Annotated in this window: 62 protein-coding genes (2 of these 62 cut by a window edge); all 62 read left to right on the top strand. The window is 47.8% G+C overall.

What is annotated here, in order from left to right; all coding sequences use genetic code 11:
• Window positions 1-77, top strand: partial view of an Asp23/Gls24 family envelope stress response protein gene (locus tag IEX81_RS02810; RefSeq protein WP_188801548.1) — the end only. 322 nt of this gene lie to the left of the window's left edge; only the last 77 of its 399 coding nucleotides appear in the window; the start codon falls outside the window, past its left edge; it ends in the stop codon at window positions 75-77.
• 15 nt (window positions 78-92) lie between these two features.
• A complete protein-coding gene (gene sdaAB / locus IEX81_RS02805) occupies window positions 93-755 on the top strand; it encodes an L-serine ammonia-lyase, iron-sulfur-dependent subunit beta (RefSeq protein WP_188801547.1) in 663 nt (220 codons plus the stop codon).
• Window positions 756-794: 39 nt separating this feature from the next.
• On the top strand, window positions 795-1,697 hold the full coding sequence (sdaAA, locus tag IEX81_RS02800; protein ID WP_188801546.1) for an L-serine ammonia-lyase, iron-sulfur-dependent, subunit alpha: 903 nt from the start codon (window positions 795-797) through the stop codon (window positions 1,695-1,697).
• Window positions 1,694-3,742 carry an ATP-dependent DNA helicase RecG gene (recG, locus tag IEX81_RS02795; protein ID WP_188801545.1) on the top strand — a complete coding sequence of 683 codons (2,049 nt, stop codon included), beginning with the start codon at window positions 1,694-1,696 and terminating at the stop codon, window positions 3,740-3,742. The genes sdaAA and recG overlap by 4 nt, the downstream gene beginning before the upstream one ends.
• A 209-nt stretch (window positions 3,743-3,951) precedes the next feature.
• Complete coding sequence (gene fapR / locus IEX81_RS02790) at window positions 3,952-4,527, top strand: transcription factor FapR (protein ID WP_188801544.1); 576 nt, start codon at window positions 3,952-3,954, stop codon at window positions 4,525-4,527.
• Window positions 4,528-4,662: 135 nt separating this feature from the next.
• On the top strand, window positions 4,663-5,607 hold the full coding sequence (gene fabD, locus IEX81_RS02785) for an ACP S-malonyltransferase (protein WP_188801543.1): 945 nt from the start codon (window positions 4,663-4,665) through the stop codon (window positions 5,605-5,607).
• A 3-nt stretch (window positions 5,608-5,610) separates the two neighbouring features.
• Window positions 5,611-6,357, top strand: a complete 747-nt coding sequence (gene fabG / locus IEX81_RS02780) for a 3-oxoacyl-[acyl-carrier-protein] reductase (RefSeq protein WP_188801542.1) — start codon at window positions 5,611-5,613, stop codon at window positions 6,355-6,357.
• 121 nt (window positions 6,358-6,478) lie between these two features.
• Window positions 6,479-6,721, top strand: a complete 243-nt coding sequence (gene acpP, locus IEX81_RS02775; protein WP_188801541.1) for an acyl carrier protein — start codon at window positions 6,479-6,481, stop codon at window positions 6,719-6,721.
• Between the two features lie 121 nt (window positions 6,722-6,842).
• A complete protein-coding gene (gene rnc, locus IEX81_RS02770) occupies window positions 6,843-7,571 on the top strand; it encodes a ribonuclease III (RefSeq protein ID WP_188801540.1) in 729 nt (242 codons plus the stop codon).
• 99 nt (window positions 7,572-7,670) lie between these two features.
• Window positions 7,671-11,240, top strand: coding sequence for a chromosome segregation protein SMC (smc, locus tag IEX81_RS02765; RefSeq protein WP_188801539.1), 3,570 nt, complete (start codon window positions 7,671-7,673; stop codon window positions 11,238-11,240).
• A gap of 51 nt (window positions 11,241-11,291) precedes the next feature.
• On the top strand, window positions 11,292-12,311 hold the full coding sequence (gene ftsY, locus IEX81_RS02760) for a signal recognition particle-docking protein FtsY (protein ID WP_188801538.1): 1,020 nt from the start codon (window positions 11,292-11,294) through the stop codon (window positions 12,309-12,311).
• Window positions 12,312-12,401: 90 nt separating this feature from the next.
• Complete coding sequence (locus IEX81_RS02755; RefSeq protein ID WP_188801537.1) at window positions 12,402-12,737, top strand: putative DNA-binding protein; 336 nt, start codon at window positions 12,402-12,404, stop codon at window positions 12,735-12,737.
• Window positions 12,738-12,749: 12 nt separating this feature from the next.
• The gene (ffh, locus tag IEX81_RS02750) at window positions 12,750-14,096 is read left to right on the top strand and encodes a signal recognition particle protein (protein WP_188801536.1); all 1,347 of its coding nucleotides are present in this window, start codon (window positions 12,750-12,752) and stop codon (window positions 14,094-14,096) included.
• Between the two features lie 62 nt (window positions 14,097-14,158).
• A complete protein-coding gene (gene rpsP, locus IEX81_RS02745) occupies window positions 14,159-14,431 on the top strand; it encodes a 30S ribosomal protein S16 (RefSeq protein ID WP_188801535.1) in 273 nt (90 codons plus the stop codon).
• A 112-nt stretch (window positions 14,432-14,543) separates the two neighbouring features.
• Window positions 14,544-14,774, top strand: coding sequence for a KH domain-containing protein (locus IEX81_RS02740; RefSeq protein WP_188801534.1), 231 nt, complete (start codon window positions 14,544-14,546; stop codon window positions 14,772-14,774).
• Window positions 14,775-14,869: 95 nt separating this feature from the next.
• The gene (gene rimM, locus IEX81_RS02735) at window positions 14,870-15,394 is read left to right on the top strand and encodes a ribosome maturation factor RimM (RefSeq protein WP_188801533.1); all 525 of its coding nucleotides are present in this window, start codon (window positions 14,870-14,872) and stop codon (window positions 15,392-15,394) included.
• Window positions 15,384-16,124 carry a tRNA (guanosine(37)-N1)-methyltransferase TrmD gene (gene trmD / locus IEX81_RS02730; protein ID WP_188801532.1) on the top strand — a complete coding sequence of 247 codons (741 nt, stop codon included), beginning with the start codon at window positions 15,384-15,386 and terminating at the stop codon, window positions 16,122-16,124. Before rimM ends, trmD begins: the two co-directional genes overlap by 11 nt.
• Window positions 16,125-16,288: 164 nt before the next feature.
• Window positions 16,289-16,630: a 50S ribosomal protein L19 gene (gene rplS / locus IEX81_RS02725; protein ID WP_188801531.1), complete on the top strand. Its 342-nt coding sequence runs from the start codon at window positions 16,289-16,291 to the stop codon at window positions 16,628-16,630.
• 244 nt (window positions 16,631-16,874) lie between these two features.
• Entirely contained in the window at window positions 16,875-17,744 is an 870-nt protein-coding gene (gene ylqF, locus IEX81_RS02720; protein ID WP_188801530.1) for a ribosome biogenesis GTPase YlqF, read from the top strand.
• A 103-nt stretch (window positions 17,745-17,847) separates the two neighbouring features.
• On the top strand, window positions 17,848-18,609 hold the full coding sequence (gene rnhB, locus IEX81_RS02715) for a ribonuclease HII (RefSeq protein ID WP_188801529.1): 762 nt from the start codon (window positions 17,848-17,850) through the stop codon (window positions 18,607-18,609).
• A gap of 115 nt (window positions 18,610-18,724) precedes the next feature.
• The gene (locus tag IEX81_RS02710; protein WP_188801528.1) at window positions 18,725-20,254 is read left to right on the top strand and encodes a hypothetical protein; all 1,530 of its coding nucleotides are present in this window, start codon (window positions 18,725-18,727) and stop codon (window positions 20,252-20,254) included.
• On the top strand, window positions 20,251-20,541 hold the full coding sequence (locus IEX81_RS02705; RefSeq protein ID WP_188801527.1) for an EscU/YscU/HrcU family type III secretion system export apparatus switch protein: 291 nt from the start codon (window positions 20,251-20,253) through the stop codon (window positions 20,539-20,541). The genes IEX81_RS02710 and IEX81_RS02705 overlap by 4 nt, the downstream gene beginning before the upstream one ends.
• 301 nt (window positions 20,542-20,842) lie before the next feature.
• A complete protein-coding gene (gene sucC / locus IEX81_RS02700) occupies window positions 20,843-22,027 on the top strand; it encodes an ADP-forming succinate--CoA ligase subunit beta (RefSeq protein WP_188801526.1) in 1,185 nt (394 codons plus the stop codon).
• Entirely contained in the window at window positions 22,024-22,932 is a 909-nt protein-coding gene (sucD, locus tag IEX81_RS02695) for a succinate--CoA ligase subunit alpha (protein ID WP_188801525.1), read from the top strand. The genes sucC and sucD overlap by 4 nt, the downstream gene beginning before the upstream one ends.
• Before the next feature lie 174 nt (window positions 22,933-23,106).
• On the top strand, window positions 23,107-23,976 hold the full coding sequence (gene dprA, locus IEX81_RS02690; RefSeq protein ID WP_188801524.1) for a DNA-processing protein DprA: 870 nt from the start codon (window positions 23,107-23,109) through the stop codon (window positions 23,974-23,976).
• 160 nt (window positions 23,977-24,136) lie between these two features.
• Complete coding sequence (gene topA, locus IEX81_RS02685) at window positions 24,137-26,224, top strand: type I DNA topoisomerase (RefSeq protein ID WP_188801523.1); 2,088 nt, start codon at window positions 24,137-24,139, stop codon at window positions 26,222-26,224.
• A 157-nt stretch (window positions 26,225-26,381) separates the two neighbouring features.
• Window positions 26,382-27,689: an FADH(2)-oxidizing methylenetetrahydrofolate--tRNA-(uracil(54)-C(5))-methyltransferase TrmFO gene (trmFO, locus tag IEX81_RS02680; protein WP_188801522.1), complete on the top strand. Its 1,308-nt coding sequence runs from the start codon at window positions 26,382-26,384 to the stop codon at window positions 27,687-27,689.
• Window positions 27,690-27,927: 238 nt separating this feature from the next.
• Entirely contained in the window at window positions 27,928-28,470 is a 543-nt protein-coding gene (hslV, locus tag IEX81_RS02675) for an ATP-dependent protease subunit HslV (protein WP_188801521.1), read from the top strand.
• Window positions 28,471-28,498: 28 nt separating this feature from the next.
• Complete coding sequence (hslU, locus tag IEX81_RS02670; RefSeq protein WP_188801520.1) at window positions 28,499-29,908, top strand: ATP-dependent protease ATPase subunit HslU; 1,410 nt, start codon at window positions 28,499-28,501, stop codon at window positions 29,906-29,908.
• Between the two features lie 132 nt (window positions 29,909-30,040).
• Entirely contained in the window at window positions 30,041-30,817 is a 777-nt protein-coding gene (gene codY, locus IEX81_RS02665) for a GTP-sensing pleiotropic transcriptional regulator CodY (RefSeq protein WP_188801519.1), read from the top strand.
• Between the two features lie 404 nt (window positions 30,818-31,221).
• Entirely contained in the window at window positions 31,222-31,596 is a 375-nt protein-coding gene (gene flgB, locus IEX81_RS02660; RefSeq protein ID WP_188801518.1) for a flagellar basal body rod protein FlgB, read from the top strand.
• Window positions 31,597-31,602: 6 nt separating this feature from the next.
• Window positions 31,603-32,046 carry a flagellar basal body rod protein FlgC gene (gene flgC, locus IEX81_RS02655; RefSeq protein WP_188801517.1) on the top strand — a complete coding sequence of 148 codons (444 nt, stop codon included), beginning with the start codon at window positions 31,603-31,605 and terminating at the stop codon, window positions 32,044-32,046.
• A 10-nt stretch (window positions 32,047-32,056) separates the two neighbouring features.
• A complete protein-coding gene (gene fliE / locus IEX81_RS02650) occupies window positions 32,057-32,356 on the top strand; it encodes a flagellar hook-basal body complex protein FliE (RefSeq protein WP_188801516.1) in 300 nt (99 codons plus the stop codon).
• A 24-nt stretch (window positions 32,357-32,380) separates the two neighbouring features.
• Window positions 32,381-33,967 (top strand): flagellar basal-body MS-ring/collar protein FliF, encoded by a 1,587-nt coding sequence (fliF, locus tag IEX81_RS02645; RefSeq protein ID WP_188801515.1) that lies wholly within the window; start codon window positions 32,381-32,383, stop codon window positions 33,965-33,967.
• Window positions 33,968-33,982: 15 nt separating this feature from the next.
• The gene (fliG, locus tag IEX81_RS02640; RefSeq protein WP_188801514.1) at window positions 33,983-34,999 is read left to right on the top strand and encodes a flagellar motor switch protein FliG; all 1,017 of its coding nucleotides are present in this window, start codon (window positions 33,983-33,985) and stop codon (window positions 34,997-34,999) included.
• On the top strand, window positions 34,992-35,753 hold the full coding sequence (fliH, locus tag IEX81_RS02635) for a flagellar assembly protein FliH (protein ID WP_188801513.1): 762 nt from the start codon (window positions 34,992-34,994) through the stop codon (window positions 35,751-35,753). The genes fliG and fliH overlap by 8 nt, the downstream gene beginning before the upstream one ends.
• Window positions 35,750-37,075 carry a flagellar protein export ATPase FliI gene (fliI, locus tag IEX81_RS02630; protein WP_188801512.1) on the top strand — a complete coding sequence of 442 codons (1,326 nt, stop codon included), beginning with the start codon at window positions 35,750-35,752 and terminating at the stop codon, window positions 37,073-37,075. The genes fliH and fliI overlap by 4 nt, the downstream gene beginning before the upstream one ends.
• Complete coding sequence (gene fliJ / locus IEX81_RS02625) at window positions 37,068-37,505, top strand: flagellar export protein FliJ (protein WP_188801511.1); 438 nt, start codon at window positions 37,068-37,070, stop codon at window positions 37,503-37,505. The genes fliI and fliJ overlap by 8 nt, the downstream gene beginning before the upstream one ends.
• 13 nt (window positions 37,506-37,518) lie before the next feature.
• On the top strand, window positions 37,519-38,160 hold the full coding sequence (locus tag IEX81_RS02620; protein ID WP_188801510.1) for a MotE family protein: 642 nt from the start codon (window positions 37,519-37,521) through the stop codon (window positions 38,158-38,160).
• A 70-nt stretch (window positions 38,161-38,230) separates the two neighbouring features.
• Window positions 38,231-39,802 (top strand): flagellar hook-length control protein FliK, encoded by a 1,572-nt coding sequence (locus IEX81_RS02615; protein WP_229727458.1) that lies wholly within the window; start codon window positions 38,231-38,233, stop codon window positions 39,800-39,802.
• 4 nt (window positions 39,803-39,806) lie between these two features.
• Window positions 39,807-40,271, top strand: coding sequence for a flagellar hook capping FlgD N-terminal domain-containing protein (locus IEX81_RS02610; protein ID WP_188801508.1), 465 nt, complete (start codon window positions 39,807-39,809; stop codon window positions 40,269-40,271).
• Window positions 40,268-40,663 (top strand): TIGR02530 family flagellar biosynthesis protein, encoded by a 396-nt coding sequence (locus IEX81_RS02605; protein ID WP_188801507.1) that lies wholly within the window; start codon window positions 40,268-40,270, stop codon window positions 40,661-40,663. Before IEX81_RS02610 ends, IEX81_RS02605 begins: the two co-directional genes overlap by 4 nt.
• Before the next feature lie 73 nt (window positions 40,664-40,736).
• Window positions 40,737-41,519 (top strand): flagellar hook-basal body complex protein, encoded by a 783-nt coding sequence (locus IEX81_RS02600; protein WP_188801506.1) that lies wholly within the window; start codon window positions 40,737-40,739, stop codon window positions 41,517-41,519.
• A 57-nt stretch (window positions 41,520-41,576) separates the two neighbouring features.
• Window positions 41,577-41,810, top strand: coding sequence for a flagellar FlbD family protein (locus tag IEX81_RS02595; protein ID WP_188801505.1), 234 nt, complete (start codon window positions 41,577-41,579; stop codon window positions 41,808-41,810).
• Complete coding sequence (locus IEX81_RS02590) at window positions 41,792-42,226, top strand: flagellar basal body-associated FliL family protein (protein ID WP_188801504.1); 435 nt, start codon at window positions 41,792-41,794, stop codon at window positions 42,224-42,226. The genes IEX81_RS02595 and IEX81_RS02590 overlap by 19 nt, the downstream gene beginning before the upstream one ends.
• Window positions 42,227-42,260: 34 nt before the next feature.
• Window positions 42,261-43,259, top strand: a complete 999-nt coding sequence (fliM, locus tag IEX81_RS02585; RefSeq protein WP_188801503.1) for a flagellar motor switch protein FliM — start codon at window positions 42,261-42,263, stop codon at window positions 43,257-43,259.
• Window positions 43,252-44,463: a flagellar motor switch phosphatase FliY gene (gene fliY / locus IEX81_RS02580; protein ID WP_188801502.1), complete on the top strand. Its 1,212-nt coding sequence runs from the start codon at window positions 43,252-43,254 to the stop codon at window positions 44,461-44,463. The genes fliM and fliY overlap by 8 nt, the downstream gene beginning before the upstream one ends.
• 62 nt (window positions 44,464-44,525) lie before the next feature.
• The gene (locus IEX81_RS02575; protein ID WP_188801501.1) at window positions 44,526-44,888 is read left to right on the top strand and encodes a response regulator; all 363 of its coding nucleotides are present in this window, start codon (window positions 44,526-44,528) and stop codon (window positions 44,886-44,888) included.
• Between the two features lie 23 nt (window positions 44,889-44,911).
• Window positions 44,912-45,601, top strand: coding sequence for a flagellar biosynthetic protein FliO (locus IEX81_RS02570; protein ID WP_188801500.1), 690 nt, complete (start codon window positions 44,912-44,914; stop codon window positions 45,599-45,601).
• Window positions 45,594-46,268: a flagellar type III secretion system pore protein FliP gene (gene fliP / locus IEX81_RS02565; protein ID WP_188801499.1), complete on the top strand. Its 675-nt coding sequence runs from the start codon at window positions 45,594-45,596 to the stop codon at window positions 46,266-46,268. Before IEX81_RS02570 ends, fliP begins: the two co-directional genes overlap by 8 nt.
• Window positions 46,269-46,284: 16 nt before the next feature.
• Entirely contained in the window at window positions 46,285-46,554 is a 270-nt protein-coding gene (gene fliQ / locus IEX81_RS02560) for a flagellar biosynthesis protein FliQ (protein WP_188801498.1), read from the top strand.
• 17 nt (window positions 46,555-46,571) lie between these two features.
• Window positions 46,572-47,345 (top strand): flagellar biosynthetic protein FliR, encoded by a 774-nt coding sequence (gene fliR / locus IEX81_RS02555; protein ID WP_188801497.1) that lies wholly within the window; start codon window positions 46,572-46,574, stop codon window positions 47,343-47,345.
• Between the two features lie 5 nt (window positions 47,346-47,350).
• Window positions 47,351-48,463: a flagellar biosynthesis protein FlhB gene (gene flhB, locus IEX81_RS02550; RefSeq protein ID WP_188801496.1), complete on the top strand. Its 1,113-nt coding sequence runs from the start codon at window positions 47,351-47,353 to the stop codon at window positions 48,461-48,463.
• Window positions 48,460-50,493, top strand: coding sequence for a flagellar biosynthesis protein FlhA (gene flhA / locus IEX81_RS02545; protein WP_188801495.1), 2,034 nt, complete (start codon window positions 48,460-48,462; stop codon window positions 50,491-50,493). The genes flhB and flhA overlap by 4 nt, the downstream gene beginning before the upstream one ends.
• On the top strand, window positions 50,490-51,590 hold the full coding sequence (locus IEX81_RS02540) for a flagellar biosynthesis protein FlhF (RefSeq protein WP_188801494.1): 1,101 nt from the start codon (window positions 50,490-50,492) through the stop codon (window positions 51,588-51,590). Before flhA ends, IEX81_RS02540 begins: the two co-directional genes overlap by 4 nt.
• Window positions 51,580-52,452, top strand: a complete 873-nt coding sequence (locus tag IEX81_RS02535; protein WP_188801493.1) for a P-loop NTPase — start codon at window positions 51,580-51,582, stop codon at window positions 52,450-52,452. Before IEX81_RS02540 ends, IEX81_RS02535 begins: the two co-directional genes overlap by 11 nt.
• A gap of 2 nt (window positions 52,453-52,454) precedes the next feature.
• Complete coding sequence (locus IEX81_RS02530; RefSeq protein WP_188801492.1) at window positions 52,455-53,543, top strand: protein-glutamate methylesterase/protein-glutamine glutaminase; 1,089 nt, start codon at window positions 52,455-52,457, stop codon at window positions 53,541-53,543.
• Window positions 53,544-53,546: 3 nt separating this feature from the next.
• Window positions 53,547-55,649: a chemotaxis protein CheA gene (locus IEX81_RS02525; RefSeq protein ID WP_188801491.1), complete on the top strand. Its 2,103-nt coding sequence runs from the start codon at window positions 53,547-53,549 to the stop codon at window positions 55,647-55,649.
• A gap of 13 nt (window positions 55,650-55,662) precedes the next feature.
• A complete protein-coding gene (locus tag IEX81_RS02520; RefSeq protein WP_188801490.1) occupies window positions 55,663-56,136 on the top strand; it encodes a chemotaxis protein CheW in 474 nt (157 codons plus the stop codon).
• Between the two features lie 5 nt (window positions 56,137-56,141).
• Window positions 56,142-56,756 carry a chemotaxis protein CheC gene (locus IEX81_RS02515; RefSeq protein WP_188801489.1) on the top strand — a complete coding sequence of 205 codons (615 nt, stop codon included), beginning with the start codon at window positions 56,142-56,144 and terminating at the stop codon, window positions 56,754-56,756.
• Window positions 56,753-57,235: a chemotaxis protein CheD gene (locus IEX81_RS02510; protein WP_188801488.1), complete on the top strand. Its 483-nt coding sequence runs from the start codon at window positions 56,753-56,755 to the stop codon at window positions 57,233-57,235. The genes IEX81_RS02515 and IEX81_RS02510 overlap by 4 nt, the downstream gene beginning before the upstream one ends.
• Window positions 57,236-57,265: 30 nt before the next feature.
• Window positions 57,266-57,671 carry the 5' portion of a FliA/WhiG family RNA polymerase sigma factor gene (locus IEX81_RS02505; RefSeq protein WP_188801487.1) on the top strand. It continues 359 nt past the right edge of the window, so the window shows 406 of its 765 coding nt (coding positions 1-406); it begins with the start codon at window positions 57,266-57,268; its stop codon lies beyond the right edge, outside the window.

Genomic DNA, 57,671 nt, shown 5'->3' with positions numbered 1-57,671 from the left:
CAATTAACATATTTGTCCAGGGTGTCAGACTGACGAGTAATGAATTGCCAGCTGAAGACGGAACGTTAGAAGCTTAAGGAGGGAGTTCGGTCGTGAAATATCGCAGCGTTTTTGACATCATCGGTCCTGTCATGATCGGGCCTTCCAGTTCCCACACGGCTGGTGCGGCGCGAATCGGACGCATTGCGAGAAAACTGTTCAACGACTGTCCGGATCGGGTTGAAGTAACCCTTTACGGTTCGTTCGCCCAAACCTACAGGGGACACGGCACCGATGTGGCACTCGCCGCCGGTTTGCTTGGCTTTGATGCAAGTGATCCCAGACTGCCCGATGCGCTGACCATTGCCGCAGGACAGAGGATGGCCGTTTCATTCAATGCGGACACAGAGACGCAGGTCGAACACCCGAATATGGCGCGGCTTCATCTGACAAAGGGAGATAATGTGCTTGATCTTGTCGGCGCGTCGATCGGCGGCGGGAAAATCGAAATCACGGAAGTGGACGGGTTCTCCATTTCTTTGTCGGGAAGCAACCCCGCACTGCTTGTTCTGCACCGAGACAAATATGGCGCGGTGGCAGAAGTGGCCGGACTGATCGCGAAATATGAAATGAACATCTCATACATGGAAGTCGCACGGCACGAAAAAGGCCATGTTGCCATGATGGTCATTCAGACCGATGAAGAGATCGGCGAGGGGCTGGCTACAGAGATTTCAGCGCTCCCCAACATGCTGAATGTTGCCGTTTTATCTTGAGCATGGAGAGATTGAGAAAGGCAGGAGGAAATGTTCTTTATGTTCAGAACTGTAGAAGAACTGGTGGGACTTGCACAAGATCGGAATCTGCCTGTCTCCGAAGTGATGATTCAGACTGAAATAGAAACCACCGGGAAAAGCTATGCAGATATCTTTTCCAGAATGGCGGATAATCTTGATGTTATGGAAAAAGCAGTGCAGAGAGGCATTCATGAAGAGATCCGCTCTCATTCAGGACTGACCGGCGGCGATGCCCGACTCCTTCAGAAGTATTTGTCGTCCGGCCGGTCTCTTTCCGGAGATGTCCTGCTCGATGCCGTAAGCAAAGCCATGGCGACTAATGAAGTCAATGCGGCGATGGGAACAATCTGCGCCACACCAACCGCGGGGTCGGCAGGTGTCGTGCCAGGCACCCTGTTCGGGCTGGTCCGTAAGCTGCAGCCTTCACAGGAACAGATGGTGCGCTACCTTTTCACCGCCGGCGCGTTCGGCTTCGTCATCGCCAACAACGCATCCATATCCGGAGCGGCCGGCGGCTGTCAGGCGGAAGTCGGGTCGGCGACAGGGATGGCAGCGGCGGCAGCGGTGGAGCTGGCCGGGGGAACGCCCTCTCAGTCCGCTCACGCCATGGCGATTGCACTTGGAAATATGCTCGGGCTGATCTGTGATCCTGTGGCGGGGCTGGTCGAAGTCCCGTGTGTGAAGCGCAATGCGATCGGCGCATCCACCGCTATTGTCGCCGCCGATATGGCGCTGGCCGGAATCCAAAGCAAGATTCCGTGCGACGAAGTCATCGACGCCATGCATCAGGTGGGCAGGATGATGCCGGCAGCGTTCAGGGAGACCGCTCAGGGCGGGCTGGCGAATACACCGACGGGGAAAAAGTTGAAGGATAAGATATTTGGCCAGGCAGCACGTTCGTCGGTGCTGGATAACCGATGACGGTTTCAAGTAACCGGCAGCTTGTCTGCGATCTGCAGGGCGTCGGCAAGACATCGGCGGAAGAACTGAGACAGCTTGGTATTGAGACTTTGGAAGATTTATTCAGCTACTATCCTTATCGCTATGATAATTATGAGATCAGGGATCTGGCGGACGTCCGCACCGATGAGCATGCAACGATTGTCGGCAAGGTGCACAGTGAACCTGTTCTTACTTATTATGCGAAAAAAAGATCGAGACTTGCCATCCGTGTTCTTTCCGGCCGTTATTTAATTACGGTTATTGCCTTTAACAGGCCATACTTAAAAAAGAAGCTTAAGCTTGGAGACAAGGTTACGGTCACGGGAAAATGGGAGAGAAACCGTGCCGTTTTAACCGCTTCGGAATTTCATGTCGGCCTGCCGGAACGCGAAGAGCGTATCGCTCCGGTTTACCCGGTTAAAGGCGGCCTGACAGTCAAGCGCCTGAGAGCGATTGTCAGACAGGCTTTCCGGCAATTTCCGGATTGCCTTTCTGAAAATCTTCCTTCAAAAATAATAAATGACTACAAATTGATGGGACGCAAAGAAGCCGTTTACGAAATCCATTTTCCTTCGGAGCGGAGCAGGCTGAAACAGGCCAGACGCCGCCTCGTGTATGAAGAATTTTTAACTTACGAACTTAAAATGCAGGCATACAAGCTGAAAAAACGTCAGTCTTCATACGGAATACCAATGAATATCCAAAGGGATCGTCTCCGGAGTTTTCTCGGCGGCCTTCCCTTTTCTTTGACCCGAGCGCAAAAACGGGTGGTTGATGAAATTCTGGACGATATGGCATCGGATGCTGCGATGAATCGGCTTCTTCAGGGAGACGTCGGTTCGGGGAAAACCATTGTTGCGGCGATCGCCCTTTATGCGGCTTGGACTGCGGGCTACCAGAGCGCACTGATGGCCCCGACGGAAATTCTTGCCGAACAGCACGCGGACAGTCTGCAAAAACTGCTTGGCCCCTTTTCTGTTAACGTAGCGCTTCTGACCGGAAGCATCCGGGGGAAACGCAGGAAACTGCTCCTTGATCAACTTAAGGAAGGTACGATTCATGTACTTATAGGAACGCATGCTCTGATTCAGGACGAAGTCGTTTTCAACCGGCTCGGTCTTGTGGTTACTGATGAACAGCACAGGTTCGGTGTCGGGCAGCGCAGGGAACTGCGTGTCAAAGGAACAGATCCGGATGTTCTTTACATGACGGCAACGCCGATACCGCGCACGCTGGCGATTTCCGTGTTCGGCGATATGGATGTTTCGACAATCGACGAGATGCCTGGCGGCCGAAAAGCGATAAAAACTTACTGGGTTCGCCACGAGATGATGGAACGGGTGATTCGGTTCATGAGGAGCGAACTGACTAAGGGCAGACAAGCCTATGTTATTTGTCCGCTGATCGAGGAATCAGAGCAGCTTGATGTGCAAAACGCAATGGATGTTCATGCTCAGCTGACTCAGGCACTCCCGGGTTTCCGCGTTGGGCTGATGCACGGCAGAATGGTCTCGGAAGAAAAAGAGGCCATGATGGCAAGTTTTAAAAATAACAGGACTCATGTACTCGTATCGACAACGGTCGTGGAGGTGGGGGTGAATGTGCCTAACGCGACACTGATGGTGATTTATGATGCCGACCGGTTCGGTCTATCCCAGCTTCACCAGCTGCGCGGCCGCGTCGGCCGGGGAAACAGCCAGTCTTATTGCGTACTCGTTGCCAATGCACGCTCAGAAACCAGTATGGAAAAAATGAGAATGATGACGGAGACCTCAGATGGATTCCGACTCTCGGCATTCGACCTGAAACTGCGCGGACCCGGTGACTTTTTTGGCAAAAAGCAAAGCGGGCTGCCGGCGTTCAGACTTGCCGATATGGTTCATGATTATCGGACGCTTGCAGCGGCGAGGGATGATGCGGCCAGGTTTGTCAAAGATCCGCTTTTCTGGGAGAGTGAAGCGTTCCTTCCGCTTCGAAGGCCGCTGATTGAAGCGGGCATTCTTAATAACGACCGGCTGGATTAAGCTGAAAATGTGCTCTTTTTTCAACCGGTAATCATGATTGGAAGGTGCGGCCAGCGTATTAGTCTTTTCCGACGAGGACCTTTTTTTCTCAGATCGAAAACGGGGCCGGAAATGCAGTTCATGAGCTACACGGAAAGCGGCTTATATGATATACTTACTATTATTACCTAGTCTTAAAAAGGATGTTCAAAAGCGGCGGTGTCAGAGCAATGAGAAAAAGTAAAATGGACCGGCAAATGTTGTTGAAACAGACCATTGCTGAAAATCCGTTTGTCACCGATGATGAGCTCGCGCACAGGTTCTCGGTAAGCGTTCAGACCATCAGGCTGGATCGGCTGGAACTTTCGATACCGGAATTGAGAGAACGGATAAAACATGTGGCCAAGCGGCAGTTCGATGATGTCAAGGCTCTTCATGAGGATGAAGTTATCGGAGAAATTCTGGATCTGCAGCTTGACACCAGTGCTATTTCCCTTCTTGAAATTAATCGGGATCTAGTTTTTTCACGCACAGGGATTGCCAGAGGTCATCATCTGTTCGCTCAGGCCAACTCACTTGCCGTTGCCGTGATTGATGATGATCTGGCGCTCACTTCCAAAGCATCGATTCATTTTATCCGGCCGGTCAGGGCGGGTGAACGTGTCGTTGCCAAGGCCAAAGTAACGCGGGTGGAAAGGGTGCGCACGATCGTAGAAGTAAACAGTTATGCAGGACAGGATCACGTCTTTAAAGGCATTTTTACAATGTACCGCTCTCATGGCGGAAGGGAGAAGACTCAGCAGTAAAGCCGTCCCCTTTCAGCGGCCGGCGGAAATCGGTGATCCTGCTTTTTTGCGCGCCGTCCTTATACCTCTTCGGCATGACTGAAATAACGATTTGATAAACAACGTGTGAGGTAGGACTCAGGAGGTTTAATGAATATGGGTAAATTGGCATTTGTATTTCCGGGGCAAGGTTCGCAAAGTGTCGGCATGGGCGCGGATCTGATCGAAACGGTACCGGAAGCAATAGAAATTTTTAAGGCTGCCGACAAGCGTCTCGGCATTTCCTTAACCGATCTGATTCTAAACGGACCGGAAGAAAAATTGAAACTGACGGAAAACACGCAGCCCGCCATTCTGACAGTCAGTGCAGCACTGTATACGCTGCTTTCCAAAGAAGGGATCAGAGCCGACTATTCGGCGGGTCACAGCCTCGGCGAGTACAGCGCGCTCTATGCTTCTGGGGTGCTCGGATTTGAAGACGCGGTTTACGCGGTCCGGGAAAGAGGGCTGCTTATGGAGGCTGCAGTTCCCGCGGGCAGGGGAACGATGGCCGCCGTCCTTGGCCTTGACGAGAACATTCTAAATCAAGTGTGCGAACAGGCGTCGGCGGGAGGAGAATCCGTGCAGCTGGCCAACCTGAATTCCCCGGGACAAATCGTAATTTCAGGTACCGTTAAAGGTGTGGAAGAGGCGTCGCGGCTTGCCGCAGAGGCCGGCGCCCGACGCGTCGTTCCGCTCTCGGTCAGCGGACCGTTTCACTCCGAACTGATGAAACCGGCTGCGGAGAAAATGCGTAAAGTACTTGACGGACTTCCTCTTGAAAATGCGAAAATCCCGATCATTGCCAACAGCACGGCGCAAACGGAAACGACGGCCGACGAAATCCGTGTCCACCTGATTGAACAGCTTTACTCGCCGGTACGCTGGATCGAATCCGTTGAAAGGCTTAAAACGCTGGGAGTCGATACTTACGTAGAGGTTGGGCCGGGAAAAGTGCTTTCCGGTCTGATTAAAAAAATTCACCGCGGCGCGACCATTCTTCAAGTCAGTGATCTGAAGACTTTGGAAGAAGCGGCCGAGAAACTCAGAGGGAGAGAATAAAACTTGATACTCAAAGAGAAAGTTGCGCTGGTCACCGGCGCTTCGAGAGGAATAGGAAAAGCGATCGCCCTTGAACTGGCGCGCGAAGGAGCATCGGTCATTGTCAATTACTCCGGCAATAAGAGCCGGGCCGAAGAGACGGCTTCAGCGATCGAAGCGCTTGGTGCGGAAGCTTTGCCATACCAGTGCGACGTATCTAACGAAGCAGATGTTCAGGAAATGGTCAAGACCGCCGTTAAAAAATTCGGACATCTGGACATTGTTGTCAACAATGCCGGTATCACGCGGGACGGATTACTAATGAGAATGAAAGAAGCGGATTGGGATGCTGTTCTCAATACGAACTTGAAAGGTGTGTTTCTCGTCACCAAGGCGGCGCTTCGTCCAATGATACGGCAGAAACAAGGCAAAATTATCAATATTGCTTCTGTCGTTGGTATTTTAGGGAATGCAAGCCAGGCTAACTATGCTGCGGCAAAAGCCGGCGTTATTGGACTGACGAAAGCCTCGGCACGTGAAATGGCGTCCAAGGGGATCACCGTGAACGCCGTTGCTCCGGGTTTTATCGTTACAGACATGACCGACGAACTTCCGGAAGAAGTGAAGGAGAAAATGCAGAACGATATTCCATTAGGGAGGCCGGGAACACCGGAAGATGTTGCGAAGGTTGTCAGATTTCTGGCGTCGGAAGACAGCGGCTATATGACCGGGCAGATTTTAAATGTTGACGGCGGTATGGCGATGCAATAAAATGGTTTAGGTATGCTTTTTGAGAGCAAGGCGACTTTTATGCAGGTGGCAAAAGATTGTTTTGACTCAACGTTATTTTCCTGTTATTTTTAAATATGTGCCCTTGAGGGGAGGTGAAGACATGGCAGAAGATGATGTGCTGGAACGTGTGAAAAAAATCGTTGTCGACAGGCTTGGCGTGGATGAAGCGGATGTAAAGCCTGAAGCTTCTTTCAAAGAAGATCTCGATGCCGATTCTCTGGATATTGTGGAACTTGTCATGGAACTTGAAGATGAATTCAATTTGGAAATTTCCGATGAAGACGCGGAAAAAATTCAAACAGTTGGCGATGTCATTACTTACATACAGAGCCACAAATCTTGACATGATAACAACGAAGTCCCGTTTTTATAAAAACCTTATGAATACGGGACTTTTTTCTTTCATCACTTATGTGGCTGATGACTGAATGATCAGGTTCTGGGGCGTTTGGAGGTGACGGCTGATGTCCGGTTCAAAAAAGGTAAAGGAATACGAAAAAGAAACCAATGACAGGCTCCATCAGTTTTTAGAGGAATTTTCGATTACTTTCAAGAATGAAACTTTGCTGAAACAGGCTTTTACACATTCATCTTATGTGAATGAGCATCGCCGCGAACTGAAGGAGGACTACGAGCGTCTTGAGTTTTTGGGTGACGCCGTGCTTGAACTGATGATTTCACAGTATCTGTTCAAACACTTCCCGGATCTCTCGGAGGGCGATATGACCAAACTTCGTGCCGCGATTGTTTGCGAAACGGGGCTTGTACAGTTTGCATCCTCCCTCTCTTTTGAGGACAAAATTTTTCTTGGCCGCGGTGAGGAAGCTACAGGGGGACGAAAACGGCCGGCTCTGCTTGCGGATGTTTTCGAAGCGTTTATCGGCGCACTGTATCTTGATCAGGGCCTGAATACGGTCAATCGGTTTTTGAAATTGGTTGTTTATCCGAGAATCAGCGATGGTACTTTTTCCCATGTGATGGATTTTAAAAGCCAGCTTCAGGAGACAATTCAGCGAAAAAATCTTGGAGAACTCGATTACGATGTGGTTATGGAAAAGGGACCCACACATCAGCGCGAATTTTTGTCAAAAGTCCTTCTGAACGGTGAAGTGATCGGCAGCGGCAGAGGACATTCAAAAAAGGACTCGGAGCAGAGTGCGGCGCGCGAGGCACTTAAAAGCATCGACGGGTAACAAAAACAGCCGGGAACTCTCGGCTGTTTTTGTTACCCGCGCCCGGACGGGCAGGCGATGTGCTAAAATGATGGAGTTAAAAGAAACGGAGGGATCGGGATGTATCTCAAGAGACTGGATGTTTCCGGCTTCAAGTCGTTCGCCAATAAAACATCTGTTGAGTTCGTTCCCGGTGTGACCGCGGTAGTCGGACCGAATGGAAGCGGCAAAAGCAACATTACGGAGGCGATCCGCTGGGTTCTCGGAGAACAGTCCGCAAAATCGCTGCGCGGTTCGAAGATGGAAGATATTATTTTTTCAGGAAGCGACGCCAAAAAGGCAGTTAATATGGCGGAGGTTGCGCTGACGCTCGACAATGCGGACCACTATCTGCCGTTTGATTACAGCGAGATCAGCGTGACCAGAAGGGTATTCCGTTCCGGGGACAGCGAATTTCTGCTGAATCGTCAGAGCTGCAGACTTAAAGATATTGTCGACCTTTTTATGGACTCCGGTCTTGGGAAAGAAGCCTATTCCGTAATCGGCCAGGGGAAAATAGATGAGATCTTGAATAGTAAAGCTGAAGACAAACGTAAAATTTTTGAAGAGGCATCAGGCGTGCTGAAATACAAGCTGCGAAAGCAAACGGCGGAAAAACAGCTTGAAGAATCCGCGGTTAATTTAAACCGTGTCGAGGATATTCTGCATGAACTAAGCAGCCGGTTGGGACCGCTTGAACAACAGGCTTCGACCGCCAGGGAGTATCTGGCCAAAAAAGAGGAACTGGAAAAAGTCGATGTTGCCCTCCTTGTCTACGATATCGGGGATGTACATGCCCGGTGGTCAGCATCAAAAAGCCGCGCGGAGAACCTGAATCAAAGAAAAAAAGAGATCGCCCTGAATATTGAAGAAAAGGAGAAACTTTTTCGTTCAAATCGCGAGGCTCTTGACGTGCTGGACCGCGACATTGATCTTTTGCAATCGAGATGGGCCGAGTCCGGTGAAATTCTTGAGAAAATGCTTGGCCAAAAAGAAGTGGCGGCTGAGCGGCGGAAACATGCAAAAAGCAGCGCCCTGGAGCTGAAAGAACGGATCGGAAAGCTTGAGGAGCAGCTTGAGGATGAGCGCCGTGCTCTGAGAAACAGCGAGTCGGCTTATCAGGCGGAACATTTAAAACTTGAAGAGCTCCGGAAAAGATTAAAAGAAAAACTGACCGCGTTCAGCGGTTTCGAGCAGAATCTGGATGAAACGATTGAAAGGCTGAAGGCCGATTACATTGAAGTGCTCAATCAACAGGCGTCCATGCGCAATGAACAGCGTTATCTGAGCGATCAGCAGAAATCTCTGCTGCAAAAGAAGAACCGGGTAGAGGCGAATTCCGAAGACGTCAGGAAAATCGCCGGAGAGGCACGAAAGAGGAAAGATAAACTTGTTTCTGAAATGAAACGGCAGGCGGATGAAGGGACAAGTCTGCAAAAATCGTTGGCCGAATGCGAATCACAGCTTGAAAAAGAGCATGCGCGCTACAGTAAACAGAAAGAAGCACTTGATAAAATCGCGCGTTTTATCGAGCAGGCCGTCTCACGAAAAGAAATGCTTGAGGCATTAAAGGAGGAATACGCCGGCTTTAATCAGGGTGTCAAAGCTATTCTGAAAAAAAGGCATGAGATCTCCGGCATTCACGGAGCGGTAGCCGAGCTTATTCGTGTGGAGAAAACTTATGGAACAGCGGTCGAAACGGCGCTCGGGGCGTCATCCCAGCATGTGATTGTCTCTGATGAAGCATCCGGGAGGAATGCGATCCACTTTCTGCGCAGTCATCAGGCGGGACGTGCCACTTTTTTACCTGTTTCCGTCATGAAAGCGCGGTCTCTGCCGTATGGCGACAGAAAACGTATTTCTGAGCATCCCGATTTTGTCGGAACGGCAGAGGAACTTGTCAGCTGCGACCCGGCTTACCGTGAGGTGATCGGACATCTGCTCGGTGCGGTTGTGGTTGCCCGTAATTTAGCGGGCGCCAATGCCCTGTCAAAAATCCTTGGCTACCGATACAGAATCGTGACGCTTGAGGGAGACATTGTTGCTCCGGGCGGTGCGATGACCGGCGGCAGTTTGAGGCAGAACAGGGCCGGTCTGATCGGACGGGCAGCGGAAATTGACCAGCTTACGGGGCAAATCGGGGAGATGCGCGCGAAAAGCGAACAACTGAAGCACGATTTCGCGGGTCTGAAGAACCGGATAGCTGCCGATGAAGTGCAGGCAGGAAAATTGCGGGAGAACGTAAGGCGGGCGGCTGAAGCCTACCGGAAGCTTGAAGAGCTGGTTCGTGAAGCGGAAGCAGAAGAAAAAAACAGCTTCGAAAAATATCAGCTGCTCGCAAGGGAAAACGGGGACTTTGCTTCCGAACAGGAGACGATAGCAAAGCGCCTGCAGGAAATCGATCACGATCTTATTGTGAACACGAAAAAAGGAGAGGATCTGACCGCACAGATTGACCTGCTGTCTGAGAACAGGAAGAACCGTGACTCCACCAAGGCGGCCCTGCAGTCGGAGATTACTGCGCTTAAAGTGGAGACTGCCGAACAGGGACAAATCGTCGCTCATCAGAAGGAAAAAGCAGAACAGTCCGCGGCCCGCGTCGATGACATGAATGCCTCTGTTGAAGCACTCCGGTCATCGGTCAATGGCATTCATTCCGAATTGAAGGATCAGTCTGAAAGTCAGAAGACGCTTGAGCAGCAAGTTCAGGCGGCGAAACTGGAAAAGGAGAGACTCGGCGTCCTTCTGGCAGAAAAAAAAGATCTTCGCCGCAGTGAACAGGAAACATTATCGGAGGAAGAGCAGTTTCTTAAAGAAAAACGCCGTGAACTGGATCACCTGTCCGATTCGTTTCAGGAAGAGAACATGGTGCTTAGCCGTCTGGACGTCCAGCTGGATCATTTGCTCGATACACTAAGCGAAGACTACGAACTGACCATTGAAGCGGCCAGAGAAAAATATCCACTGAAAATCGATGTAGCCGAAGCCCGAAAAAGAGTGAAACTGATTAAGCTGGCTATAGAAGAGCTGGGAACTGTGAATCTGGGAGCCATTGACGAGTATGACGAGGTTTCGGAACGCGAACGTTTTCTCACTGCGCAGAGGGATGATCTGCTGAAAGCCAGAACAACGCTTGAAAATGTCATGACGGAAATGGACCGTGAAGTGGGACAGCGTTTTTCAAAAACGTTTAAAATGATTCGCGAGCAGTTTCAGATTGTCTTTCAGGAGCTCTTCGGCGGAGGACGTGCCGATCTGAAACTAATTGACCCGGATGATCTGCTAAGCAGCGGTATTGAGATTCTGGCAGAACCGCCCGGGAAGAAACTTCAGCGCCTGTCTTTGCTTTCAGGGGGAGAGCGTGCTCTGACGGCAATTGCTCTTTTGTTTGCCATTCTCAAAGTACGTCCGGTGCCCTTTTGCGTGCTCGATGAAGTGGAGGCGGCGCTTGATGACGCCAATGTTGACCGCTATGCCGGTTTTTTAAAGAAATTCAGTGCGGAGACGCAGTTTATCGTCGTAACCCACCGCCATGGGACGATGGAGCATGCGGACGTGCTCTACGGCGTAACCATGCAGGAATCCGGGGTGTCCAGGCTGGTGTCCGTCCGCCTCGAAGAAACGCAAGAACTGATCTCGGCAAACCGTTGATCTTTTGCAAACCGTTTTTATATAGGAAAAGAAAATGAGGGAGGGAAAGAAATGAGTTTTTTCAGCAAAGTGAAAGAGAAGTTAACAGGCCGTACGGAGATGGTGACTGAAAAATTTCGCGACGGCCTGTCGAAAACAAGACAGTCATTCTCTGAAAAAGTCAATAACCTTGTCAAAAGGTACCGTAAAGTAGACGAGGACTTTTTTGAAGAACTGGAAGATATTCTGATTGAGTCTGACGTTGGCGTCACGACTGTAATGGATCTTGTTGAAAAACTAAAAGATGAAGCGAGAACACGCAATATTAAAGACAGTGATAAGCTGAAAGATGTCATTGTCGAAGTGCTCTCCGATTTTCTGACAAAGAGCAAAGACGAAACGAAACTGAACCTGAATCCGGACGGACTGACGGTCATTCTCATGGTTGGTGTCAATGGTGCGGGCAAGACGACAACAGCCGGAAAACTGGCAAACAGGCTGAGGAATGAAGGCAAATCCGTACTGCTCGCGGCCGCTGATACTTTCAGAGCGGGAGCCATCGACCAGCTTCAGGTCTGGGGAGATCGTGCCGGTATTGATGTGATTAAACATCAGGAGGGCTCAGATCCCGCCTCGGTCGTCTTTGACGCCCTGAAGGCGGCGAAATCCCGGCACGCCGATGTGCTGCTTTGCGATACGGCCGGCCGTCTTCAGAATAAAGTCAATCTAATGAAAGAATTGGAGAAAATCAAACGGGTCATCAACAGGGAATGCCCGGGAGCGCCTCAGGAAGTTCTGCTTGTTCTGGACGCGACGACCGGTCAGAATGCGCTGAACCAGGCAAAACTGTTTCGCCAGGCCTCGGATGTGACGGGTATCGTTCTGACTAAGCTCGACGGTACGGCAAAAGGCGGCATCGTCCTGGCCGTCCGCCACGAACTGGACATCCCGGTAAAACTGGTTGGTCTTGGGGAAAAAATTAATGATCTGCAGGTCTTTGATGCGGACGCTTTCGTGTACGGGCTCTTCTCCGAAATGTTCGAGACGCCGGATGAAGAAAAAAATGAAGATTCGTCTTCACAGCAATTATGAGTAGTTAAGAAAATAACTTGACAGAGCAGGGTCGTTCCTGTATTATTGTTCCGTAAAGTAAAAGACCTTTACAGCCAAGGGGATTTTGCTATGCTTGAGAAGATCTTACGAGTCAATGCCCTATACGATTTCTATCAGCCGCTTCTCACCTCTAAACAGCAGGAATACTTGAATCTTTACTATCTTAACGATTTTTCACTCGGCGAGATTGCCGAAAGATGCCAGGTGACGAGACAGGCAGTCTACGATAACCTGAAGCGGGCTGAAGGTGCCCTTGAAGCGTTCGAGAAAAAATTAGGACTGCTGCGCAAATATCAGGCGCGTCTTTCTCTCATTTCCGAACTAAGGAAGCAGGCAGGCCGCCTGAGCGTCGAAGAACACCAAAAGCTGAATTCGGTTCTTGACAAGCTGGAGAATTTAGACTAGGAAGTGAGAAGGATGGCATTTGAAAGCCTCGCAGGCAGACTGCAGGAGACCATGAAGAAAATTCGCGGCAAGGGCAAAGTCTCTGAAGCCGATGTGAAGCAGATGGCACGCGAAGTCCGTCTGGCACTACTTGAAGCGGACGTCAATTTCAAAGTGGTTAAATCGTTTGTCAGCCGTATCCAGGAACGGGCAGTCGGACAGGAAGTGCTGAAAAGCCTGACGCCCGGACAGCAAGTAATCAAGGTTGTTCAGGAAGAATTGGCTAACCTGATGGGCGGAGATCAAACGAAGCTCAACTTTGCCTTAAAGCCCCCGACCGTCATTCTCTTTGTCGGGCTTCAGGGTGCCGGAAAAACGACCTCTGCCGCGAAGCTGGCCAATTTTATCCGCAAGGCGAACAATAAGAAACCGATGATGATTGCTGCCGATGTTTACCGCCCTGCGGCGATCAAGCAGCTGCAGACGCTGGGCGGCCAGCTGAACATCCCTGTCTTTACGCTTGGCGATAAAGTCAGCCCTGTGGAAATTGTCCGGCAGGGTATTGAGCAGGCGAAGGCGGAACACAATGATTTAATCCTGATTGATACAGCAGGCAGGCTGCACGTTGATGACGTTCTGATGGACGAATTGGAACAGATTAAAGCGGTCAGCCATCCGGACGAAATTTTTCTTGTCGTCGATGCGATGACCGGTCAGGATGCCGTCAATGTGGCGAGCAGTTTTAACGACCGTCTGGATCTTACAGGTGTCATTATGACCAAGCTGGACGGAGACACGCGCGGCGGTGCGGCACTCTCAATCCGATCCGTTACGGGAACGCCGATCAAGTTCGTCGGAATGGGCGAGAAGATGGATGCGATCGAGCCGTTTCACCCTGACCGCATGGCTTCACGTATATTGGGTATGGGCGATGTTCTTTCGCTGATTGAGAAGGCCCAGGCCACGGTTGATGAGGAAAAGGCACGGGAGATGGAGCGGAAGCTCCGATCCGTCAGCTTTACTTTGGATGATTTTCTCGATCAGATCGGCCAGGTCCGCAAAATGGGGCCGCTTGATGATTTACTGGCGATGATGCCCGGCGCAAACAAGTTCAAGGGTATGAAGAATATGCAGATCGATGAGAAGAAAATCGATCAGGTCGAAGCGATCATCCGGTCAATGACCCCGATGGAAAAAAATGATCCGGACATTATCAACTCCAGTCGCAGAAAGCGCATTGCACTCGGCAGCGGGACATCGATCGCCGATGTCAACCGGCTCTTGAAACAATTCAAAGACATGAAGAAAATGATGAAGCAGTTTATGGGCAAAACAAAAGGCAAAAAACGCAATAATCCTTTTAATTTGCCGTTTATGTGATCATCCGTCTCTTCAGGAAGATGAACAAAAGATTAATAATTATGAACAGGAAGGTGTTTGGCATGTCAGTTAAAATTCGTCTGAAACGTATGGGAGCAAAAAAACGTCCTTTTTACAGAGTCGTTGTTGCGGATTCACGCGCACCTCGCGATGGACGCTTCATTGAAGAAATAGGAACTTACAACCCGGTTTCAACACCAAAGGCATTCAATGTTGATGAAGAAAAAGCACTTGATTGGCTGAAGAAGGGCGCACAGCCGTCCGATACGGTACGCAACTTGTTCTCGAAAAAAGGCTTGATGGAAAAGTTCCATAACAGCAAACTGCAAAAATAAATTTCAAAGTATGTGATCGTTTCTGTTTAGCAAAAGTTCCTTTAACTTTTTTTCTGAATCGAAGGTACGTGCACTCCGGCAAAAGATCCTTATTTGAAGGAGCGGAAGCGCAATGGATGAACTGATCAAGGCTATGGTTGTCCCGCTCATTGTTTATCCTGATGATATTCAGATTCAGAGGCAGGAAGATGCGGAACATATCACTTATGTACTTGCCGTGAACAAGAAGGACATGGGAAGAGTGATCGGTAAAAACGGCCGTGTAGCCGAAGCCCTGCGCACGATTGTCTCCGCCGCAGGCAGCGCAAGGGGAAAAAGCGTCCAGTTTCTGATTCGCGAATAAGTGAAAAATGAACGAAAAAGAGAAGGGGAGATGCCCTTCTCTTTTTCGCCCTGTATAAGAGATGCCTTTCAGCTATCGGATAAGGAGGAAGTTCAGTGACAGACTGGATCTATGTAGGAAAAATTGTGAATACCCGCGGAATCAAAGGTGAAGTGAAGGTCATCAGTGTAACGGATTTTCCTGAAAAACGGTTCGCAAAGGGCGCAGTACTTTATGTTCACGATGACAAATCGTCGTCCTATCAGCCGCTCACGGTTGTAGGGCACCAACACCATAAGCAGTTTGATTTTCTTACTTTTGAACAATTCAGTACAATTAATGAAGCTGAGAAATACAAGGGATGCTCGCTTTATGTATCAAAGGACCAGCTTTCGGAACTTGAGAGCGGCGCCTATTATTATCATCAGATTATCGGTGCGGATGTGGTCACGGATACCGGAGCGCCCCTCGGCAAGGTAAAAGAAATTCTTTCACCCGGTGCTAATGATGTTTGGGTGATCCGGACAAAGGGAAAAGATTTGCTGCTGCCTTACATTAAGGATGTTGTAAAAACCGTTGACACCGAACAAAAGCGGATTACGGTTCATTTGATTCCGGGACTGATCGATGATGAGAATTGATGTTCTGTCGCTTTTTCCCGGCATGTTCCAGGGCGTGTTTAATGAATCCATTCTCGGGAAGGCTGCTGAAAAAGGGGCGGTCTCGTACCATATCACGGATTTTCGCGATTACACGACAAACAAGCACAGGAAAGTGGACGACTATCCGTTCGGGGGCGGCGCAGGAATGGTCCTGATGCCGCAGCCGATCTTCGACGCGGTCGGTGCCGTCCGGACGGAAGCCGATTTTTCCCCACGCATTATTTTAACTTCTCCCCAGGGAAAACCGTTCAGGCAAAGAGACGCGGAAGAATTGTCGCGCGAGAAGCAGCTGATCTTTATCTGCGGGCATTATGAAGGTTTTGATGAGCGTATTCCACAGCACTTGGTCACGGACGAATATTCCATCGGCGATTTCGTGATGACGGGCGGAGAACTCGCCGCTATGGCGATGATTGACAGCATCGTCCGCCTGCTTCCCGGAGTGCTTGGAAACGATACTTCGGCGGTAACGGACTCTTTTTCCGACGGGCTGCTGGAACATCCGCATTATACCCGTCCCGCGGATTTTCGCGGGATGAACGTGCCTGATGTTCTGGTGTCCGGCAACCATGAAAAAATTACTGAATGGCGCCATAAGGAGTCTCTAAGGCGGACCTTTCTCCGTCGTCCGGATCTGCTTGCGAATCGATCACTTTCCGGGAAAGAAGCGGAATGGCTTTCGGAATTCAGGCAGAAAAATAAGGAATAGGCCGAGTGAATCTGCCGGGCCATATTCCGGAAATTTAACTTGCATTGACCGGATCGGTTATGGTAACATTATTTTCGTGGCAATTGCGAGTAGAATACGATGTTCCGCTGCAGTTTTACTTACGGATTGCAAGAGCATTTGTACGGAAGGAGGCCATTTTAACCATGCAAAACATTATTGATGAAATTACAAAGGAACAGTTGCGGACCGATATTCCGGATTTCAGACCGGGAGATACTCTGAAAGTGCATGTGAAGATTACTGAAGGCACGCACGAACGTATTCAGGTTTTTGAAGGCGTAGTGATCAAGCGCCATGGCGGCGGAATCAGTGCAACATTCACCGTCCGCAAGATCTCTTACAGTGTGGGTGTTGAAAGAGCATTCCCTGTAAATTCGCCTAAGATTGACAAAATCGAAGTTGTCCGCCACGGCAAGGTTCGCCGTGCGAAACTTTATTATCTGCGCAATCTGCGCGGCAAAAAGGCGCGTATTAAGAGCAGATAAACAGCGTATCAGAAACGGACAAGATAAAGAAAACCTGGCGAAGCGGGGGCCTTTGGCGCTGGCTGAGCCTTAGTTGCGGGGGCCACGACGGCCTAATGCCGAACATGCCGCAGCGATTATGTTCGGCCGCATACACTATAATCCTTTAAATTTTTATACTTTCCTATAGTGTAAAAAAAGGGGCTTGGGGTTAACCAGGCCTCTTTTTATATCCCCTTAAGAATACATGAAAGGAGGGGGCGAATTGACAATACAATGGTATCCCGGTCACATGGCCAAGGCAAAGAGGCAAATGATCGAGAAAATCAAACAGATCGATGTCGTAATTGAACTGGCGGACAGCAGAATTCCGTCCTCTTCGCGCAATCCGCTTGTCGGCGAGATCGCATCGGACAAACCACGGCTATTGATTTTGAATAAGATCGACATGGCGGACGCTGAAGCAACGAGACGCTGGAAAAATTATTTTGAGAACGAAGGACTGGCGGTTCATCTCGTCAACAGCCAGACAGGCGAAGGAACATCATCCATTCCGGAGGCGGTTCACCATCTGACTGCGCGCCGCAGGTCAAAAATGGAGAAAAAGGGTTACCGGCCCCATGCAGATCGCGCCATGATACTCGGTATTCCGAATGTCGGCAAATCAACGCTGATCAACAGAATGGCCGGAAAGAAAATTGCGAAAATCGGAGATCGTCCCGGAATAACCACAGCACAGCAGTGGATAAAAGTCGGGAAAACGATGGAGCTTCTCGACACGCCGGGTATTTTATGGCCTAAATTTGACGATCCTGAAGTCGGTCTCCGCCTGGCGGCCACGGGAGCAATAAAAGAAGAACTGCTTGATTTTCAGGATATTGCCCTTTTTTTGCTGAAAATCATGGTCGACCGGTACCGGAAGCAGCTTGCCGGCCGGTACGATCTGCCCGAGCTGCCTGAGTTAACAGGATCGGAAGAAGATCATAACAAGCTGATTGGACTGTTTGATGCGATCGGAAAAAATCGCGGCTGTCTCGTAAGCGGAGGCCTTGTCGATTATGATCGGACTGCGGAGATTATTGTCCGCGATTATCGCCGCCAGAAACTGGGCTTCCTGACTCTTGAAATGCCCTGATTGAACGTACGCATGTGCTGTTTGCCATGCTGAGGAAAATGTGAAGCGGAAGCATAAATAAACAGAAAACAACGTCCGATATATAAATCGAGGGATTGTGGAAATGGAGCAATTGTCAATCGCGCGGATTAAAGAGGAATTGTCGCAGGCGTGCGGTCTATCCTCTGAAAGAAAGCATGCGCTGGAGAACGATCCGCGAAAGGGTGTCCGCCGTCTGATCAGGCTTTGGGAAGAGCGCCAGTTTCGGGATCAGCGGCTTATTGAAAAATTTAATGAAATGAACCGGTTAGAAAGTGATCTGCGCAGCATAGGCATCGACAACATTGCGGGGATTGACGAGGCCGGGCGTGGGCCGCTCGCAGGTCCTGTCGTTGCAGCCTGCGTGATTCTTAAGCCGGCTGTCGTCCTCCCCGGAATCAATGATTCGAAGCAGCTGTCGGCGGCGAAACGAAACACCTTTTTCGATAAGATCAGAGAATCAGCTGTATCGATCGGCATCGGAATCGTTTCAGCACATGAGATCGATGAGATCAATATTTATCAGGCTGCAAAAAGGGCGATGATGCTCGCTGTCGGACAAATGGATGTCCGTCCGGGCCACCTTCTGATTGACGCGATGGAGCTGCCTTTGGACCTCGCCCAGACCTCTCTGATCAAGGGGGATGCCAGGAGCAATTCGATTGCTGCCGCTTCTATTATCGCTAAAGTAACAAGGGACCGGATAATGGACGAACTGGATGACGTTTATCCGGGTTACGGTTTTTCCGGTCATAAAGGTTATGGAACAAAGGAACACCTGCAGGCGATCGAAAGACTCGGGCCCTGCCCGGAACACCGCATGACTTTTGCCCCGCTGAAACGTTGAATTTATACTATGAAAGTATAAAATTTTTAAGGATTATAGTATAAACGCAACTAAGGCAACGCCTGCGCAAAGCTTGGCGAAGCCAAGTTTTCTAATGAGTTACGAAGGTGATCTTTTGAATTTACAGCCTTATGCGGTCAATCAAAGTCAAATGATCGGAACTTTTGAGCCCGATCAGATTCTTCGCGGACGGGTACTCGAGATTCTGCCGGACCGGACCGCCCTTGTTCAGCTTGGCGCAGAAAGAATGGTTGCCAGGGTCGGTGTGATCGTGCCCCCACTGAAAATCGGCCAGGACTATCTTTTCCAGATTCGGCAGAACACAAATCCTCTGCTGGCAAAAGTCATTGACCGGAGATCACCGGGAACGGATCAACCGGCCGGGTCGGTGGTTGATGATGTGCGCACAGCTTTCAATTTGAAGAATGACTCTGTGACAAGACAAATAATTCAGGCGTTTCTTGATCATGGCGATTCTTTGTCGCGGCATTCGGTTCTCGCGGCACGGGCTTTGCTGGGCGGCGGGGCGGGGGCCTTGAAAGATATTCCGGTCATCCGCTGGATGCTGAACCGCGGCCTTCCAATGACTCCTGCCTTTTTTCAGACGGCAAAAAATCAAATAAACGCTCCAACTCTCTCAACACAGCTCACCGATCTGAAAAATGCACTCAATCAGTTAACCCATCAGACACCTCCAACGCAATCACTGAAAGCTGCTCTCGACAAACTTGCCGCAATAAAAGGCACTCCGCCGCTTTCACTTGCCGCCGGTCTTGTCGGGCAAAGCAAGGCAGCTGCCTTGCTGAAGTCTTTTCTTAAGGAGCAGGATCCGGGCCTGCAGCTGTCCGATGTGAAACAAGCGGCATTCGTAAAATTTCTCAGAAGTCCGATGACCGTTCCCGATACGGCAGTAATGTTAAATAAAATCGGGAGCAGTCTGCAGCCGGAAGCATTTATCGGATCATTTAGAGGGTATATCGCTGCTCATTCCGGAGAAACCGTGCTGCAGAATGTCCTGAACGGCACAGGCAGTCCGGGGCTGCTATTTAATGTGCTGAAACAGGTAGGCTTCGATTATGAACACAGCCTCGGAATCCTTCTTGAGAACGGAAATCCTGCAGAAACGGGCTCGATTAAAGAAAAACTGCTTACTGTCATGCAGGATGTTAAGACGCCGAACGAGATCAGAAAAATGTCCGCTCAAGCCGTTCAAAGAATCACAGGCGAGCAAATTCAAATGGCTTCCTCTGATCCGCTTGTTGCCCAGTTTTTACTGCAGTTGCCGGTTCCCTTTCAAAAAGAGATCCGGAATGCAACGGTTTACTGGGAAGGGAAAAAGAACGGACAGGGGACCATTGATCCGGACTACTGCACGATCCTTTTCAGTCTGGATTTAAAGTACTTAAAAAAAACGCTGGTCGGCATGCGTGTTCAGAACCGTTCCGTAACCCTTACGGTGCAGAACGATTTTTCAGATCTTGGTCCGCTGCTTAAAAAGGGCCGGCCGATTTTGGCTGAACAACTTGAAGCCCTCAACTATCATCTTGTCTCTTTCGTACAGACAAAGAAGCTCGATGATCGTCTTATTGCCAAACTGGCCCGGCCTCTGGCGGTTTCAAACTACACTTTGGATGTGAAAATATGACTGCGTCCAACCCGGAGAAAAAGACAAAAGCCGTAGCCCTTAATTATGAACGCGGAAAGGATGAGGCGCCCTACGTTTCAGCCAAGGGAGAAGGTGAAATGGCGAAAAAAATTATCGAAAAAGCTAAAGAATACAATATTCCGATTCAGGAGGATGCAGCGCTTGTCTCCATGCTCTCCGGACTGAATCTGAATGAAATCATTCCTGCGGAACTCTATTCAGCTGTAGCGGAAATATTTACTTTTATCTACCAGATGGACGAACAGTCAAAGCCTAAAGAAAATTAGCAGATCTCCCCGTACGTTTTATTTTTTTGATACCCCCGAATTATTCATATGACCTCTTTAGGGTAGTGCGTCATTTAATCCCGCATTCACTCATTTCTCGAAACGCTCATATTGTTGATCCGTTTTATCAAGATAAGTTATGCGAGACTCAAAATCTGACAAACTTTCATATTTACAAATCCAAATTTTTTGTGACAGATTTACGACAAATCAGTAGACAAAATCACGAATCAGTGTCTATACTGTAAAAGTAAAGGCTTTCAATTATTTAACAATTCGAATATTGGAAGAAGGGGAAGCAATGAATATTCATGAGTATCAGGGAAAACAACTTCTGAAGAGGTACGGAGTTGCTGTTCCTCATGGCTATGTCGCTTTTACAGAGGACCAGGCGGTCGAAGCGGCAGAGAAAATTCAGACGGATATCAAAGTGGTGAAGGCTCAGATCCACGCGGGCGGCCGCGGTAAAGCCGGCGGCGTCAAAATCGCCAGATCCAATGAGGAAGTGCGGGCCTATGCAGACGAACTGCTTGGGAAGGTCCTGGTGACTCATCAGACAGGTCCCGCGGGCAAAGAAGTCAAGCGTCTGCTGATTGAGGAGGGCAGTGATATTGATAAAGAATACTATCTTGGTATCGTGCTTGATCGATCGTCATCCCGTGTAACTGTGATTGCTTCTTCAGAAGGCGGTATGGAGATTGAACAGGTGGCAGAAGAAACTCCTGATAAAATTTATCGTGAATCGGTTGATCCTCTTGTCGGCCTCGCCCCTTTTCAGGCCAGGCGGATTGCATTCAGCATCGGCATCCCCAAAAAACTCGTAAATAAAGCGGTTAAATTTATGCTCGGCCTTTATCAGGTTTTTGTTGAGAAAGACTGCTCTATTGCGGAAATCAATCCATTGGTGGTTACGAAGAGCGGAGATGTCCTGGCGCTCGATGCAAAGCTGAACTTTGATGATAACGGCCTTTACAGAAACAAAGATATTCTGGATTTCCGCGATCTTGATGAAGAAGATGAGAAAGAAATTGAAGCGTCAAAATATGGATTAAACTATATTGCACTTGAAGGAAATATCGGCTGCATGGTTAATGGAGCGGGACTGGCCATGGCAACAATGGATATTATCAAATCGTTTCACGGCGAACCAGCCAATTTTCTCGATGTGGGCGGCGGAGCCAGCAAAGAAAAAGTTGAAGCCGCCTTCAGGCTGATTATGTCTGATCAACACGTCAAGGGTATCCTGGTAAACATCTTCGGCGGCATCATGAAGTGTGATGTAATCGCTGAGGGTATTGTCGCGGCAACTGAAAAAATCGGCCTGACCGTGCCCCTTGTTGTCCGTCTTGAAGGAACGAACGTGGATCTTGGAAAAGAGATTCTGCGCCGCTCCGGTTTGAATATAACGCCCGCACAGACCATGGCGGATGCCGCGGAAAAAATCGTATCGCTTGTTGATCAGGCGGCGGGAGGTGTTGCAAAATGAGTATTTTTGTAAATAAAAAGACAAAAGTGATCGTGCAGGGAATCACCGGATCTCAAGGGCTCTTCCATACAAGGCAGATGCTGGATTACGGGACAAATATTGTCGGCGGGGTAACGCCGGGCAAAGGCGGGACGACGGTTGAAGGCGTTCCTGTATTCGATACGGTTCGCGAAGCTGTCGAAAAAACGGGAGCGGACAGTTCTGTCATTTATGTTCCGCCCGCTTTCGCGGCAGATGCCATTATGGAAGCCGCGGACGCCGGAATTCCTCTTGTCATTACAATCACGGAAGGCATTCCGATTTTGGATATGGTGAAAGTCAAACGATATCTTGCGGACAAAAAGACACGCTTGATCGGACCGAACTGTCCGGGAGTCCTATCCGCTGATGAATGCAAGATTGGGATCATGCCGGGATATATCCATAAAAGAGGCCATGTCGGTGTCGTTTCCCGCTCCGGAACCCTGACTTATGAAGCGGTTCATCAATTGACTCAGCTCAACATTGGCCAGACAACAGCCGTAGGAATCGGCGGGGATCCGGTGAATGGAACAAGTTTTATCGATGTGCTCCAATTATTCAGCGAAGATCCGGAAACCTACGCCGTGGTTATGATCGGCGAGATCGGCGGAAACAGCGAGGAAGAGGCCGCAGAGTGGGCGGAGCTTCACATGGATAAGCCAATCGTCGGTTTTATCGGAGGACGGACAGCACCTCCTGGAAAAAGAATGGGCCATGCCGGTGCGATCATTTCCGGAGGAAAAGGTACCGCTGATGAGAAAATCCGCGTGATGCGCGAACACGGAATAGCGGTCGCGGAAACGCCGGCGGAAATCGGCGAGACAATGGTCAGACTCTTGAAAGAAAAAGGGCTTTATGAAGACTGCCTCATTGCAAATTCTTGAAAAATAGGAAAACGCGCTTGTCCGCGTTTTCCTCCCTTTTTTTAATCCTCCGCATTTAATCTGCAATAGGAAATAAAAAGGACGTCGATGATGAGATGTGCTGCTTTAGCGGCCCCTTGCTCCCGTACTTTTAATCCCCCTCTATTCCGCTACGGCAAACAAGAAGGTGCACCCATGGATGATTTAACACTAAAGCTGATCCAGCTTGATCACTGCCGGGGACTCGGCAGAAAAACCATTTCCGCATTTTTAAAAGCAGATCCAAAGCTTAATCGGTTGGCCGATTATACAATAAAGGAACTTAAGGAAATTTATCAAATGCCCTCGGCGCGGGCTGAACTGTTTCTGAGAGATTTTCATTCTATTGATCCTGAACGGACCGTTCAGCAGTATGAGCGCCGGGGAATCTCATCGGTCCCTTTCCATAGCCCGGATTATCCGATCTACTTGAAGAAGATTTTTGATCCGCCCCATTTGCTTTATACGACGGGGAAAAAGGAAAGGCTGAAGGATTTGAAGATGCTGAGTGTCATCGGAACAAGGTATCCGAGCATCGAGGCGAACAGAGTCATGGACTATTTGCTTGCTCCATTGATCGAATCAGGGTGGACGATTGTCAGCGGACTTGCTCTCGGAATTGACGGCCTCGCTCACAAGCTTGCATTAAAAGGACGGACGATCGCTGTTCTCGGCTCAGGTCTTTATTTTCCCTATCCGATGCAGAACCGTGCACTTTTTAGCGAACTGGCTAAGACTCAGCTCGTGATCAGTGAATATCCGCCGCCGGCCAGGCCGGAACGATGGCGTTTTCCCGAGCGAAACCGGGTGATCAGCGGCATGTCGCTCGGCACGCTGGTCATTGAGGCGAAAGAGCGAAGCGGTTCGCTGATTACGGCTGACCAGGCATTGGAGCAGGGGCGCGAAGTGTTTGCCGTACCCGGTTCCATTTTAAATGAAAACTGCAAAGGCACCCATCGCTTGATCCAGCAAGGAGCCAAATTAGTGACACAATGCAGTGATATTCTTGAAGAACTTTTGGTCTGAAAATGTCCTGCTTTTTAACGTGAAAAAAGGATCCTGGACCATATTCTTCCATTATTAAGTTCTTCATTTCTCTCATATTTTTACTTTTGGTTTGACAAAGCCTTAATCAATCATTAATATTAGTGAAGATTTGAATATTCTCAGAAAGGGGAGCAACATCATGGACGAATATCTCGTCATTGTGGAATCTCCCGCTAAAGCAAAAACAATAAAACGCTATCTTGGACCAAAGTACCAAGTAAAGGCATCAATGGGTCATGTACGAGATCTGCCCAGAAGCCAGATGGGTGTTGATATTGAGGATCACTATAAACCAAGGTATATTACCATTAGAGGCAAAGGCCCTGTAATCAAGGACTTGAAAAGTGCGGCACGAAAGGCGAAAAAGGTCTATCTGGCGGCCGACCCGGACCGTGAGGGCGAGGCGATCGCCTGGCATCTGGCGCACAGCCTGGATATTGATGACCATTCGGAATGCAGAGTTGTATTTAACGAAATCACAAAGCCTGCGATAAAAGAGGCATTTAAAAAGCCAAGAAAGATAAATATGGATCTTGTGGATGCCCAGCAGGCGAGAAGGGTCCTGGACCGCCTGGTCGGATACAACATCAGCCCATTATTATGGAAAAAAGTAAAAAAAGGGTTGAGTGCCGGACGTGTTCAATCGGTCGCGCTTCGAATGATTATAGAGCGGGAGAACGAAATTAAAGCTTTCATTCCGGAAGAATACTGGTCTCTTGTCGGAAAATTCCGGGTCGGCACTGAAATTTTCCAGGCGGCTTTTTATGGACTCGATGGAAAGAAGACACCGTTGAAAACAAAAGAAGAGGTGGAAGGTGTCCTTTCCAGGTTAAGCGATCAAAATTTTCAGGTACAGAATGTTCAGAAAAAAGAGCGCTTCAGGAATCCGGTTTTACCGTTTATTACTTCATCACTGCAGCAGGAAGCAGGGCGCAAACTTAATTTCAGAGCGAGAAAAACGATGATGATCGCTCAGCAGCTCTATGAAGGAATTGAAATAGGAAAGCAAGGCACAACCGGTCTGATCACTTATATGAGAACGGACTCGACACGGATCTCCGATGTGGCTAAGGCCGAAGCCAAGGCATACATTACGGATCATTTCGGTGAACGTTATCTTGGAAAGAGCACAGCCAGACCCAAGAATGCCGAGAATGCTCAGGACGCACACGAAGGAATTCGCCCCACTTCCGTACTGAGGCAGCCGAAAGAGATAAAAGAATATTTAAGCAATGATCAATATAAGCTTTACAAGTTAATTTGGGAGCGGTTTATCGCCAGTCAGATGGCGCCTGCCATACTGGATACGGTTCGTGCCGATCTTGTTCAGCAAGGTGTCCTGTTCAGGGCAACCGGGTCGAAAGTCAAGTTTCAAGGATTTATGAAAGTATATATTGAGAGCAGCGATGACAAGAAAAACGCGGATTCCGCTCCCGATAAGGATAATTATCTGCCTGAACTGGAAGACGGGATGACCGCTGTTAAAGAGAACACGGAATCGAAACAGCACTTCACTCAGCCGCCGCCGCGCTATACGGAAGCGTCTCTCGTCAAAAAGATGGAAGAAGTCGGAATTGGCCGCCCCTCAACATATGCGCCGACGATTGATACGATTCAGAGAAGAAATTATGTGACGATGGATGCGAAACGCTTTGTCCCGACTGAGCTGGGAGAAATCGTTTTAAATCTGATTGTTGAATTTTTTCCGGAAATCATCAACATTGACTTTACAGCGCAGATGGAAACGAATTTGGATGAAGTCGAAGAAGGCAAAGAGAATTGGATTGCGATCATCGATAATTTCTATAAAGAATTTTCCCAAAGACTTTCCAAGGCTGAGAAAGAAATGCAGTCGGTTACGGTTAAGGATGAGCCCGCCGGAATCATCTGTGAAAAATGCGGGCATGAGATGGTTTACAAGATGGGCCGATACGGTAAATTTCTTGCATGCTCGAATTTTCCGGAATGCAGAAACACAAAACCGATATTGAAAAAGACAGGGGTTACCTGCCCTAAGTGCGGAAAAGGTGAAGTGGTTGAGCGCCGCAGTAAGAAGCACAGAATTTTTTACGGCTGCGATCGTTATCCTGAGTGCGACTTCGTATCTTGGGATAAGCCCATTCAGCGTCAATGTCCGAAGTGCGGCTCTTACCTTGTTGAGAAGAAAGTGAAAAACGGAAAAGCCGTCCAGTGCCCGAATTGTGAGTATCGGGAGGAAGTACAGTAAAAGACGGGTAAACGGTCCGATAATAAAAGCGAGATTGAATAAATTTACGGCCTGGGAAATGTAAAGAGTATTTCAGAAAAGCGGCACCGGGTTTTCTGATTCGGTTATCATTGCGGATCTGCTGAATATTCTTTTTAGAAAAAGTGAGGAAACAGATGTGGCAAAATCAGCAGTCACCGTTATTGGAGCGGGATTGGCAGGCAGTGAGGCTGCCTGGCAGATTGCAAAGCGAGGCATTGCGGTGAATTTGTATGAGATGCGGCCGAACAAGCAGACGCCGGCTCATCACACGGATCAATTCGCCGAACTTGTTTGTACAAATTCGCTGCGCTCGAACAGTCTCACTAATGCGGTAGGAATATTGAAGGAAGAGATGCGCCGTCTTGATTCTGTAATCATGGCTGCCGCGGATTCGGCAAGTGTGCCGGCGGGAGGTGCCTTGGCCGTTGACCGGCACGATTTCTCAAGCCGCGTGACAGCCAGTATAAGAAACCATCCAAATGTTCGGATCTTTAATGAAGAAATGGCCGAGATACCTGACGGTCCCGCGATTATTGCGACAGGTCCACTGACATCCGATCGACTTTCAGTTTCACTGAAAAGATTGACAGGAGAAGACTACTTCTATTTTTATGACGCGGCTGCACCAATTATTGCCGGGGAAACAATTGACCGGGAAATCGTTTACCTGAAATCCAGATATGATAAAGGGGAAGCGGCTTATCTCAACTGTCCGATGACTAAAGAAGAGTTCAGACGCTTTTATGATGCGCTGGTTTCTGCCGAAACAGCTCCTCTCAAAGATTTTGAGAAAGAAAATTACTTTAACGGATGCATGCCGGTTGAAGTTATGGCAAGGCAGGGAGAAAAAACCATCCTCTTTGGTCCGCTTAAACCGGTAGGCCTTGAAGATCCGAAAACGGGGAAGCGGCCTTATGCGGTCGTGCAGCTGCGCCAGGATAATGCCGCAGGAACTCTTTTTAATATTGTCGGTTTTCAAACCCATTTGAAGTGGGGCGAGCAGAAAAGAGTATTCCGAATGATACCGGGTCTGGAAAATGCCGAAATTATCCGGTATGGCGTCATGCATCGGAATACATTTCTGAATTCGCCGCGGCTTTTGAAAGCGACTTATCAGGCAAAGACAAGAAATGATTTGTTTTTTGCAGGGCAAATGACGGGTGTGGAAGGCTATATTGAATCGGCTGCTTCCGGTTTGATTGCAGGAATAAATGCCGCCAGGCTCGTTTTGGGAGAAGAGCCCATTGTTTTTCCCGAAGAAACGGTCATCGGCAGTATGGCTCACTACATCGCAACGGCTAACCCGAATCACTTTCAGCCCATGAATGCAAACTTCGGGTTATTGAAACCTCTGAGCGAGCGAATAAAGGATAAAAAAGAACGGGCAAATCAATTTGCTGTACGTGCATTGAATACAATTCAGAATGTTGCTATAAGACTGTAAATTATGTTGCTTATTGATTTGACTTGTGCTAACATGAAAAAGCAAGAGGCCGCTTGCTCAGTGTGCTGTGTTCATCGTTGTTCAAATGAATGATTTTCTGCTGTTGGAAAATAGATGGGAGGGGTCTGTCCCGCACGAATCAGAGCAGGCTTGCTCCCTATGAAGAAATAGCGCTTTTTTCACTTGATTGGGAAAGTGCTCTCGCTCGCTTTCACATCGTTGGAAGGAGGGTTTTTTTATGGGGGTTTTTCATGCAACGACGATTTTCGCCATTCATCACAATGGTCAAAGTGCAATGGCCGGAGACGGCCAGGTGACGCTTGGTCAATCCGTGATCATGAAAAAGTCCGCCCGTAAGGTTCGCAGACTGTATCACGGGAAAGTCATTTCCGGATTTGCCGGTTCGGTCGCCGATGCTTTCACTCTGTTTGAGAAATTCGAAGGCCGGCTTGAAGAGTTCAATGGCAATCTCCAGCGTTCTGCGGTTGAACTGGCCAAAGAATGGCGCGGGGATAAGATGCTGCGCCAGCTTGAAGCGATGCTGATCGTAATGGATAAGAACGGTCTTCTCTTGATCTCGGGAACAGGCGAGGTTATCGAACCTGACGATGGCATGCTTGCGATCGGTTCAGGCGGAAATTATGCGCTCTCGGCAGGCAGAGCGCTCAAAAGGTGGGGTTCTTCCGACCTCTCGGCTAAAGATATTGCCGAGAAAGCGCTGATTATTGCCGGAGAAATTTGTGTATACACGAATGATCAGATTATTGTTGAAGAACTTTGACTGGAACAATCAAGGGGAGGCTTAGGTTATGTCGACACCGCTCACTCCAAAACAAATTGTAGAGCAGCTTGACCGCTATATTATTGGTCAGAAAGAAGCCAAACGGTCTGTGGCCATCGCTCTGCGCAATCGTTACCGCCGGTCGAAACTGGATGAAAAAATGCGCGAAGAAATCATTCCGAAAAACATTCTGATGATCGGGCCGACGGGTGTCGGCAAAACAGAAATAGCCAGGCGCCTTGCCAAAATTGTCCGCGCCCCCTTTGTTAAATTCGAGGCCACCAAGTTTACGGAAGTAGGCTATGTCGGGCGGGACGTAGAATCGATGATTCGTGATCTGGTCGAAACATCGGTCAGGCTCGTCAAAGAAGAAAAAATGAAACAAGTGGAGTCCAGGGCTGAAACGTCGGCAAACAAAAGGCTTATTGAGTTGCTGGTCCCGAATGAAAATAAGGCGGAACAACCGAAAAATCCGCTGGAATTTCTTTTTGGAGGGCAGGCGAAGGGAACTTCGCAGGCAACCAGCGGTGAAGAAGACGAGAACATGAATGCTTCTTTACGGGAAAAGCGGCTGCAGGTCGAAAAGTTGCTCAAACTTGGGGAACTTGAGGACCGGCTGGTTTCCATTGAAGTGACTGAACAGCAAAACAATCAGGTTTTTGATCTCTTTCAGAATGCAGGCATGGAGCAGTTTGGCGCAAATATCCAAAACCTTTTGGGAAATTTAGGTCCCAGACAGACGAAAAAGAAGAAATTGAAGGTGAAGGACGCGCGAAGGGTATTGACAAGGGAAGAAGCGCAGAAACTGCTCGACATGGATGAGGTGACACAGGAAGCCGTTGACCGTGCGGAGCAATCGGGAATCATTTTTATCGATGAAATCGACAAAATAACAGGAAAAGGGCAAAATTCCGGCGAAGTTTCACGGGAAGGCGTCCAAAGAGATATTCTGCCGATTGTCGAAGGATCCACCGTTATGACCAAGTACGGTCCTGTAAAAACGGACTATATCCTTTTTATTGCCGCGGGTGCCTTTCATCTCTCCAAACCTTCGGATCTGATACCCGAATTGCAGGGACGCTTCCCGATTCGGGTTGAGTTAAGAAGCCTATCTGTTGATGACTTTGTGAATATTCTCGTTAAACCGAACAACGCCTTGATCAAACAATATAAGGCCCTGCTTGAAACGGAAGGTATAAAGATTAAATTTTCTGACGAAGCTATTCATAAAATGGCATCGATCGCATATGAGGTCAATCAGGATACGGATAATATTGGTGCAAGAAGATTACATACCATTTTGGAAAAGCTTTTGGAAGACTTATCTTTTGAAGCACCGGATATAACACTTCAGGAAATTCTCATCACTCCCGAATATGTTGATGAAAAATTATCCACAATTGCGAAAAATCGCGATCTTAGCCAATTTATATTATAGGTAATACCTGATGGAGCCGAATCATTCAGAGCAGGCTGACACTCAGAATTTGTTGCACGATATTCAGCTGAAATGAGATAGGATTTTATCCCATCAAAAAGAAAAATCTATGACACTCAGGAGGAAATTATCATGACATTACTGGAAAAAACGAGGAAGATTAATCAATTGCTTCAAGGAACCAAGACACAGGTTGATTTTAATGAAATGGCAAAGACACTGCGCGACGTGATTCAAACAAACACATTTGTTGTCAGCCGGCGCGGCAAAATTCTGGGGCTTTCGCTAAAGCTTGAATTTGAAAATGAACGGATACAGAACATGTTTGAAAGCAGACAATTTCCGGAAAAATACACACAAAATCTTTTCACGGTCGTCCAGACTTCTCCCAATCTTGATGTCAACAGCGAGTTCAGCGTGTTTCCGGATGAAAACAAAGACTTGTTTGCAAACGGTTTGACAACAGTCGTTCCAATCGTCGGCGGCGGCGAACGGCTGGGAACCTTGATTCTTTCGAGACTGAATGAAACATTTACGGACGAGGATCTTATTCTTGCAGAATATGGCGCGACTGTTGTTGGAATGGAGATCTTGAGGGAGAAAACGAATGAGGTAGAGGAAGAAGCAAGAGAAAAGGCGATTGTTCAGATGGCGATTAGTTCCCTGTCTTATAGCGAATTAGAAGCGATCGAACATATTTTCGAAGAACTGGAAGGAAATGAGGGACTTCTCGTTGCCAGCAAAATTGCTGATCGCGTCGGTATCACGCGTTCGGTAATCGTCAATGCCCTTAGGAAGCTTGAGAGTGCAGGCGTGATCGAATCCCGTTCACTTGGTATGAAAGGCACCTATATTAAAGTACTGAACGATAAGTTTTTGTATGAATTGAATCGAATTAAAGAAGGATAAGTTTTTTGCTTCATCAATATTATTTTTGCCCTAAGGATTTTTGGCGATCGAACAGTTTTTTTGATCACCAAAAATCCTTGTTTTTTTCTATAAAAGTTCACATAACCCAAAAAGAATAAGTCTTTGGGTGTATATAAAGTGCAATTTTAAAAATTTTCTCCTATATACTGGTAAGATAGACCTTATTTTTCCAATATTATCTCTGAGTGTAACGGGTTAATATAGTTAAAAAACATAAAAATGCTTTTTTTATTAGACAAAAAAATACAAAATAGAGGTCTTTTTGCCTATAATAAGGCTAAATATATGAGCAAAAATGGTCGATATAAAAAGGTTGACGTAGACATTAGGCCAAAAGTTGATAAAATGAAAATATATAGAAGAAAAAAGGATGTGATGGAAAAATGTTCTCGCTGACTCCTCTTTCTGCTATTGAACGGGCGATGAACGGATCGATGGCGGAACAAAATGCCATTTCGCAGAACATTGCTAATGTGGACACACCGAACTATAAGGCACAAAAAGTTGTTTTTAATGATGTACTTGACCAGTCATTGCAGGCGAACCAGATAGCATCCGCCAATTCTCCTTTCACCGCATCTGATCAAACGGGTTACAGTACGGTAACAGATACATATGGTGCTATTCAAAACAATGGAAATAATGTAGATATCGATCATGAGATGTCTAACCTTGCTCAAAATCAGCTATACTATCAGGCGCTTGGACAGGCTGCCAGCAATCAATTTCTGCAGTTTAACACGGTGCTCGGAGGTTAAGACAGCATGGGAATGTTCAGCGGACTAGACATTACGGCTTCAGGGCTTACAGCACAGCGATTCAGAATGGACGTTGTTTCTTCAAACATAGCGAATGCCGATACGACACATGAAAGAATGGTAAACGGACAGTGGCAGCCTTATGCCAGAAAAGTTGTTAACATGAATACGATTAATCCGTCATTTGAATCCGTTTTTCAAAATTCATTGGGCTCCTCTGCCGGCGGAGTGGAAGTGAGCAGCGTGACGGAGGATTCTGCTCCTTTTCCTGTTAAATATGATCCGATCAATCCCGATGCCGATCCAAACGGCTATGTAAAACAGTCTAACGTCGACCCTCTTAAAGAAATGGTTGACCTGATGGATGCCAATCGTTCGTACGAGGCAGGAGTAACGGTTATGAATGCAAATAAAAGCATGCTCTCGAGTGCATTAAATATCGGAAAGTAGGCAATAAGATATGACTATCAATTCTGTAGGTTTTGTTCCTTCGGCGGCTGCTTTCTCTCAGACGCCGCAAAGTGCATCGTCGGCTCAGCAATCATTTGCGAGTATGCTGGAAAACGCCCTTGGAACGGTTAATGATTCCCAGCAAACGGCAAATCAGATGGTGACGGATTTAGCAAACGGAAACAGCAATGTGGATTTGCATAATGTGATGATTGCCATGCAAAAGGCAGATGTTCTGCTGAAAACAACCGTACAGGTTCGTGACCGGGTCGTCAGTGCCTACCAGGATATCATGAGAATGCAGATTTGATCGGGCTACCTGACGGAGGATGCTATGAAGGAAAAAGTATTAGCTTTAATCATGCGGTTTAGAGAGTTATGGCAGAATTTATCAAAAAAGAAAAAAATATGGATTATCGGCGGAGCATCGGCTCTGCTCCTTACCATTCTGCTGCTGGTGCTTCTGACAAACGTGAAACAGTATGCGCCGCTTTACAGCAATCTATCGACTAACGAAGCGGGTCAGATCACAAGTACACTGGACAGTAAGAAGGTCCCCTACAAACTTTCGGCGGGCGGAACAACAATCAGCGTTCCTGCAAATCAGGTTGATCAACTGAAGATTGAACTCGCTGCCCAGGGCATTCCGAAAACAGGACAAATTGATTATTCTTTTTTCAGTCAGAACGCCGGATTCGGGATGACAGACAATCAGTTTAATGTCCTGCAGCGTGCCGCTATGCAGACCGAGTTGGCCAATCTGATCTCAAACACTCAGGGAGTCAAGTCAGCAAAAGTCATGCTGACGCTTCCACAGAACAATGTGTGGGTCGGCGGTCAGAGTTCAGGCAACGCGGCCTCAGCCTCGATTATGCTGAACGTTGCGCCGGGCTTTCAGCTGACCAACGAGCAAATAAGTGGACTCTATCACCTGGTATCCAAAAGTGTGCCGAACCTTCCTGATAATAATATCGTCATTATGGATCAATATTATAACTATTATGACCTGAAAAGTAATAACACGGGTAATTCGACCCTATCAACCTATAACCAGCAGCAGCAAATCGTTCACGACATTGAAAACAACATTCAGCGCCGGGTGACTCAGATGCTGACGTTAATGATGGGCCAGGGCAAGGCCGTGGTCAATGTAACGGCGAACGTTGATTTTACGCAGTCTAAGGAAAAACAGGATTTAGTACAGCCTGTTAATCAGCAGACGATGGAGGGCCTGCAGTCCAGCACCCAGCATATTGCTGAGACCTATACAGGACAAGGGGCGGCCGGACAGGTGGGGACCGGCACAAATGCTGTTCCGACTTACCAAGGCGGAACAAATGGCAATGGAACCTACCAGAAAGTTCAGGATCAGGTCAACTATGTATTTAACCGGATACACCGTGATGTGACAAATAGTCCGTATAAAATCACCGATCTTGGCATTCAAGTCATGGTCGAACCGCCTTCACCGAATAACAACAATTCGCTGTCTCAGCAGCGTGTTAATGATGTGAAGCAGATTCTGAATTCGATCATACAGACCTCGATTTCCGACAACCAGGGTCAGGAATTACCCGCCAATGTCATTAATCAGAAAACATTTATCACGGTTGGCCGGTTGAACGGCCAGATGCCGCAGGTGAACACACAGATGAATCTGTGGCCCTATATCATCGGCGGAGGACTGCTTTTACTGATTATCGGACTTGTCCTGTGGCTGATCATTTCAAGAAGAAGAGCTGCAGCTGCAGCTGAAGAAGAGGCAATGGTACAGGACATTCCGCAGCAGCCTGATTTGGAAATATCGCTTGAAAATGAAAATCCGGAACAGAAAAAGTACAGCGAACTTGAAAAAATGGCGAGACAAAAACCCGATCAATTTGTGAAACTGCTCAGAAGCTGGCTTTCGGATGAACAATGAGGGGAGGGATTTAAATTGGCAGAACGAAGGAACAAGCTGACAGGAAAGCAAAAAGCCGCGATCTTAATGATCGCGCTTGGAACAGACGTATCGGCAACAGTTTTTAAGCACTTGACAGAGCAGGAAATCGAAGAACTGACGCTGGAAATATCGAATGCGCGAAAGATCGATCCCGATCTGAAAAGACAGATCATTGATGAATTTTTTCAGACTGCACTCGCCCAGGAATACATTTCGCAGGGTGGAATTGGCTACGCCAAGCAAATTCTTGAGAAAGCTCTCGGACCTGATCAGGCGAAGCATATTATTCAGCGGCTGACGACGACGCTGCAAGTCAGGCCTTTCGATTTCATGAGAAAAAGTGATCCCCAGCAAATTCTGAATTTTATTCAGAATGAGCATCCACAGATTATTGCCCTCGTGCTCTGCTATCTGGAAGCTCAGCAGGCTGCCTCTGTTCTTTCTGCCCTCCCTGAAGAAAGCCAGGCAGATATCGCAAAAAGAATCGCTCAAATGGATCGCACGTCGCCTGAAGTTATTGCTCAGGTAGAAAGAGTGCTTGAGAAAAAAATATCCAGTTCATCCGTCAATCAGGATTATACACAGACTGGCGGTATTACTTCCATTGTCAGCGTTCTGAATGGCGTCGACCGGACAACTGAAAGAAATATACTGGATCATCTTGAAAAACATGATTCGGATCTGGCGGAAGAAATAAAGAAAAGAATGTTTGTGTTTGAGGATATCATTGTTTTAGATGACCGTGCAGTTCAGCGTGTGATCCGGGAAAGCGAGAACGAGGATTTAATTCTGGCGATGCGCACAGCGAGTGACGAAGTGAAAGATTTACTGTTCCATAATATGTCTGAGCGCATGGCAGCCAGCTTTAAGGAAGAGATGGAATATATGGGTCCTGTTCGTCTGCACGATGTCGAAGAGGCACAAACAAGGATCGTGAATACGATCAGAAAACTGGAGGACGCCGGGGAAATTGTCATCGCCCGCGGCCAGGGGGATGATGTGATTGTCTAACATTATTAAATCTCCTGAGACCGGAAATGACAGAAAAGTGATCAGGTTGTCGGTGGCGATTGATCCGGAACTGGATGCTTTGAACAATGAGATGAATCGGGAATCTATCGAAAGAACCTTGGAAGAAAAAATACGCCGGGCAAAACGGGAAGCGGCGGAGATACTGGAGAACGCAAACCGGAGGCGTTTGGAATTCGACAGCCAAATCGAAAAAGATGACGCGGAAGCAAAAAGAAGGAGAGAAGAGGCTTTCAGGCTCAAAGAGAAAGAGGGCTATGAAGAAGGCTTCAGAAAGGGTACTTATGAGGGAAAAAAAAGCTATGAGTCGCGGGTGGCGCAGGCTGATCATCTGATTGATCAGGCTCGAACGGCTTACCTGAGTTACCTGGAGGATGCAGAGCCGGAAATTTTGAAGCTGTCGATGGCCGTCGCTGAAAAAATCATTGGTATTTCCCTTGCACTTGATAAGGACAAGTGGTTTTCGCTCGTTTCAAAAGCAGTCCGTGAGGTAAAAGATCAGGAAACCATAAAAATAACCATTTCTCCAAACCGTTTTGCAGAACTGAATAGCCGAAAAAAAGAACTGGATGCCCTCGTTCAGGATGCTAAAATTTTTATCTATGCAGACGGCGATTTTGCGGAAAATGACTGTACCATCGAAACGTCTTTCGGGAAGATCGTTGCCAGTGTGGACAGCCAATTATCTGTTATCAGGGGAAAATTGAAAGAACTGATGGAGGAGAAGGGAAAATGAATGCGGACCGGTTGATCGTTTCACTTCCATCAATTGACAGTTATCGTCGATTTGGTAAAATCAATCGCGTGGTCGGTCTTTTGGTTGAATCCAAAGGTCCATCTTCATCCGTAGGCGATGTCTGTCTCATACATATAAAAGGCGGCAACCGAAAGGTTCTGGCTGAAGTGGTCGGCTTTAAGGAAGAGAGTATCCTTTTGATGCCTTATACATCCGTGGCCCATATTTCTCCTGGATGTCTCGTTGAGGCGACAGGAAAACCTCTTGATGTCAAAGTGAATGATGAACTTTTGGGCCAAGTTTGCGACAGCATGGGGCACCCCATGTCGGGTATGCACTTTTCAAATCCGGTTTCGGCTGTTCCGACTAATCAGTCGCCCCCTGATCCATTGAAAAGACCGCGAATCACCGAGCCGATTGAATTGGGAATCCGTTCGGTAGGCGGACTTCTGACCGTTGGCAAGGGTCAACGGGTCGGCATCTTCGCCGGGAGCGGCGTCGGAAAGAGCACATTGATGGGCATGATTGCAAGAAATACCTCGGCAGATTTGAATGTGATTGCATTGATTGGTGAACGCGGACGTGAAGTCAGAGAATTTCTGGAAAAAGACCTCGGACCTGAGGGCATGAAACGTTCAATTGTTGTCGTTGCAACCAGCGATCAACCGGCATTAATGCGAATTAAAGGTGCCATGACAGCAACGGCTATCGCAGAATATTTCCGGGCAAAAGGGAAAGATGTCCTTCTGATGATGGATTCTCTGACACGCGTCGCGATGAGTCAAAGAGAAATCGGGCTTGCAGTCGGTGAGCCGCCGACCACCAAGGGTTACCCACCCTCAGTATTTGCCATGCTGCCACGGCTTCTGGAGAGAACCGGTACAGATGAGAATGGGACAATCACCGCATTCTATACGGTTCTGGTCGACGGAGATGATTTGGACGAACCGATTTCCGACACGGCGAGAGGAATTCTTGACGGGCACATCGTCCTTGACCGCGAACTTGCCCAAAAAGGACAATATCCGGCAGTTAATCTGCTAAAGAGTGTGAGCCGTGTGATGAATGAAATCGTAACCCCCGAACATCTTGAGGCTGCGGGACACTTTCGTGCACTTCTTGCCCAATATACCGAGTCCGAGGATTTGATCAGCATTGGTGCTTACAAGCCTGGAAGTTCAGCGGTTATCGACGAAGCGATCCAGTTTCATCCGAAGATCATTCGTTACTTATGCCAGCCCCAGTCGGTAAAGGTGTCGCTTGATGAAGCGGTCGATCAACTGATCTCAGAATTCGGCAGAGGAGCTGAAAATAGTGCTTGATTTTCGTCTTGAACGCGTCATGAAAATTGCAGAAAGTGAAAAAAGAAGCCTTGAAACACAGTATCGAGTGCTTTTCGACCGCTTCGAACAGCTGGCTCACGGACTTTTGGATTTGGCTGAAGAAAAGAAATCCATTCAAAGAAATCTTCAGGATAAAATGAAACAATCAATCACTATTGATTTGATGAAACGCCAGATTTACGATGTGGAAAAAATGGAGCGTCTGATCACTGAACGAACCTTGCAGTATGACCGGGCAAAGTATCAGCTCGAACAGTTTAAGGCTGTTTTGCTGAAAAAGGCGATTGAGGTGAAAAAATATGAAAAAATAAAACAAAAACAGAGCCGTATGAATCGCAGTGCCGCGCGAAAAAAGGAAATGAGACTGCTGGATGAAGTAGCTGCTCTTCATTCCACAAAAAACAGCTGAAGGGATGAGGAAAATGGAGGAAAAAAAGGCAGGCTTCGGTTTACGGTTAATGAAAGTTCTTCTTTCGATTCTCGTTCCTGCCGTTTTTCTGCTTTTATTGATCGCTCTTTTTCTAAAACTCGCCGGACTGAATCCGGTTGACGAAGCGAAGAACCTTTTGTTCGGAGGAAGCTCGGGCAGTTCCGCTCAACTTTCAGGAGGGTCGTCCGCGGTCTCGGATCAGATCGTATCCTTGAAACAGCAGGTAGCCGCGCAGCAGTCAACGATAAAACAGTTGCAAAGCGACAGTGTCAGTAAGTCGGATCAGATTTCTCAACTGAACACGCAGCTGAAACAGGCGCAGGCGGATGCCAGTCAGAAGAGCAGTACAGCGTCGAAACAGTCGCAGACGGCAAGACAGGCCGTTTATGCACAGACCTATCGAAACATGGACCCGGCAAAAGCGGCAGCTATTTTTGAAAAACTTCCGACCAATCAGGCGGCAGAATACATAAACATGCTGGACGATAAGACCAAAGCGGCGATCCTGCAGAACATGTCGGCAGACAAAGCGGCGGCGCTGACTCCGCTGCTTCAGGCTTCATCTTCCGCACCGGCTGCAGCAAATGCCGGCGGGACGGGGACAAGTTCAACGTCGGCCGGTTCTTATCCATAAAATAGAACTCTGATTTCTGAATCAGCATGGACCATCAAAGAATCTTTGAAAGGAGGTGATAACTTTGGCAATGAATCGGGTGACTGTCCCTATTTCAAACGTTTCCGGATCCCGGAATCCCGTCAAAAAAAATTCTGAAAAACAAGCGGCAGATCTCCCTTTTCTATCGCTCATGAACCGTTTCCATTCGGCCGAAAGCCTTTCAACTGGCATAAAGGGCTCTTTCAGTGGAGCCAAATTTCAGGCAGCCGGTTTGACCGCGGAGAAGTCAAAAAGACGATCAGATAACCCGGATCACGTGCCGGAAAAGAAGAAAGAAAAACAGAAAGAGCAACTTTCACTCAGTCCTGCTGAAGCGGGTCCGGGCTCTCTTAACCCAAATGTATCGTCCAATCTTAAAGACGAAAAATCCAAGATTGAAAAGGACATAAATACATCAGAAGTAAAACAATATCGGAGCATTGTCAAGGATACAGCTGCGGGGCCGGCCCAATTGGGTTCAGGTTCTTCAGCAATAAAACGGTTTCCTCCCGAACTTCATTCCGGGACTTTCGTCAGTCCCGGGACGACTGAAAGTCCGAGAAAGAATCTTGTGTCCCGGACATTCGACAATCGCGGAATGACAAGTACGCACGGACCCGAAAAAACAACCGATCCGGTGGTCAGCGGAAAAAATTTTTTGACGGATGTTCCAAGCGGGCAGTCTGTTGAGAACGGGAGATTCATAGCTTCAGAAGATACATCGGGGAAAGCAAACACGGCAAACGGGACCGCCGGTCAGCCACTTGATCCTCATGAGTCTGGTACGGCGGCCGGCCGTATTCAAGACGCGATTATCTCAAAGGAGACAGTAATAGCTTTGGATAAGGGTCTTCAGATGGTCCGAACGGATGGTTCTGCGACTGCTGAGGTTCAGGCTGGTGCGACACAACAACCTTTGCCCGTTATGCATGTCCGTTCTCTCTCCCCAAAGCAACCGACAACCGATCAAAAATTCGTATCAACCGGTACGGTGATTAGGCCTGCGGACTCATCAGGCAGCCAGGGAGACGGAGGGACATCCGTTAAAAAGACCGGATACGAAAAGCCCGTCCAGATACAGCCACCGGCTTTTGGCAGAGCAATGAATAAAGTTGAACTCTGGATGACCTTCCAGAATGGCGCCCAACCGGCGGGGAAAGAGCTTCCCGTTCCCCGGCAGGTGTCGGACAGGATTTCGGAATGGCTGGCTAAGTCCTCTTTTCATATTGACAAAAATAGTGATCAAACTCTGATGATGACACTCCATCCCGAGCAGCTGGGCCGGGTAACCATCACGCTGACGAAGGATTCCGGTGGTATTGTGGCCAGGCTGGCGACCGAAACGAAGGCTGCAAAAGACTTGCTGGAGTCCGGTTTGGTTCAGCTGAGACAGGATTTTGCCAGCAGAGGCATTCCCGTTGCTCTGATTGATGTAACGAGAAACGGGCAGACATTGGGAGCCATGTCCCAGCAATCGACTCAAAATCAGCAACCCTTTCAAGGAGGAAGCGGACAGTCCGGCGGACAGGAAAAAGGGCATCGTCAAAAGCAGGGGCCGATGTCCGTGGAAAATGAGGAATATGACCATTCATTTTTGGAATGGCTGACAGGAGGAATCTAAGGAAATGAGTGTACCTGCAACAACGGCGGCGGGGTCGGCTTCGACAACCCAGTCAAACCCGAACAGTACTTTGAACAAGAACGATTTTCTGAAGCTCCTTGTGGCGCAGCTGACTAACCAGGATCCTTCATCACCGCTTGATAATACACAAATGGTTTCTCAATTGGCCCAATTTTCATCTCTTGAACAAACGCAGAACATGACGTCGGCAATCGATCAATTGGTTGCTTCACAGACAGACAGTGGTCTGTCAAGCAGGGCTACGATGATCGGGAAAGAAATCACCTGGCAGCTGGCGGCAGATAGCAGCAGCAGTACGGCACCTAGTCCCGTCAGCGGCATTGTCGGGGCGGTCACCATTAAAAATGGTCAGATAAGCTATATGACGAAAGACGGCCAGTCAGTGGATCCGTCAACCGTCACGGAAATCAGTGATCCGGCTGGAAGTCAGGCAGCACAGCAGGGATGAATCCTATTGAAAGATACGCCTATTACCCGCCTTCAGTTGTAGGTGAGGGTGCCATTGAAAGGAGAACGGATTCGGATCGTCAAAAAGAAAGCAGTTCTTTTAAACAGACTTTGACAGAAGAGCTTAATCAGCTTCCTGTAAAGTTGACAAAACATGCAAAAGACCGGTTCATCCAGCGAAATATCCATCTGTCCTCACAGGACTGGAACCAGATCTATCTTAAGATGAAACAAGCGGGGAAAATGGGTATAGGCGATTCACTGGTGCTGACGCGAAAGGCGGCTCTTGTGGTCAACGCACCAAGGAATATGGTCATTACGGCTATGGATCTTCAGGAAGCGTCATCGCACATTTTTACAAACATTAACGGAACAATTGTAATCAATCATTAACCGGCCGGACCTTTTTAAGGAAGGCTGAGACTGCGGACTGACAGAAGCAGCCAATTAAAAGGAGGAATGATTCATGTTATTGCGTTCATTAGGAGCAGGTGTTTCAGGACTGAAAAATTTCCAGACAGACTTGGATGTTATTGGCAACAATATCGCGAACGTCGACACTTCAGGATTCAAGAAAAACCGAGTCAATTTTGAGGATATTTTCAGCCAGCAGCTGCAGGGACCACAGGCCAATCAGAATGCCATTCAGGTCGGCCTCGGCTCACAGGCCGGTTCGATCGACAATATCGTGACCGGCGGCACGATCAATCCGACAGGCAATCCCTATGACCTGGCCATCAATGGTGAAGGCTATTTTCAAGTAACCGACGGCACAGGGAACGCGTATTACACGAGGGCCGGAGATTTTAAGAAGAACAGTGCAGGAAATGGCCTTGTCAATTCACAGGGCATGGCGCTTACCATTAACCCTGCCGGCCAAAACCACAATACATTTACAGACCTATCCTCTTTCACGGTAAATAATCAGGGGGTTATTCAAGGAGTCACAACGGCTGGGGCCAATGTCAATCTCGGACAGGTCGACCTTTTTACGTTCTCCAATCCGGGCGGGCTTGCTAAAGTGGGCAACTCATTGCTTCAGGCCACAACAGCTTCCGGCGCTGCCAACGGAAATGGGGCGACGAACGGTCAGGGGACGATCCAGCAAAACGCGCTTGAAGCTTCCAATGTTGACCTGACCGATGAAATGACAAATCTAATTGAAGCGGAGCGTGCCTATCAGGCAAACTCCAAGACGATTACAACCGCCGATCAGGTTCTTCAGACGCTTGTCAATCTGAAACAATAATTGAGGAAGGAGTGAGCAGGGGCAGTTGCTTCAGACCCCGCTCAATTTTTTGAGCCTATGATTCAGTTGACACGCCTAAATGGACAGCCTTTTATGTTAAATGCTTTTCTCATTGAACAGATCGAGGCACTGCCTGATACGACCCTTACTTTAACGACGGGGAAGAAGCTGGTCGTCAAAGAGACGGTTGATCAAATTGATCAGCGCGTGACCCGTTTTCTGAAGCAAATCTCATGGATGCCTGCTGCGCGGGCGGAGGAAAGTGTGCTGCGATGTTCAAAAACAGAGTAATAAATATTACGTTTATTATCATGACACTGATGATTATCGGCATCATCACTGTTTTCTTTGTTATGAATGGCATAGCCCAGAGCAAGTCGGATGTGAAAAATCCGAGCATCGATCAGATTGTGAATAATCTCACGCTGGCAACAGGAGAAATCACAACCAACATTAGCGGAGATCACTTCATTAAGGTCGATTTCAATATACAGGTTTCCAACAGTGCTGCTAAAGACGAATTATCAAAACGGTCTTTTCAAGTCAAGAATGCCGTCATTTACACGGTCTCAGGAATGACACCTGCCAACCTTCAGGATCAGAAGGGACTAGCAAATCTGGAAAACCTGATTAAAAACCGGCTGAACAGCTTTCTCAGGAGCGGTACAGTCACACATGTCTATACGACGGAGAAAATTGTTCAGTAAAGTCATCAAAGGTTGAAAAGAGATGATCCGATAATTGGCCGACATATTGTCACAGTCTGAAATTGATGCATTGCTCTCAGCCATTTCAACAGGTGAAATGGATGCTGAAGAGCTAAAAAAAGAAGAAAGCAAACCAAGGGTTCGTGCTTATGATTTTAAAAGAGCATTGCGTTTTTCCAAAGACCAGATCAGGAGCCTGACCCGCATACATGAAAATTACGCCAGGCTGCTGACCTCTTATTTTTCCGCCCATCTGAGGACTTATGTGCAAATATCCGTGGCTTCCGTGGATCAAGTTCCCTATGAGGAATTCATCCGCTCGATTCCATCAGCCACTGTTCTGAATATTATTGAAGCACTGCCGCTTGAGGGGCACCTGATTATTGAGATTAATCCGAACGTCGCTTATGCTATGCTGGATCGCCTTCTTGGAGGCGAGGGAGTCAGCATAAACAAAATTGAGAATCTAACCGAGATCGAGACAAATTTGATGAAAGGCCTGTTCGAAGGATCCCTTTCTTCTTTGAAAGAAGCATGGTCTTCCGTTGTAGAAGACCTGAATCCCGGATTGCTCGAATTTGAAACCAATCCGCAGTTTCTTCAGCTTGTCTCTCCGAACGAGACGGTTATTGTTATCTCGCTGTCGGCGGTCATCGGCAAATCCAGCGGCATGATTAACCTCTGTATCCCTCACGTTGTCCTTGAGCCGGTGATCCAGAAGCTGTCGATGCACTATTGGATGAATGAAAAGAAGAATGATCCGACCCAGGCAGAGTATCAGGTACTGCGGCAACGTGTTGAAAATTCAATACTTGATGTTCGTGCACGTCTGGGAAATTCAAAAGTTACCGTGAAAGAGTTACTGCAGTTGGAGGTCGGGGATGTGATCAAGCTGAATCAGCATTTGGAGGATCCGATTGTGATTGATGTCGGGGGTTTTCCTAAATTTTTCGCTCAGCCAGGAAAAAGGAACAAGCAAATGGCTGTCCAAATCATTAAATCCAGCATAGAGGAGGATACCCTTGATGAGTGACGGACAACTTTCACAAGAAGAAATTGATGCACTTCTCGGCCATCAGTCAGGCACTGATAAGAAAAAAGAACAGGAAACAGCAGCTAAGATAGACGACTTGTCTGAGACCGAAGAAGATGTGCTGGGCGAAATCGGCAATATTTCATTTGGCAGTGCAGCAACTGCTCTGTCCACTATTTTGAATCAGAAAGTTGAGATAACGACACCTGAGGTCCGGCTTGTCGATAGAAATAATCTTAGTGAAGAGTTCCCTGTTCCCCACGTATCCGTTCTGGTTAACTACACGGAGGGATTTCAAGGATCCTGCATGCTTGTGATTCAAACCGAAGATGCCAGTGTCATTGCCGATCTGATGATGGGCGGGGACGGAATCCACCCGACATCGGATATAAATGAAATGGAGATGAGCGCGGTCCAGGAAGCCATGAACCAAATGATGGGTTCATCCTCTACGGCTCTGTCTACGGTCTTCAATCGCCGAATCGACATTTCACCGCCTGATCTCAGGTTAATGGATATAAAGACGCATCAGGGGATCGAGTATATTCCGGAAGATGGGCGCATGTTTGAAATTTCTTTCAGCCTAAAGATAGGCTCCCTGGTTGACTCTCATATCATGCAGCTTGTTCCGATCCCTTTTGGAAAGCAGCTTGTCAGCACGTTGCTGAGTGAAACAGGCAGCGTGGTCAATGAAACTATGGTAAAACAGACTGAGAAAATAAATCCAGAGAATCGGTCCGAAGAGACAGCGGCGGCAACAGATCAGACATCCGCAATACCTTCCCTGCAAGAACCGGAGCCCCGGAAAGCGCAGGAAAACAGCGGTGTTTCGTTTGAATCCAATGGGTCAAACGAGCGGTCAAATCATGCTGCAAATCACAAAGATGTCCAGCCGGTGGAATTTTCGGATTTCGGCCAGGAACCCCCTTTGTCTGGCAAACCCGTGCCGCGCAATCTGGAGCTTTTAATGGATATTCCGCTCGACGTCAGCGTTGAACTCGGGCACACTCAGAAAACCGTGAAAGAAGTGCTTGAACTGGGTCCGGGGTCAATCATAGAACTGGACAAGCTGGCGGGTGAGCCGATTGATATCCTAGTTAATCAAAAATATGTGGCAAAAGGCGAAGTTGTGGTTGTCGATGAAAACTTTGGAATCCGAATTACTGAAATACAGAATCACTTGGATCGAATTAAAGACCTGTAAGTATTTTTTTCATTCTATGCACTGATACATTAATACGATTAAAGACTTTTGGAGGGATTTTTGTGGCGGGACGCATTCTTGTTGTAGACGATGCAGCTTTTATGAGAATGATGCTGAAAGACATTCTGAAAAAAAACGGATACGAGGTCGTTGGCGAAGGGGCGAACGGAAACGAAGCAGTTGCCAAATATGAAGAGTTGAAGCCTGATCTTGTTACTCTGGACATCACGATGCCGGAACTCGACGGTATTCAGGCGCTGAAAAAGATCAAGTCGCTCGATACGGACTGCAAGGTCATTATGTGTTCCGCGATGGGCCAGCAAGCCATGGTGATCGATGCCATTCAGGCGGGAGCAAAGGACTTTATCGTCAAACCTTTCCAGGCAGACCGTGTCATTGAGGCGATCAAAAAGACTTTGGGGTAATTTAGAAAGAAGAAGGTGACAGTGTGTTTCAAAAAAGGCTGTTCTTTGTCATTGTTGTTCTCGCCCTTTTTTTCGGGCAAGGCGCCAACGCCTCGGCTGCAGGCTCCGGAAACGGAACAGTCGAAGATATGTTTAAAAATCAGCAGAACATGCAGCACCCGGCTTCAAAAACCAAGAATACGGGAAACAGTAATGCGGCCTCAGATAGTCAGGCTGGCTCTTCAATGACCGGGACCCCGGATCTCTTCGTTACTTTTCTTAAATTAGTTTTTGCTTTGCTGCTTGTTCTTGGACTTATCTACCTTCTGTATCATTTTGTTGCGAAACGGACTGGAAGATTTCATGAAGGCAGTGCCTTGAAAAATATAGGAGGGGTGTCCGTCGGGGCCAATCGTTCAGTACAGCTCATCCACTTGGGGGATGAAGTTCTTGTTGTCGGTGTCGGTGAGACGGTGCAGCTGCTTAAGGAGATAACCGATCCCAATACGATTGAAAGCCTGGTCAATCAGGAAGGAAAGCCGGATTTTATTGAAGGAAATGTCAGAAAGATTGTGAATTGGACGGCAGAAAAAACGTTGAAAAAACGGAGCGTACAGAATAAGGGCGGGTCAAAATCTCTGAAGCCGCTTCTTAAGGAATCTCTTGATCAATTGAAAAAGGAGCGTTCAGACAGAATGGAAGAGATTTTTCAGGGGGAAGAGAAGCATGAATAGCATACCGGGTATCCCTTCGAGTTTTTTCACGAGCCAGCCTCAGGGAGTCGCCACGACTGTACAGCTTCTTTTTATTCTGACGATCCTGTCCCTTGCTCCGGCCATTCTGATCATGATGACTTCCTTTACACGCATTATTGTTGTTCTGTCTTTTGTGCGGACCTCGCTGTCAACCCAGCAGGCACCGCCGAATCAAGTACTGATCGGGCTGGCTCTTTTTCTTACTTTTTTCATCATGGGGCCGGTTTACGGACAGGTCAATACGAACGCCATTCAGCCTTATCTTAAAGGGAATATCAGTCAGCAGCAGGCGATCAAGAAAGCAGAAGCGCCGGTTAAGGAATTTATGGCGAAACAAACACGTCAGAAAGATCTTGACCTGTTCATGAGTTATGGGAAGTACAAGATGCCGAGCAAAATTGATGATATTCCATTAACGGCTCTCATTCCCGCGTTTACAATAAGCGAACTGAAAACGGCTTTTCAGATGGGCTTTATGATCTTTATTCCCTTTCTAGTCATTGACATGGTTGTCGCCAGCATTCTGATGGCGATGGGGATGATGATGCTCCCGCCCGTGATGATTTCGCTTCCCTTCAAAATTTTGCTGTTCATCATGGTGGACGGATGGTACTTGATTGTTGCATCACTTCTAAAAAGTTATTAGAAAGAAGGGTGGAAGAATGAGTTCGGAAATGGTCCTATCCATTGCGGATCAAAGTGTCATGGTGATCTTGATGGTCGGCGGACCTCTGCTCGTGCTCTCGCTTGTGATCGGTCTTGTTGTCAGTATTTTTCAGGCGGCTACGCAAATTCAGGAGCAGACACTTGCCTTCATCCCAAAGATCGCATCGGTCCTGTTCGGGTTAATTCTTTTTGGCCCGTGGATGCTCTCAAAAATGCTTGCGTTTACGGAAAATATTTTCGCCAACCTTCCAAACTTTATCAGATAGCAAAGGAACATAAAAGAGTGTCTCTCATAAATATTATTCCTGTATTTTTACTTGTTCTGGTCAGAATTGCGAGCTTTCTAGCCACGGTGCCTGTTTTTTCCTATCAGACGATCCCGGCGCAGGTCAAAATCGGACTTGCGGTTACGCTGTCCATACTGATTGATGTGACCTTGTTCAAGAGCCAGACGATACCTCTTAACGGGACATTCGTCCTTCTAATTATAAAGGAAGCGGTCGTGGGGCTGTCGATGGGGTTTGTGGTCGCAGTGATCACGTATGCGGTGCAGTTTGCCGGTTCGTTTATAGACTTGCAGATGGGTTTTGCCATCGCGAACACGATCAGCCCGGAAAATGGAGCGTCTTCTCCGCTGACCGGGCAATTGCTCAGCATGCTTCAACTGCTTTTTTTTCTTGGGGTTGATGCCCACCATATGCTGATCAGCGGGCTGTTTTACAGTTTTAAGCTGATTCCGCTCAGTCAGATGAATGTGCATCTGGCGAGCGGAAATACGGTTGATTTTGTGGCGCGTCTGACTGCGCAGATGTTTGTCATTGCTATGCAGCTCGCCATGCCGATTATAGGCTGCCTTTTTCTCGTGGACGTCGCGATCGGCCTTGTGGCCCGTACCGTGCCCCAGGTTAACGTTTTTGTTGTCGGGCTGCCGCTGAAGATCATCGTCGGTTTTCTTGTTATGCTCATTGTCTTTCCAATGTTTATCGGACTCTTTCGCGTGATTTTTGATTCAATGACGGAAATTTTTAACAATTATATGCGTCTGCTGGGGAGTTGACGCTTATGGAACTGTCTCATTATCCTGTCGATCTGCAGTATTTTGCGGGAGAAAAAACTGAAAAGGCGACACCGCATAAGCGGGAAGAAAGCCGGAAGAAAGGACAGGTTTTCAAGAGCGCCGATCTAAGCACTGCGGTCAGTCTGCTCGCTTTTTTCCTTTATTTTCGTATGGCGGGCGGGACAGTCGGCCAAAAGCTTTCGGAATTGATGACCAATATTTACAGCAATAAGCTGCATACGGATCTTACAGAAAATAATGTTCACCAGCTTTTTTCCGATATCACCCTGCAGTCTCTCAGCATGCTTCTACCGATTCTGATCCTGACGCTGGCCATCGGCATCGCAGGGCAACTGTTTCAGGTCGGTTTTCTGTTTCATCCTGAATTGATTCTGTTCAAACCGGAACGCATGAATCCGCTTAGCGGTTTGAAGCGCATTTATTCTCTGAGAGCCATTATTGAATTATTAAAATCGATTCTGAAAATTTCATTCATCGGACTGGTCGCCTTTTCAGTCATCTGGATCAATCGTGTTCCCATTTCGGAATCGGCAGGTAAATCAATCGGGGACGGTCTCGGCACGATGGCTAAGATTGTTCTGGATATGGGTATGGCAGCCTCTCTGGCACTGATTCTGCTGTCTCTGCTCGACTATCTGTTCCAAAAGTACGATTATGAAAAAAATATGAGGATGTCCAAACAGGATATTAAAGATGAGTACAAAGAGATGGAAGGAGATCCTCAAATAAAAGCAAAAATCCGGGAAAGGCAGAAACAAATGGCGATGCGCCGTATGATGCAGGATCTGCCTCATGCAGATGTGGTGATTACGAACCCGACGCATTTTGCGGTTGCGCTGCAATATGATGCTGAAAAAATGAGCGCCCCGAAAGTTATTGCAAAGGGTTCGGATCATCTCGCTTTTAAGATTAAAGAGGTCGCAAGGAAACATGGAATCACGATTATTGAAAAAAAACCACTGGCAAGAGCCCTTTATCACCAGCTCGAGATCGGTGATGTTGTGCCTGAAGAATTTTTTCAGGCGGTCGCTGAGATTCTCGCTTACGTTTATCGTTTGAAGGGAAAGGCCGGAAAGCGGAGAGGAGGAGAACAATGAAAAACCGGGATTATATTGTTATGTTTGGCGTAATTCTGATCGTGATGATGCTGATTATTCCCCTTCCGTCATCTTTGCTCAGTTTTCTCATTATATTGAATATATCTCTTGCACTGGTCATTCTCCTTGTCACCCTGAATGTCTCAGAGGCACTGGAATTTTCGGTTTTTCCCTCTCTGCTGCTGATTATGACCCTGTTCAGGATAGGATTAAATGTTTCAACGACCCGGCTGATCCTGACAAAGGGGGATGCCGGTCAGGTGATCGCGGCTTTTGGCCAGTTCGTTGTCGGAGGCAATGTCATCGTCGGTCTGGTCGTGTTCATGATTCTGATCATCGTACAGTTCATCGTTATCACTAAAGGCGCGGAACGGGTGGCCGAAGTCGCTGCCCGGTTTACACTGGATGCCATGCCCGGCAAGCAGATGAGTATTGATGCCGATATGAATGCGGGGTTGATTAATGATCAGGAAGCAAAAAAAAGACGCGAGAAAATTACGCGTGAAGCTGATTTCTATGGAGCGATGGACGGGGCCAGCAAATTTGTAAAGGGCGACGCTATTGCGAGTATGATCATCGTCGCCATTAATTTAATTGTCGGCATGATCATCGGCATGGCACAGCTGGGGATGCCCCTGGCCAGCGCGGCACAAAATTTCAGTCTCCTATCGGTTGGCGACGGTATTGTCAGCCAGATTCCTGCACTCCTCATTTCGACGGCCACAGGCATTGTTGTCACGAGATCCTCATCGGAAAGTAACATGGGAAAAGAAGTTTCGGATCAGCTTCTTGCATTTCCGGCTATGCTGGTTGTCGCCGGCATCGTGATTTTCATTCTCGGATTGACTCCAATCGGTATGATTGCGACACTGCCGATTGCCTTGCTCATGGTTGCCGGGGGACTGCTGATCCGGCGTAATCGGCGGAAGGCCGTACAGACCATTACCCAGGATCAAGACAAGCAAAGGGAGGAGAAGTTCAAGAGCCAGGAAAATGTGATCAACTTACTGCATATGGACCCTGTCGAATTTGAATTCGGCTACGCGCTCGTGCCGCTGGCCGACAGCAGCCAGGGCGGTGATCTTTTGGACAGGATCGTGATGATTCGACGCCAGCTCGCTCTTGAACTGGGTATCGTTCTGCCAGTTGTTCGGATCCGGGATAATATTCAGCTTGAGCCTAACAAGTATCGTATCAAGATTAACGGAAGCGAAGTGGCGGAAGGTGAGTTGATGCTCGACCATTACCTGGCCATGAGCCCCGGCGTGGAAGATGATTCGATAAAGGGGATGGAGACAAAGGAACCGGCATTTGGTCTGAAAGCACTTTGGATCGATGAGCAGACAAAAGAGCGTGCGGAAATGTCCGGTTATACTGTTGTGGACCCGCCTTCGGTCGTTTCTACACATCTGACTGAAGTGCTGCGCCGTCATGCTTACGAACTTGTCGGCCGGCAGGAGGTCAGACAGCTTGTTGATCATTTGAAAGAACAGTATCCCGCCCTGGTCGAAGCAGTGACACCTGAACCGCTCAGCATCGGCGATGTACAGAAAGTGCTGGTTAATTTATTAAAGGAAAAACTGTCGATCAGAAAACTTCCTGTTATTTTTGAAACGCTTGCCGATTATGCTCAGATGACCAAGGATCCGGGATTACTGACCGAGTATGTGCGTCAATCTTTATCCAGGCAGATTACTGAACAGTTTGCGAAACAGGGTGAGTCGCTTAAAGTGCTTACGCTTAGCCCGGACCTTGAGCGGAAAATTTCGGAGTCTGTTCAAAAAACGGAACATGGAAATTTTCTGGCAATGGACACCGGCTCGACGACACGGATATTGAAAAACTTATCGGAAGCTGTTGAAAAGTGGGCGGATATGGACAGCGACCCGGTTATTCTCTGTTCGCCTGCCGTCCGCATGTATGTTCATCAATTGACAGAACGCTACTTTCCAAATATTTACGTTTTGTCCTATAATGAACTGGAAACGAATGTGGAAGTCCAAAGCATTGGGGTGCTGAATGCGGCATGAAAATGAAGAAAATTATTGCTCCGACGATGACCCAGGCCATTGAGAAAGTAAAAAAAGAACTCGGAAATGACGCGGTTATTTTTCATACAAAAAAAGTCAAAAACGGCCGGTTCTTCAATCTGTTTAAAAAAGAAAATATTGAAGTACTTGCGGCAAGTGATACGGAACAGGATTTCGCGCTAAAAACTCTTCCAAAATCTACCGAAAATAGGGATGAAATGCTGACTTCTCTTTCCGGTAAAGCTGACCGTCTGCCCTTTCGCCGGACAATGGACAAGGTTGATCGATTGTTCTCAGGCCCTGAAAACATCGACCGGTTTCGCAGAAGGCTGAATGAGCAGGGGTTGAATGAAAGGCACATTGATGAACAGCTGAAAATGTTGGTCAAGAAATGGTATCAAAGTGATGAAAAGCTGACGGAAGCAGAGCTTGTGCGCCTGCTCCGGGCGCAGCTGATACAAAAACTGGATCCGCGCCGTTTTCAGAGTCCGATTTTGCCGAACAAGTATGTCATGCTGATCGGTCCGACGGGAGTCGGGAAAACGACGACGATCGCGAAATTGGCGGGACGCGCTGTCCTGGATGAAGGGAAAAGGGTGGCGTTTATTACTTCCGATACGTTTCGTGTTGCAGCGATTGATCAGCTGAAAATGTACGCGGATATTTTGGATGTACCTATAGATGTGGCTTACTCAGAGAAAGATTTCCATGGATTAATCGAAAAATATGCGGATTTTGATCACGTGTTCATTGATACGGCGGGCAGAAATTTTCAAAATAAGCAATATGTTCAAGAACTGGCCCGGCTCATTGACGATGATCGGCGTATCGGTCTCTATCTGGTTATCTCGGCAACTTCCAAGTATGAAGATATCAATGCGATGATTGAACAATTCGATCAGCTTCCGGTAGACCGGGTGATCGTCTCTAAGATCGATGAAACGCAGACATACGGTGCTATTGTGAGCACCTTGTTGAATCATCCGCAGAAGGCGATCGCTTACATAACGAACGGACAGAATGTTCCGGATGATTTGCAGGCTCCGAACGTCCGGGAACTCATAAATCATATGCTGGGTGATATAAATGAACAATGATCAGGCTGAAAAATTGAGACAGCGGGCAGTTGCCGAAAAAAAAACAAATTCAGAAGCAGTGGTCATTGGTGTGATCAGTGGTAAAGGCGGCGTAGGCAAATCCGTTTTCTCTGTTAACTTTTCCGTTGCATTGAGCCAATTGGGCAAGAGGATGCTTATTATTGATCTGGATGTCGGAATGGGGAACATAGAACACCTGGTGGGCCGGTCGTCTCTGCCCCACATCGCAGACTGCGTTCATGATCAGCTTCAACTTTCAGATGCCATTTTCAGGGGACCCGGAAATATTTCTTTTATTGCAGGCGGGAACGGCCTGTCAACTTTATTTCGTCCTGACGGAAAGCGCCTTGATTCTCTGCTTGAACAGATCGAACAAATCAAAGAAAGATATGATTTTATTATCTTTGACTTTGGGGCTGGCGTAACAGATGATATGCTTCATTATGTTCTTGCAGTTCATCAGATGATTCTGGTGACAACGCCGGAACCTCCTGCGATGGCGGACGGGTACTCTGCTCTCAAAATGATATGTTCAAAAAATACCCGATTGTCGGTTTCCTGTGTTGTGAATATGACTGGTAATTTACATGAAGGAAAAGAAACCTGGCAGCGACTGTCCGAAGCAGCGAGAAAGTATATTCATGTTGATCTGAAATGGCTGACCGCTTTACATCGCGACAATGCTGTGATTCGTTCCGTAAGAGAACAAAGTCCTTGCGTTATCCGGTATCCCCACTCCAGATTCAGTATTGATATGAGACTTTTAGCACGGGCTTTTCTTGTTCAATGCCAGGATGAACAGGCAGTTTCTCCATTCGTCTTAAGAGTCAAAAAATATTTTGAACTATTGAGAGGTAAGTAATTATGGACCCCATTCAAGTGCTGGTTGTCGACGACTCGGCATTTATGAGGCAGACATTAAAAGCGATGATCGAAGAAGATGTGTCTATGCACGTGATCGCGACAGCGAGAAACGCTGATGATGCGCTTATGAAACTGGCAAAATATAAACCGGATATCGTGACTCTGGATATTGTCCTGTCTGGGGAGAAGGACGGGCTTTATGTCCTTCACGAGATTATGGCACGGCAGCCCACACCGACCATCATGGTCAGCGGAGCTTCAGACAAAAACGCCCATTATGTGATTGAAGCGATCAGCAGCGGAGCGTTTGATTTTATTTTCAAACCTTCTGCAGGGCCGGGCAATATCGAACGGATTCAGCTTGAACTGCAGACAAAAATAAGGCAGGCCGTCCGTTCGGGGCCGGCGGTACATTGCCAGCCAATAGAAGCTCAAAAGTATACACGGCCTGTTTCTAAAATTGTTTCGAAGACAACCGACACGGCATCTGCCGGTAACGCTTCACTTGTCCTTATCGGAACATCCACTGGCGGTCCGAAAGCTCTTCAGACCGTCATTCCCGCCTTAAAAGAGAACCTGCCGGCGCCTGTCCTGATTGTTCAGCACATGCCCCCCCGGTTTACTCAATCTCTTGCGGAGCGACTGAACGGGCTCTCAGCGCTGAAATGCAGTGAAGCAAAAGAGGGGGAAGTGCTGGAAAAGGGTCATGTCTACATTGCGCCCGGCGGTTTTCATCTGCATGTCACAGAAAATGAGAACGGCAGACTTTCCGTTCATCTGTCGGATTCAGTGCCTGTTCACGGGGTCAGGCCTGCAGTGGATGTGACGCTCAAATCTCTTCTTATGGTAAAGAAAAGTTCTTTTGTTATTGCGATCTTAACCGGGATGGGCAAGGATGGTGCCGAAGGATTGGAAGAATTGAAGGAAAAAAGAAACAATGTCTATGCCATTGCTGAATCGGAGGAGTCATGTATCGTATATGGCATGCCCAAAGCGGCGATCGAAACCGGGAAAGTCGACGAGGTGTGTCCGCTGTATCGGGTTGCTTCGGCAATATGCCGCCAATTTGGAATTCGGGGAGCTGACTGAAAAATGGACATGAGCCAATATTTAGGTGTATTTATTGACGAAGCCCGTGAGCATTTACAGAATCTGAACGATAAATTATTGGTCTTGGAGGAAAAGACTGGTGATCCTGAACTGATCAATAGTATTTTCCGGTCTGCCCATACTTTAAAAGGCAGCTCGGGTCAGATGGGCTTTGGAAATATGATGGAACTGACGCACATGATGGAAAATGTTTTTGATGCTTTGCGCCATGAAAAAATAGAGGTTTCCGCTGCGATGATCGATGTTCTATTTGAAACTCTGGAGTTGCTGGAGGCAATGGTTGACTCTATTGAACAGGGCGGCGGAGACCAAAAAGATGCGGGAGAGGTGATGGAAAAGCTCCGCGCACTTGCCGGCGGTCCAGAGAAGATTCATCCGGATCAGACGTCGGGAACAGAGAACGCTTTAGCGGCAACCGTTGAGAAAACGGACAGCTCAAGTCAAAATCAGCCGACTGGAGATTATGATTTTAACTCTTATGAGAATGACATGATTAAGCAGGCACTGGCTCTGGACATGAACGTTTTTCAGGTCATTGTAACACTGAATCAGAATTGTGTGCTGAAAGCGGCTCGCGCTCTTATGGTTTCCAATGCGCTTGAAAAGATGGGTACAATCATGAAATCTGTTCCACCCACGGAGGAAATCGAAAAGGAAGCCTTTGACAGACAATTTACCTATATCCTGGTCACGGACCAAGGAAAAGAAGAAGTTTACGATGCCGTAATGGGGATTTCGGAAATTGACCGTGCTGATTTATCACAAATAGGGGCCGTTGATTCTGAAAAAAACAGCAACGACCGTAACGAACAAAAAACGGATCGTCATAAGCAGGAAAACGGGCACGCCCCTTCTGCCGGGCAGGGGCATCAGGCAGTGGCTAAAACGATTCGGGTCAATCTGGATCGACTGGATCATCTTCTGAATCTTTTTGAAGAAATGATCATTGATCGCAGCCGCTTGGAAAAAATTTCATCTTCTCTAAACAACCTGGAATTGAAAGATTCTGTGGATACATTGAAAAGAATATCCGATCAGCTCCAGGAAACGATCCTGAACCTTCGCATGGAACCCATTGAACAAGTGTTCAATCGTTTTCCAAGAATGGTGCGCAGCCTTTCAAAAGAGCTGAACAAAAAAGTTAAACTGGTGATCAGCGGAGCAGAGACAGAACTGGACCGTACGGTCATTGATGAAATTGGCGATCCGCTGATGCATATGATTCGCAATTCGATGGACCACGGCATTGAACATCCGGATGTCCGCGAGAAAAAGGGCAAATCTCCGGAAGGGATTCTTTCGCTTAAAGCCTATCACAGCGGCAACCACGTCATTATCGAAATTGAAGACGACGGAGCTGGCATCAATCGTGAGAAGGTACTGTCAAAGGCGGTGGAAAAAGGCCTTGTCCCAAAAGAGTCTGCCGCTCTTTTGTCGGACAAGGATGTGTATCATCTGTTATTTGAATCGGGATTCAGTACGGCGGATAAGATTTCGGATATTTCGGGGCGCGGTGTCGGTTTGGATGTTGTCGAGAGCAAAATCCATTCGTTAAGCGGAACGGTTCTGATCGATTCGTCACCCGACAAGGGGACTAAATTTACGGTAAAACTCCCTCTGACTCTGTCAATTATCAATGCCATGCTGATCCAGACTGGTCAGGAAATTTATGCCATACCGATTACCTCTATTGTTGAAACAGCGCTGATCCGTCAATTGAAAATCCAGTCTGTAAACAGTCGCCAGGTCATGAGCTATCAGAACCGGATTGTACCTCTTGTCAGTCTTAAAGATTACCTGGATATCCCGGAGGCAAAAGAAACGTCATCCATACAAAAGAAAAGCGGAGAGGTCCATTCGGGCTCTATTGTTCTCGTAAGGAGCGGCGACAGACTGGCCGGTGTTGTCACCGAAAAACTGCTCGGTTATCAGGATATCGTGATCAAACCTCTGGGCCGGTATTTGAAATCCGTCAAAGGATTTTCCGGCGCGACAATTCTTGGCGACGGCAAAGTTGCCTTGATTCTTGACTGCCGCGCCTTGATCGATCACCAAAAAAAGGCGTCCCTGAAAGAAAATGCATGAGGAGGAATGGACGATGGAAAATATGGAAGGAGAATCGTTCAAGGTTATTCTTTTTAGACTGAACGGTGAAACGTACGGTGTGCCGATTGACCAGGTTCTTTCGATTGAACGTATCCAGCCCGTCACGCGAGTGCCGAATGCGGCGGAATATGTTGAGGGAGTCATGAATCTCCGCGGTTTAATCATTCCCGTGATTGACGTGCGCAGCCGCTTTCATATGAACCGTGCCGAGCTGACGGCAGACAGCAGGATTATCATCGCTGATGTGGGCGAGCTCCAGGTCGGTCTTCTCGTGGATTCGGCAAAAGAGGTCATGGATATAAAGAAAAACAGCATTGAAAAAACACCTGATATTGTCGGCGGACCCGAGGCGGAGTACATAAATGGTGTTGCCAAAATTGTCAACGATGATTTGCTGATCTTATTGAATCTGGACCGTGTACTGAACGAAGAGGAAGTTGATGAAATCAAACGAATTGAGGTGTAACAAGGGTGCATAATTTAGAAGAATTGCTGCCCGCCCATCTTGATTTGCTGAAAGAAGTGGGGAACATCGGTGCGGGCCATGCGGCGTCCGCACTGTCCCTCCTTCTGAACAAACGTGTGGAGCTGAAAATCCCCACGGTTAAAATTCTGACTCTTGCCGAACTTCTTAACCATGATACTGAAAAACACGTGGCTACTTCATACATTCAAGTCGAGGGGGGACTGAGCGGACACTTTTTCATGATGTTCGAAGTCAGTCTTGCCGATCGGCTCATCCGGGAACTCGTGCCGGGCGCTTCGGTTCTTGACGGCGGAATAGGCAAATCGGTTTTCAGTGAAATCAGTAATATATTGTGCGGTTCTTATTTATCTGCTCTTTCTGCTCTACTGGAAGTATCTCTGACGCAATCCCCGCCCATCTGCGCTATTGATATGGAAGGAGCCATACTTGGCGAAGGACTGGTCGAACTATCGCTTAGTGATGACTCAGTTATTCTTATGGATGCGGTTTTGCGTAATCAGGGAAGCAACAATCAATTAAAAGGAGAATTTCTTTTTTTCCCTGCTCCTGAATCCATGGACGTCATTCTTAAGTTAATTGAAAGGAAGTCGTCCTTGTGATTCATGTCGGACTGTCGGAAATTAAATGCGCAGAAAGTCCTGAAACATTAAAAACGATGGGGCTCGGCTCATGCGTCGGCGTGATTTTGTTCAGCGAAAAAGAAAGGAGCGCCGGAATGGCGCATGTAATGCTTCCAGATTCGTCTCTTGCACGCTCGGATCACTTTCCGCCCGGCAAGTTCGCAAATACGGCGGTTCCTGAAATGGTCAGGCTGCTGACAAGGGAACACGGACTGTCTCCCGGATCACTAAGAGCCAAAATAGCAGGAGGAGCTGAAATGTTCAAGTCGTACCGACCGCTGCCAATGGGCAGTATCGGCAAACGCAATGTCGCGGCAGTTAAAAAACAGCTTGAAATCTTTCACATCCCGATTGTTGCGGAAGAAACCGGTGCTGATTACGGAAGAACAATTGAATTTTTCACCGAAACATGCAGCCTTATGATACGCGCGATTTATAAAGGCGAACGAATAATTTAGCCGGCAGGGCCAAAGGAAGGGGAAGAAAAGATGGCAAAACCTGATACCAAGGAATTGCAGTGTTGGGACCGCTGGATCCGGTCGCATGACAAGGATGCGGCTGATGATCTCCTTCGGCTTTACATGCCCCTTGTTCATTATCACGTACAGAGGATCTGTGTCGGGCTGCCGCGTAATATTGATCGCGGTGAACTTCAAAGCTACGGATTGCTTGGCCTTTATGATGCGCTTGAGAAATTTGACAAGGAACGTGATCTGAAATTCGACACTTACGCTTCATTCCGGATTCGCGGGGCCATTCTTGACGGCCTTCGAAAAGAAGATTGGATGCCCCGGTCCATCCGTGAAAAAAGCAAGAAAATTGAAAAGGCTGCAGAGAAACTTGAGCAGGAAAAGTTAGGCTCTGCATCGATTGAAGAAGTTGCGGAAGCATGCG

The organism is Sporolactobacillus putidus, assembly GCF_014647035.1.
GTDB lineage: Bacteria > Bacillota > Bacilli > Bacillales > Sporolactobacillaceae > Sporolactobacillus > Sporolactobacillus putidus.
Note: the sequence above shows the minus strand (reverse complement) of the source record. Positions and strands in the feature narration are given on the sequence as shown.

Bases quoted from the DNA above. Each gene is read 5' to 3' on its own strand.
- sdaAA (WP_188801546.1), top strand. From the start codon at position 795: ATGTTCAGAACTGTAGAAGAACTGGTGGGACTTGCACAAGATCGGAAT.
- recG (WP_188801545.1), top strand. From the start codon at position 1,694: ATGACGGTTTCAAGTAACCGGCAGCTTGTCTGCGATCTGCAGGGCGTC.
- fapR (WP_188801544.1), top strand. From the start codon at position 3,952: ATGAGAAAAAGTAAAATGGACCGGCAAATGTTGTTGAAACAGACCATT.
- fabD (WP_188801543.1), top strand. From the start codon at position 4,663: ATGGGTAAATTGGCATTTGTATTTCCGGGGCAAGGTTCGCAAAGTGTC.
- acpP (WP_188801541.1), top strand. From the start codon at position 6,479: ATGGCAGAAGATGATGTGCTGGAACGTGTGAAAAAAATCGTTGTCGAC.
- rnc (WP_188801540.1), top strand. From the start codon at position 6,843: ATGTCCGGTTCAAAAAAGGTAAAGGAATACGAAAAAGAAACCAATGAC.
- smc (WP_188801539.1), top strand. From the start codon at position 7,671: ATGTATCTCAAGAGACTGGATGTTTCCGGCTTCAAGTCGTTCGCCAAT.
- ftsY (WP_188801538.1), top strand. From the start codon at position 11,292: ATGAGTTTTTTCAGCAAAGTGAAAGAGAAGTTAACAGGCCGTACGGAG.
- IEX81_RS02755 (WP_188801537.1), top strand. From the start codon at position 12,402: ATGCTTGAGAAGATCTTACGAGTCAATGCCCTATACGATTTCTATCAG.
- ffh (WP_188801536.1), top strand. From the start codon at position 12,750: ATGGCATTTGAAAGCCTCGCAGGCAGACTGCAGGAGACCATGAAGAAA.
- rpsP (WP_188801535.1), top strand. From the start codon at position 14,159: ATGTCAGTTAAAATTCGTCTGAAACGTATGGGAGCAAAAAAACGTCCT.
- IEX81_RS02740 (WP_188801534.1), top strand. From the start codon at position 14,544: ATGGATGAACTGATCAAGGCTATGGTTGTCCCGCTCATTGTTTATCCT.
- trmD (WP_188801532.1), top strand. From the start codon at position 15,384: ATGAGAATTGATGTTCTGTCGCTTTTTCCCGGCATGTTCCAGGGCGTG.
- rplS (WP_188801531.1), top strand. From the start codon at position 16,289: ATGCAAAACATTATTGATGAAATTACAAAGGAACAGTTGCGGACCGAT.
- rnhB (WP_188801529.1), top strand. From the start codon at position 17,848: ATGGAGCAATTGTCAATCGCGCGGATTAAAGAGGAATTGTCGCAGGCG.
- IEX81_RS02705 (WP_188801527.1), top strand. From the start codon at position 20,251: ATGACTGCGTCCAACCCGGAGAAAAAGACAAAAGCCGTAGCCCTTAAT.
- sucC (WP_188801526.1), top strand. From the start codon at position 20,843: ATGAATATTCATGAGTATCAGGGAAAACAACTTCTGAAGAGGTACGGA.
- sucD (WP_188801525.1), top strand. From the start codon at position 22,024: ATGAGTATTTTTGTAAATAAAAAGACAAAAGTGATCGTGCAGGGAATC.
- dprA (WP_188801524.1), top strand. From the start codon at position 23,107: ATGGATGATTTAACACTAAAGCTGATCCAGCTTGATCACTGCCGGGGA.
- topA (WP_188801523.1), top strand. From the start codon at position 24,137: ATGGACGAATATCTCGTCATTGTGGAATCTCCCGCTAAAGCAAAAACA.
- hslV (WP_188801521.1), top strand. From the start codon at position 27,928: ATGGGGGTTTTTCATGCAACGACGATTTTCGCCATTCATCACAATGGT.
- hslU (WP_188801520.1), top strand. From the start codon at position 28,499: ATGTCGACACCGCTCACTCCAAAACAAATTGTAGAGCAGCTTGACCGC.
- codY (WP_188801519.1), top strand. From the start codon at position 30,041: ATGACATTACTGGAAAAAACGAGGAAGATTAATCAATTGCTTCAAGGA.
- flgB (WP_188801518.1), top strand. From the start codon at position 31,222: ATGTTCTCGCTGACTCCTCTTTCTGCTATTGAACGGGCGATGAACGGA.
- flgC (WP_188801517.1), top strand. From the start codon at position 31,603: ATGGGAATGTTCAGCGGACTAGACATTACGGCTTCAGGGCTTACAGCA.
- fliE (WP_188801516.1), top strand. From the start codon at position 32,057: ATGACTATCAATTCTGTAGGTTTTGTTCCTTCGGCGGCTGCTTTCTCT.
- fliF (WP_188801515.1), top strand. From the start codon at position 32,381: ATGAAGGAAAAAGTATTAGCTTTAATCATGCGGTTTAGAGAGTTATGG.
- fliI (WP_188801512.1), top strand. From the start codon at position 35,750: ATGAATGCGGACCGGTTGATCGTTTCACTTCCATCAATTGACAGTTAT.
- IEX81_RS02620 (WP_188801510.1), top strand. From the start codon at position 37,519: ATGGAGGAAAAAAAGGCAGGCTTCGGTTTACGGTTAATGAAAGTTCTT.
- IEX81_RS02615 (WP_229727458.1), top strand. From the start codon at position 38,231: ATGAATCGGGTGACTGTCCCTATTTCAAACGTTTCCGGATCCCGGAAT.
- IEX81_RS02610 (WP_188801508.1), top strand. From the start codon at position 39,807: ATGAGTGTACCTGCAACAACGGCGGCGGGGTCGGCTTCGACAACCCAG.
- IEX81_RS02605 (WP_188801507.1), top strand. From the start codon at position 40,268: ATGAATCCTATTGAAAGATACGCCTATTACCCGCCTTCAGTTGTAGGT.
- IEX81_RS02600 (WP_188801506.1), top strand. From the start codon at position 40,737: ATGTTATTGCGTTCATTAGGAGCAGGTGTTTCAGGACTGAAAAATTTC.
- IEX81_RS02595 (WP_188801505.1), top strand. From the start codon at position 41,577: ATGATTCAGTTGACACGCCTAAATGGACAGCCTTTTATGTTAAATGCT.
- IEX81_RS02590 (WP_188801504.1), top strand. From the start codon at position 41,792: ATGTTCAAAAACAGAGTAATAAATATTACGTTTATTATCATGACACTG.
- fliY (WP_188801502.1), top strand. From the start codon at position 43,252: ATGAGTGACGGACAACTTTCACAAGAAGAAATTGATGCACTTCTCGGC.
- fliP (WP_188801499.1), top strand. From the start codon at position 45,594: ATGAATAGCATACCGGGTATCCCTTCGAGTTTTTTCACGAGCCAGCCT.
- fliQ (WP_188801498.1), top strand. From the start codon at position 46,285: ATGAGTTCGGAAATGGTCCTATCCATTGCGGATCAAAGTGTCATGGTG.
- flhB (WP_188801496.1), top strand. From the start codon at position 47,351: ATGGAACTGTCTCATTATCCTGTCGATCTGCAGTATTTTGCGGGAGAA.
- flhA (WP_188801495.1), top strand. From the start codon at position 48,460: ATGAAAAACCGGGATTATATTGTTATGTTTGGCGTAATTCTGATCGTG.
- IEX81_RS02540 (WP_188801494.1), top strand. From the start codon at position 50,490: ATGAAAATGAAGAAAATTATTGCTCCGACGATGACCCAGGCCATTGAG.
- IEX81_RS02535 (WP_188801493.1), top strand. From the start codon at position 51,580: ATGAACAATGATCAGGCTGAAAAATTGAGACAGCGGGCAGTTGCCGAA.
- IEX81_RS02530 (WP_188801492.1), top strand. From the start codon at position 52,455: ATGGACCCCATTCAAGTGCTGGTTGTCGACGACTCGGCATTTATGAGG.
- IEX81_RS02525 (WP_188801491.1), top strand. From the start codon at position 53,547: ATGGACATGAGCCAATATTTAGGTGTATTTATTGACGAAGCCCGTGAG.
- IEX81_RS02520 (WP_188801490.1), top strand. From the start codon at position 55,663: ATGGAAAATATGGAAGGAGAATCGTTCAAGGTTATTCTTTTTAGACTG.